The organism is Pseudoalteromonas sp. AWH4_217 (assembly GCF_056161105.1).
The window spans coordinates 57,672-115,342 of sequence record NZ_JBSWYM010000011.1 but is presented as its reverse complement, the minus strand read 5'-3'; the positions used below and the strand labels follow the sequence as shown (position 1 = coordinate 115,342).

At 47.5% G+C, this 57,671-nt stretch carries 51 protein-coding genes and 1 tRNA gene (2 of these 52 cut by a window edge); 19 read left to right on the top strand and 33 right to left on the bottom strand.

The genetic code is table 11. The features are described from left to right. From ACXAH1_RS15120 to ACXAH1_RS15100, 5 genes are all read left to right on the top strand, one after another. On the top strand, nt 1–2,210 hold the 3' portion of the coding sequence (locus tag ACXAH1_RS15120) for a cytochrome c peroxidase (RefSeq protein ID WP_475197752.1). 61 nt of this gene lie to the left of the window's left edge; the window shows 2,210 of its 2,271 coding nt (coding positions 62–2,271); its start codon lies off the left edge, out of view; the stop codon is at nt 2,208–2,210. Nucleotides 2,211–2,598: 388 nt separating this feature from the next. Then, nucleotides 2,599–3,798, top strand: a complete 1,200-nt coding sequence (locus ACXAH1_RS15115) for an efflux RND transporter periplasmic adaptor subunit (protein WP_475197751.1) — start codon at nt 2,599–2,601, stop codon at nt 3,796–3,798. Further along, complete coding sequence (locus tag ACXAH1_RS15110; protein ID WP_475197750.1) at nt 3,791–6,940, top strand: efflux RND transporter permease subunit; 3,150 nt, start codon at nt 3,791–3,793, stop codon at nt 6,938–6,940. Before ACXAH1_RS15115 ends, ACXAH1_RS15110 begins: the two co-directional genes overlap by 8 nt. Further along, the gene (locus tag ACXAH1_RS15105; protein ID WP_475197749.1) at nt 6,918–7,598 is read left to right on the top strand and encodes a response regulator transcription factor; all 681 of its coding nucleotides are present in this window, start codon (nt 6,918–6,920) and stop codon (nt 7,596–7,598) included. Before ACXAH1_RS15110 ends, ACXAH1_RS15105 begins: the two co-directional genes overlap by 23 nt. Beyond that, nucleotides 7,598–8,878: a sensor histidine kinase gene (locus tag ACXAH1_RS15100; RefSeq protein ID WP_475197748.1), complete on the top strand. Its 1,281-nt coding sequence runs from the start codon at nt 7,598–7,600 to the stop codon at nt 8,876–8,878. The genes ACXAH1_RS15105 and ACXAH1_RS15100 overlap by 1 nt, the downstream gene beginning before the upstream one ends. A 93-nt stretch (nt 8,879–8,971) precedes the next feature. Here ACXAH1_RS15100 and ACXAH1_RS15095 read toward each other — a convergent pair whose 3' ends face one another. Continuing rightward, a complete protein-coding gene (locus ACXAH1_RS15095) occupies nt 8,972–9,268 on the bottom strand; it encodes a hypothetical protein (protein ID WP_475197746.1) in 297 nt (98 codons plus the stop codon). A 204-nt stretch (nt 9,269–9,472) separates the two neighbouring features. Between ACXAH1_RS15095 and ACXAH1_RS15090 the strand changes: the two genes are divergently transcribed. Together ACXAH1_RS15090 and ACXAH1_RS15085 are read left to right on the top strand one after the other, a co-directional pair. Beyond that, nucleotides 9,473–9,805 (top strand): DUF6966 domain-containing protein, encoded by a 333-nt coding sequence (locus ACXAH1_RS15090; protein WP_475197842.1) that lies wholly within the window; start codon nt 9,473–9,475, stop codon nt 9,803–9,805. Between the two features lie 387 nt (nt 9,806–10,192). Next, on the top strand, nt 10,193–11,338 hold the full coding sequence (locus ACXAH1_RS15085) for an acyltransferase family protein (RefSeq protein WP_475197745.1): 1,146 nt from the start codon (nt 10,193–10,195) through the stop codon (nt 11,336–11,338). Nucleotides 11,339–11,859: 521 nt separating this feature from the next. On the opposite strand, the gene ACXAH1_RS15080 is transcribed toward ACXAH1_RS15085, so the two are convergent. After that, the gene (locus ACXAH1_RS15080) at nt 11,860–12,417 is read right to left on the bottom strand and encodes a hypothetical protein (RefSeq protein ID WP_475197744.1); all 558 of its coding nucleotides are present in this window, start codon (nt 12,415–12,417) and stop codon (nt 11,860–11,862) included. Between the two features lie 127 nt (nt 12,418–12,544). On the opposite strand from ACXAH1_RS15080, the gene ACXAH1_RS15075 reads away from it, so the two are divergent. The 3 genes from ACXAH1_RS15075 to ACXAH1_RS15065 all read left to right on the top strand — a co-directional run bounded on the left by ACXAH1_RS15075 (nt 12,545) and on the right by ACXAH1_RS15065 (nt 17,145). Further along, a complete protein-coding gene (locus ACXAH1_RS15075) occupies nt 12,545–13,429 on the top strand; it encodes a LysR substrate-binding domain-containing protein (protein WP_475197742.1) in 885 nt (294 codons plus the stop codon). A 318-nt stretch (nt 13,430–13,747) separates the two neighbouring features. Continuing rightward, a complete protein-coding gene (locus ACXAH1_RS15070; protein WP_475197740.1) occupies nt 13,748–16,267 on the top strand; it encodes an insulinase family protein in 2,520 nt (839 codons plus the stop codon). A gap of 107 nt (nt 16,268–16,374) precedes the next feature. Then, nucleotides 16,375–17,145: a transposase gene (locus ACXAH1_RS15065; protein WP_475197841.1), complete on the top strand. Its 771-nt coding sequence runs from the start codon at nt 16,375–16,377 to the stop codon at nt 17,143–17,145. Nucleotides 17,146–17,504: 359 nt separating this feature from the next. Here the strand turns inward: ACXAH1_RS15065 and ACXAH1_RS15060 are convergent, their stop codons facing one another. The 3 genes from ACXAH1_RS15060 to ACXAH1_RS15050 form a co-directional block, all read right to left on the bottom strand. After that, nucleotides 17,505–18,374, bottom strand: a complete 870-nt coding sequence (locus ACXAH1_RS15060; protein WP_475197739.1) for a TolB-like translocation protein — start codon at nt 18,372–18,374, stop codon at nt 17,505–17,507. A gap of 868 nt (nt 18,375–19,242) precedes the next feature. Continuing rightward, entirely contained in the window at nt 19,243–22,332 is a 3,090-nt protein-coding gene (locus tag ACXAH1_RS15055; RefSeq protein WP_475197738.1) for an efflux RND transporter permease subunit, read from the bottom strand. Continuing rightward, a complete protein-coding gene (locus ACXAH1_RS15050; protein ID WP_475197737.1) occupies nt 22,329–23,450 on the bottom strand; it encodes an efflux RND transporter periplasmic adaptor subunit in 1,122 nt (373 codons plus the stop codon). Before ACXAH1_RS15050 ends, ACXAH1_RS15055 begins: the two co-directional genes overlap by 4 nt. A gap of 445 nt (nt 23,451–23,895) precedes the next feature. Here ACXAH1_RS15050 and ACXAH1_RS15045 point away from each other — a divergent pair, with 445 nt between their 5' ends. Beyond that, a complete protein-coding gene (locus ACXAH1_RS15045; RefSeq protein WP_475197736.1) occupies nt 23,896–24,948 on the top strand; it encodes a fibrinogen-like YCDxxxxGGGW domain-containing protein in 1,053 nt (350 codons plus the stop codon). Nucleotides 24,949–25,016: 68 nt separating this feature from the next. On the opposite strand, the gene ACXAH1_RS15040 is transcribed toward ACXAH1_RS15045, so the two are convergent. Beyond that, nucleotides 25,017–26,594 carry a S8 family serine peptidase gene (locus tag ACXAH1_RS15040; protein ID WP_475197734.1) on the bottom strand — a complete coding sequence of 526 codons (1,578 nt, stop codon included), beginning with the start codon at nt 26,592–26,594 and terminating at the stop codon, nt 25,017–25,019. Nucleotides 26,595–27,246: 652 nt separating this feature from the next. Between ACXAH1_RS15040 and ACXAH1_RS15035 the strand changes: the two genes are divergently transcribed. After that, on the top strand, nt 27,247–27,762 hold the full coding sequence (locus ACXAH1_RS15035) for a hypothetical protein (protein WP_475197733.1): 516 nt from the start codon (nt 27,247–27,249) through the stop codon (nt 27,760–27,762). Between the two features lie 140 nt (nt 27,763–27,902). Here the strand turns inward: ACXAH1_RS15035 and ACXAH1_RS15030 are convergent, their stop codons facing one another. The 5 genes from ACXAH1_RS15030 to ACXAH1_RS15010 all read right to left on the bottom strand — a co-directional run bounded on the left by ACXAH1_RS15030 (nt 27,903) and on the right by ACXAH1_RS15010 (nt 31,043). Next, a complete protein-coding gene (locus tag ACXAH1_RS15030; protein ID WP_475197732.1) occupies nt 27,903–29,195 on the bottom strand; it encodes a sensor histidine kinase in 1,293 nt (430 codons plus the stop codon). Continuing rightward, nucleotides 29,182–29,856, bottom strand: a complete 675-nt coding sequence (locus ACXAH1_RS15025) for a response regulator transcription factor (RefSeq protein ID WP_475197731.1) — start codon at nt 29,854–29,856, stop codon at nt 29,182–29,184. The genes ACXAH1_RS15030 and ACXAH1_RS15025 overlap by 14 nt, the downstream gene beginning before the upstream one ends. A 22-nt stretch (nt 29,857–29,878) precedes the next feature. Beyond that, nucleotides 29,879–30,025, bottom strand: a complete 147-nt coding sequence (locus ACXAH1_RS15020; protein WP_475197729.1) for a MipA/OmpV family protein — start codon at nt 30,023–30,025, stop codon at nt 29,879–29,881. 62 nt (nt 30,026–30,087) lie between these two features. Beyond that, on the bottom strand, nt 30,088–30,222 hold the full coding sequence (locus tag ACXAH1_RS15015; RefSeq protein WP_475197728.1) for a hypothetical protein: 135 nt from the start codon (nt 30,220–30,222) through the stop codon (nt 30,088–30,090). Nucleotides 30,223–30,791: 569 nt separating this feature from the next. Next, nucleotides 30,792–31,043 carry a hypothetical protein gene (locus ACXAH1_RS15010; protein WP_475197727.1) on the bottom strand — a complete coding sequence of 84 codons (252 nt, stop codon included), beginning with the start codon at nt 31,041–31,043 and terminating at the stop codon, nt 30,792–30,794. Nucleotides 31,044–31,412: 369 nt separating this feature from the next. Here ACXAH1_RS15010 and ACXAH1_RS15005 point away from each other — a divergent pair, with 369 nt between their 5' ends. Together ACXAH1_RS15005 and ACXAH1_RS15000 are read left to right on the top strand one after the other, a co-directional pair. Continuing rightward, nucleotides 31,413–32,861 carry a hypothetical protein gene (locus ACXAH1_RS15005; protein ID WP_475197725.1) on the top strand — a complete coding sequence of 483 codons (1,449 nt, stop codon included), beginning with the start codon at nt 31,413–31,415 and terminating at the stop codon, nt 32,859–32,861. A 265-nt stretch (nt 32,862–33,126) separates the two neighbouring features. After that, the gene (locus tag ACXAH1_RS15000) at nt 33,127–33,621 is read left to right on the top strand and encodes a MarR family winged helix-turn-helix transcriptional regulator (RefSeq protein WP_475197723.1); all 495 of its coding nucleotides are present in this window, start codon (nt 33,127–33,129) and stop codon (nt 33,619–33,621) included. 51 nt (nt 33,622–33,672) lie between these two features. Here the strand turns inward: ACXAH1_RS15000 and ACXAH1_RS14995 are convergent, their stop codons facing one another. The 3 genes from ACXAH1_RS14995 to ACXAH1_RS14985 all read right to left on the bottom strand — a co-directional run bounded on the left by ACXAH1_RS14995 (nt 33,673) and on the right by ACXAH1_RS14985 (nt 36,559). Continuing rightward, nucleotides 33,673–34,476, bottom strand: coding sequence for an arylamine N-acetyltransferase family protein (locus ACXAH1_RS14995; RefSeq protein WP_475197720.1), 804 nt, complete (start codon nt 34,474–34,476; stop codon nt 33,673–33,675). Between the two features lie 299 nt (nt 34,477–34,775). After that, nucleotides 34,776–35,609, bottom strand: a complete 834-nt coding sequence (locus tag ACXAH1_RS14990) for a CheR family methyltransferase (protein WP_054016567.1) — start codon at nt 35,607–35,609, stop codon at nt 34,776–34,778. Between the two features lie 17 nt (nt 35,610–35,626). Next, entirely contained in the window at nt 35,627–36,559 is a 933-nt protein-coding gene (locus ACXAH1_RS14985; RefSeq protein WP_138545105.1) for a chemotaxis protein CheV, read from the bottom strand. Between the two features lie 139 nt (nt 36,560–36,698). On the opposite strand from ACXAH1_RS14985, the gene flgA reads away from it, so the two are divergent. The 3 genes from flgA (at nt 36,699) to flgN (ending at nt 38,243) form a co-directional block, all read left to right on the top strand. Continuing rightward, complete coding sequence (gene flgA, locus ACXAH1_RS14980; protein ID WP_475197716.1) at nt 36,699–37,412, top strand: flagellar basal body P-ring formation chaperone FlgA; 714 nt, start codon at nt 36,699–36,701, stop codon at nt 37,410–37,412. Between the two features lie 71 nt (nt 37,413–37,483). Then, the gene (gene flgM / locus ACXAH1_RS14975; protein WP_239401770.1) at nt 37,484–37,807 is read left to right on the top strand and encodes a flagellar biosynthesis anti-sigma factor FlgM; all 324 of its coding nucleotides are present in this window, start codon (nt 37,484–37,486) and stop codon (nt 37,805–37,807) included. 7 nt (nt 37,808–37,814) lie between these two features. Further along, nucleotides 37,815–38,243, top strand: a complete 429-nt coding sequence (flgN, locus tag ACXAH1_RS14970; protein WP_138545102.1) for a flagellar protein FlgN — start codon at nt 37,815–37,817, stop codon at nt 38,241–38,243. 29 nt (nt 38,244–38,272) lie between these two features. Here the strand turns inward: flgN and ACXAH1_RS14965 are convergent, their stop codons facing one another. From ACXAH1_RS14965 to ACXAH1_RS14955, 3 genes are all read right to left on the bottom strand, one after another. Then, nucleotides 38,273–38,614, bottom strand: a complete 342-nt coding sequence (locus tag ACXAH1_RS14965; protein WP_475197711.1) for a hypothetical protein — start codon at nt 38,612–38,614, stop codon at nt 38,273–38,275. Beyond that, nucleotides 38,614–39,105 (bottom strand): ImmA/IrrE family metallo-endopeptidase, encoded by a 492-nt coding sequence (locus ACXAH1_RS14960; protein WP_253050679.1) that lies wholly within the window; start codon nt 39,103–39,105, stop codon nt 38,614–38,616. The genes ACXAH1_RS14965 and ACXAH1_RS14960 overlap by 1 nt, the downstream gene beginning before the upstream one ends. A gap of 130 nt (nt 39,106–39,235) precedes the next feature. After that, nucleotides 39,236–39,736, bottom strand: a complete 501-nt coding sequence (locus tag ACXAH1_RS14955; RefSeq protein ID WP_253050677.1) for an LPP20 family lipoprotein — start codon at nt 39,734–39,736, stop codon at nt 39,236–39,238. A 134-nt stretch (nt 39,737–39,870) separates the two neighbouring features. Here ACXAH1_RS14955 and ACXAH1_RS14950 point away from each other — a divergent pair, with 134 nt between their 5' ends. Beyond that, complete coding sequence (locus ACXAH1_RS14950; RefSeq protein ID WP_253050676.1) at nt 39,871–41,061, top strand: flagellar assembly protein T N-terminal domain-containing protein; 1,191 nt, start codon at nt 39,871–39,873, stop codon at nt 41,059–41,061. 125 nt (nt 41,062–41,186) lie between these two features. On the opposite strand, the gene ACXAH1_RS14945 is transcribed toward ACXAH1_RS14950, so the two are convergent. From ACXAH1_RS14945 to rppH, 15 genes are all read right to left on the bottom strand, one after another. Further along, nucleotides 41,187–41,261 (bottom strand) — tRNA-Arg (locus tag ACXAH1_RS14945). A 132-nt stretch (nt 41,262–41,393) separates the two neighbouring features. Beyond that, nucleotides 41,394–42,053: a FlgO family outer membrane protein gene (locus tag ACXAH1_RS14940; RefSeq protein WP_475197705.1), complete on the bottom strand. Its 660-nt coding sequence runs from the start codon at nt 42,051–42,053 to the stop codon at nt 41,394–41,396. Between the two features lie 2 nt (nt 42,054–42,055). Then, nucleotides 42,056–42,709 (bottom strand): FlgO family outer membrane protein, encoded by a 654-nt coding sequence (locus ACXAH1_RS14935; protein WP_138551538.1) that lies wholly within the window; start codon nt 42,707–42,709, stop codon nt 42,056–42,058. 11 nt (nt 42,710–42,720) lie between these two features. Continuing rightward, entirely contained in the window at nt 42,721–43,317 is a 597-nt protein-coding gene (locus ACXAH1_RS14930; protein ID WP_475197700.1) for a FlgO family outer membrane protein, read from the bottom strand. Between the two features lie 66 nt (nt 43,318–43,383). Further along, nucleotides 43,384–44,070, bottom strand: coding sequence for an SPOR domain-containing protein (locus tag ACXAH1_RS14925; RefSeq protein WP_475197697.1), 687 nt, complete (start codon nt 44,068–44,070; stop codon nt 43,384–43,386). 12 nt (nt 44,071–44,082) lie between these two features. Further along, a complete protein-coding gene (locus ACXAH1_RS14920; RefSeq protein WP_475197694.1) occupies nt 44,083–47,058 on the bottom strand; it encodes a carboxypeptidase regulatory-like domain-containing protein in 2,976 nt (991 codons plus the stop codon). 13 nt (nt 47,059–47,071) lie between these two features. After that, nucleotides 47,072–47,884 (bottom strand): fimbrial biogenesis chaperone, encoded by an 813-nt coding sequence (locus ACXAH1_RS14915; protein WP_253050663.1) that lies wholly within the window; start codon nt 47,882–47,884, stop codon nt 47,072–47,074. Nucleotides 47,885–47,936: 52 nt separating this feature from the next. Then, complete coding sequence (locus ACXAH1_RS14910) at nt 47,937–48,392, bottom strand: DUF4402 domain-containing protein (protein ID WP_349288023.1); 456 nt, start codon at nt 48,390–48,392, stop codon at nt 47,937–47,939. 38 nt (nt 48,393–48,430) lie between these two features. Beyond that, nucleotides 48,431–49,015: a DUF4402 domain-containing protein gene (locus ACXAH1_RS14905; RefSeq protein ID WP_138545092.1), complete on the bottom strand. Its 585-nt coding sequence runs from the start codon at nt 49,013–49,015 to the stop codon at nt 48,431–48,433. A gap of 219 nt (nt 49,016–49,234) precedes the next feature. Next, the gene (locus ACXAH1_RS14900) at nt 49,235–49,849 is read right to left on the bottom strand and encodes a hypothetical protein (protein WP_475197690.1); all 615 of its coding nucleotides are present in this window, start codon (nt 49,847–49,849) and stop codon (nt 49,235–49,237) included. Between the two features lie 69 nt (nt 49,850–49,918). Beyond that, nucleotides 49,919–50,752, bottom strand: coding sequence for a thymidylate synthase (locus ACXAH1_RS14895; protein ID WP_475197689.1), 834 nt, complete (start codon nt 50,750–50,752; stop codon nt 49,919–49,921). 152 nt (nt 50,753–50,904) lie between these two features. Next, entirely contained in the window at nt 50,905–51,699 is a 795-nt protein-coding gene (gene lgt / locus ACXAH1_RS14890; RefSeq protein ID WP_475197687.1) for a prolipoprotein diacylglyceryl transferase, read from the bottom strand. Nucleotides 51,700–51,708: 9 nt separating this feature from the next. Then, nucleotides 51,709–52,521 (bottom strand): sulfite exporter TauE/SafE family protein, encoded by an 813-nt coding sequence (locus ACXAH1_RS14885; RefSeq protein ID WP_475197686.1) that lies wholly within the window; start codon nt 52,519–52,521, stop codon nt 51,709–51,711. 66 nt (nt 52,522–52,587) lie between these two features. Next, nucleotides 52,588–54,867: a phosphoenolpyruvate--protein phosphotransferase gene (gene ptsP / locus ACXAH1_RS14880; RefSeq protein WP_475197684.1), complete on the bottom strand. Its 2,280-nt coding sequence runs from the start codon at nt 54,865–54,867 to the stop codon at nt 52,588–52,590. 102 nt (nt 54,868–54,969) lie between these two features. Continuing rightward, nucleotides 54,970–55,488, bottom strand: a complete 519-nt coding sequence (rppH, locus tag ACXAH1_RS14875) for an RNA pyrophosphohydrolase (RefSeq protein WP_054017354.1) — start codon at nt 55,486–55,488, stop codon at nt 54,970–54,972. 428 nt (nt 55,489–55,916) lie between these two features. On the opposite strand from rppH, the gene mutH reads away from it, so the two are divergent. Further along, nucleotides 55,917–56,591: a DNA mismatch repair endonuclease MutH gene (gene mutH, locus ACXAH1_RS14870; protein ID WP_475197683.1), complete on the top strand. Its 675-nt coding sequence runs from the start codon at nt 55,917–55,919 to the stop codon at nt 56,589–56,591. A gap of 68 nt (nt 56,592–56,659) precedes the next feature. Here mutH and eno read toward each other — a convergent pair whose 3' ends face one another. Beyond that, on the bottom strand, nt 56,660–57,671 hold the 3' portion of the coding sequence (gene eno, locus ACXAH1_RS14865) for a phosphopyruvate hydratase (protein WP_046003480.1). Its footprint extends 281 nt past the window's final position; only the last 1,012 of its 1,293 coding nucleotides appear in the window; the start codon falls outside the window, past its right edge; it ends in the stop codon at nt 56,660–56,662.

The following is a 57,671-nucleotide window of genomic DNA, read 5'->3' as shown; positions in this document are numbered from 1 at the left end:
CGCTGCCCATCCCTGATGACTTAGATCAGGCGCTCACTGAGCTCATTGCTCAGCATGGCCTGACAGGCAAACCAGATAACGGCTTTAACTTACCCGGCGTCGATGACCCCGAAGTCAAACTGGGTAAGCTGCTGTTTTTTAGCAAAGCGCTCAGTGGCGATAAGCAAGTCGCCTGCGCCAGCTGTCACCACCCCTATCTGGGCGGCGGTGATGGTCTGTCCCTGCCCGTGGGCACACTTGCGCAAGACCCGGATGTACTCGGGCCGGGCCGTAAAACCACCACAGGGCAATTTTATGTACCACGCAACTCGCCCAGTATTTTCAATGCCTGGGTGCATAAACGCAGTTTGTTTCGTGATGCCCGGGTAGAGTTTCTGGACTGGCTGAATCCCGAGCAGGGGATCAGCACGCCGGATGTACCTCATGGTGAAGCCGATCCCAATGCGGGTGACTCTTTGTTGGCGGCGCAAGCGCGCTTTCCGGTCGTTACCCCCTCAGAAATGCAGGGCTTTGAGTTTATGAAAGGCGCGCCCAATGAAGCCGTCAGGGCCCATCTGGCAGCACGTATCGGCAACTATGGCAGCGCCCAGGGCGAGCTGTTTCGCAACCAGTGGCGGGATTATTTTGCCGCGGTCTATGGCGATAAAAGCGCCGAAGAAATCGTTACTTTTGATAATATCACCCGTGCACTGGCGGCCTATCAGCAGTCGATGAACTTTACCGACAACCCCTGGAACCGCTACGTTCAGGGCGATAAAAACGCGCTGAGTGAATCCGAAAAACGCGGGGCCTACCTGTATCTTTACATGCCTCCCCCACCATCAGATGGCGGTAGTGAGCCTGATTTCTTGCCCACCCAGTGCATTGGCTGTCACAACACTGACAGCTTTAGTCAAACCAAAGGCACCAACCACCACCGTCTGGCCTTTCCACAGATTGGGCCTGGCACTGGTGAGCCAGGCGATGAAAGCAATGATCGCGGCCGTATGCTGCGCAACCAAAGCCTGGATGACATTTATAGCTTTCGCTCCACGACCTTGCTGAACGTCGAGGTCACCGGCCCGTATGGGCATGCGGGCAGCTACGATACGCTGGAGGAAGTGGTCGAGCATTACGATGATTACCATGCGATATTAGATGACTACATAGACAACCAAGGCTGGTGCAGACAGTCCCAATTCAAAGACATAGAAAATTGTGTCGACTTATTCCCCGACACCCGACAGCACACCGATGCCGCCGCTAAAATCATTGACGATGAAATTGCCGATGGTGCCCCGGTACTGCGTAAACTGGAGCTGAGCACTCAGGAAAAAGCGGATCTGGTCAACTTTATGAAGGCCCTGACCGATCCATGTGTAAAGCAAGCTGAGTGCCTCATGGCCTGGCTGCCGCAACCACAGGAAGGCGATCCGGATGGCCTGCAACTGTTTGCCAAAAACTATCAGGGTGTGCCCTTATATCTGCCCGCAGACTGCCGTCAGGGCGATACGGCGGTAACGGGCAGCCGCTTGTTGCTGGCGCAGGGTGAGTGTATTTCGGGCAAAGCCCATTATTTTTATGTGGATGTCGCACAGGATAACACCACCCTGTATTTCAGCAGCCGTGGTGGCGCAGGACGCCCTCGCCTCTTTTACAACGCCGACCAATGGGCCAGTACGGCCAATGCTCAGGCAATATCGCGCGGCACAGGCACCGAGCAGGTGCTGAAAGTGACCGTCAATCGGGGCCGCCACTTTGTTTCTGTGTTGGATCCGCAGGGCTATGAAGGACTGACAATTGCAGCGGGTATCGACAGCGCGCTGCGTGAGCCGGGTGAACAACCCCGCGATATCGCTAATGCGTGTGAGCAAGGCCTGCCCAGTGGCTATGCTGAGCTTATGCCTGGCCGCGCCCAATGTGCATCCTCTGGTGATAGTTACTTTTTTGTCAAAGTGACTGAGCCGGGTAGCACGCTGGAAATTCGCACCCGACACGGCGCCGGCAACAGCGACCTGTTTGTTAGCACGTTCTGGCCCAGCACCAGCATGTATACCTTTGCCTCACGTTCAGCAGATAACACAGAGTTTCTGCGCATCGACGGTGCAGCCCCCGGCTGGTATTACTTTTTGCTCTCAGGTGATGGCCAGAATGAGGGCGTGAGTATTCAGGCCGACCTCATTCGCCCTGATCACCCAAAAGATCATAAACAGAACCGCAAGCCAAACTAGAGTCCTCGCTCTGTTTTGCCCAGTAGATATCGAATACCAATTCACATTAATACATAACCAACTGGAGGGATTAAATCTGTCGCTAACCGTGTTAAAAATTTCTCATTTAGAGCAACTAAACAACAAAATTTTTGCCTTGTTATCGACGAGATTTTCTCGCCACAAGATTGGTTACTTAATTAAGTGCATTGGTATCAGCCGTGATATCAACCCCAAAGCCGTAGTCCTACCTGCGGCTTTTTTCTTCTTCACAGTTTAATCAAAGACTTGCAGTAACCGACAATCTCTTTAACCCGCCTTTAACCGTACACTCTTTAGACTGGCGGTTACTTTTTACTCGCTCGACAATTCAGCGGGCAAACCCAAGTGCTTATTCAGAGAATTCATCATGACGTTACTCAACAACCGTTTACTCATTACCCAGCTGGCTTTTTGTGGCCTGTGTGCTGCTATTGTCTTTGCTATTCCCTCTCTGGGTGGTGCCGAAGCACAGGCCCAGCCTCAGCCTGGCTCTGAGCAACGCCAACAAACGAGTGCAGCCCTGAGCCTGCCTCAGGTTACGGTCACGACCGTGCAGGCGGCCAGTTATACTCGGGTCATTACCGCGCATGGCACGGTCAAGGCCACTCACGCACTGACGCTCAGTAGCGAGGTGGGCGGCCGGGTGACTCAGCTACACCCAGACTTTAAGCAAGGGGCACGCCTGTCGTCCGGGACGGTACTGGCACGCATAGACGACACCCAGCTGCAACAGGCGCTGGCCAGTGCCGAAGTATCACTGGCACAAGCCAGACTGGATGCGGAAGAAGAAAAGCTACAGAGCTCGCCAAACAAGGCGCAGTGGCGCCAGCTGGCCAGCACCGACAGTAATGGGGTCTTGTCTTCTTTACGTGCGCCGCAGCAAGACGTGGTGGCCACGCAGCTAAGTTTAGCGAAAGCGGAACTAGAGAGTGCCCGATATAACCTGGCCGCCAGCCAGTTTACCCTGCCCTTTGATGCCACTATAGTCACACGCTCGATACAGCTTGGCAGTTATGTGCAACCGGGCAGCCCCATTGCCACACTTTACAGCACAGCCCAGGCAGAAGTATCCGTTGAGCTTAGCGCCGAGCAATGGCAGCACCTGCCCACTCAGGCGATGCCCGATGGCGGCTGGTCGGTTACTCTCAACGATGCCACAAGCGATACCGCAGACACACAATGGCACGGCCAAGTGACGCGTCTGAGCCAGCATATTGACCCTCAGTCGCGCCAGCGCCTGGCCATTGTCAGCGTAGACAACCCCTTAGATCAGGCTCAACCGCTGTACTTTGGCAGCTATGTTGAGGTGCACATTCAGGGCGTGGAGCAAAACGACCTGTGGCGCATTCCCGCGTCAGCCTTGTCGCAGCAAAATCATATCTGGTATGTCGATGAGGAAAATCGTCTGGCGCACTTTACCCCGCAGATCCAGTTTCGCCAGCACGGCGCCGTTTATATCAAGGCTCGCAAAGGCATGCACCAGGCCAATATCGTGCTGCGCCCGCTCAGCGCCTATCTGGATGGCATGAAGGTCACCCCAGTGACAGAGGAGCGCGCCCATGACTGAACGTTTTTCAATTATTGCCTGGTTTGCCAAAAACCCGGTCGCAGCTAACCTGCTTATGCTGGCGGTGATCCTGCTGGGGCTAAGCAGCGCCGGTAGTCTGCGCAAAGAAGGCTTTCCGCAACAAGACCCGGACACGGTACAGATCAGCGTGGCCTACCCTAGCGGCAGTGCCGCCCAGGCCGAGCAGGGTATTGCAATCGCCATAGAAAATGCCCTGGAATCCGTCAAAGGGATCAAACGCGTTACCACCACGGCCAGCGCCAGCAGTGTGCAGGTACTGGTAGAAAAAACCTCGCAACATGACCTGGATACCTTACAAAGAGACATTAAAAACCAGGTTGATGCCATCTACAACCTGCCAGAAGATGCCGAAAAACCCGTGATCACCACGGCTCAGCGGGAGCAAGAAGTGATCCGGGTGCAGCTGTTTGGCGAGCTGTCGACTCAGACACTGCAAACCCTCGGCAGCCAGCTTGCCGACGACTTACTGGCTCAGCCCAATATCGCCACACTCAACCAAAACGATCACCGCGATCCGCTGGTGGCTATTGAAATCGACGAGGCGCGCCTGCAAGCCTATCAGCTCAGTTTCAGCGACGTGGCCGAGGCCATTAATCAGTATTCCGGTACGGCACTGACCACCAGCCTGCGTAACCCGGATAAAGTATTGCGCCTCAAAGCCGCCGAGCAGGCGCTTTATGCCAGCGACTTTGCTTCGATTGTGGTCGCGACCACAGCTGCGGGCAAAAGCATTCGACTCAGTGACGTTGCCACATTACAAGACACCTTTGCCGACAACAGCTTTCATCTGGCCCGGTTTAACGGTCATCCCACCTACGGTATTACCATAGTGATGGATGAATACGGCGATATGAGTAAAAGCGTGGCACAGGCCAAAGCCGTGGTGGCCAAATGGCAAAGCAAGCTGCCTGAAGGCGCTTCGCTTATCACCTGGTACGACAATTCTAAACTGATCACCGAGCGCCTGAGCCTGCTAAGCCTGAATGCACTGAGCGGTATTGCCCTGGTGTTTATGGTTCTGGCGCTATTTTTAAACCTGAAAGTGGCTTTTTGGGTTGCTGCGGGCCTGCCTTTTGTGTTCTTTGGCAGCCTGTATTTTATGACTGAGCCCTACACGGGCATGACCCTCAACGAAATGACCACCTTTGGCTTTATTATGGCGCTGGGCATAGTCGTGGACGATGCCGTGGTAGTGGGTGAAAGTATTTACACCACCCGAAAACGCTTTGGCGACACCCTCAGTAACACCATCAAAGGCACCCATCTGGTCGCGGTTCCTACTCTGTTTGGCGTATTAACAACCGTTGCGGCCTTTGCGGCTCTGGCCAATATCTCCGGCGGGCTGGGCGTTTTGTATGCGCAGTTTGGCACTGTGGTCACCTTATGTTTATTACTGTCTGTGGTGGAATCTAAACTGATCTTACCGGCGCACCTGGCGCACATTCGCACCCGACAAAAACCTCAGCAACAGCCAAACCGTATCGCGCTGCTATGGCATCGCGTGCAACAAAAGGCAGACGGTTTACTGACTGGCTTTAATCAGCGCCTGTACAAGCCGGCACTGGAACGCGTAATGCACTTTCGCTACGCCGCACTGATGGGCTTTGTTGCACTGTTTTTTCTGGCCATCAGCCTGATCACCCAGGGCATGGTCAGAGTGGGCTTTTTCCCCGGACTGCCAGCGGATACCATCACCGCCACCATGACACTTTATAACGACGCCAGTTTTGGCCAGACAGCCCGCAACCTGGATCAGCTGGAGGCCCAGCTATATCAGGCCGAGCAGCAATTGCTGGACGAGCAAAACATCAGCCACATCGCCAGCGTGTCGGTCAGCGCCACGGGCGATCAGAGCGGCACACTCAATGTGGAGCTGGCCGGCACCCAGCCCTACACCCTGAGCGAACTGGCGAAACGCTGGCGCGCCATCGCAGGCACCCCGGAGGCCAGTAAAACCTTACACATTCAGGCGCAACTGGCGCGTGTTTCCAACTTTAAGGTGGAGCTACAAAGTACCAGCGACGAAACGTTAGAGGCCGCCGAAGCGACCTTGCAGCAGACGCTGCGCGATATCAGTGGCGTACACAGCATCGACAGCTCGCTGGCTCCGGGCGAAGCGACGATGCGTTTTGAAGTGACCGAAGAGGGCGAAATGCGCGGCTTTACCACTCAGCTACTGGCACGCCAGCTGTTGCAAGCATTTGGCGGAGAAGTGGTACAACGCTATATGCGCAATAAGGACGAAGTAAAAGTAAGGGTTCGCTATCCGCTGGATGAGCGCAGCGAACAAGGGGATGTGCTTGCAGCCCGGGTGCGTGCCCCGGACGGGCGAACCGTGCCGCTGGGCAACGTTGCTAAAATAATCTACACCAGCGAAGTACAGTCCATTACCCGTATCAACGGCATCAGAGCGGTTACCGTGTCCGCTGCGGTGAATAAAACCAAGCTGACCCCCACTGAATTAGTGGCCAAACTGGAACAAAGCGTGGTCCCTGAGCTACGTGCTCAGTACCCGGATCTGACGCTGCACTTTGCCGGAGAAGCCGAGCACCAAAAAGAAGCCACCGACTCCATGAGCTCGGCTTACCTGCTGGCGCTGCTGGCCATCTATGCGCTGCTGGCTATCCCACTAAAGTCCTACTGGCAGCCGCTGATCATCATGTCGGTGATCCCATTTGGTTTCGTAGGCGCGATTTTAGGACACTGGGGCTTAGGTTTAACGCTCAGTATTCTATCCTTAAATGGCATACTGGCGCTCAGTGGCGTGGTGATCAACGACAGCCTGCTGCTTGTCAGCCAGTTTAATCGCTATCGCAATGAGGGGAAAACCATGCAAAATGCGCTACTTGAAGCCTGCACGGGTCGCCTGCGCGCAATACTGCTGACGTCACTGACCACCTTTGCCGGACTGTATCCTATTCTGGGTGAGACCTCTCAGCAGGCACAGTTTCTGATCCCCGCCGCGGCATCGCTGGGCTATGGCATCTTGTTTGCCACTGCCATCACCTTGTTTTTAATTCCTGTATTACTGCTGATCAGCCACGATATTGCTAACCTGATGAGCCGATTCAACCGCATTCGTATGGAGCATGTCCCCCATGATCAACGTCATTTTAGTTGAGGATGACCTGGCACTGGCCGGTAACATCATTGATTACTTTGAGCTGGAAAACATCATCTGCGACCACGCAGCCAACGGGGTCGCCGCACTCAACCTGATCCGCGATAACCACTATCAGGTGATCATTCTGGATTTGAATCTGCCACGTATGGATGGCCTGCAGATCTGTCAGGCACTGCGCGACGAAGGCGACGATACCTCAGTGATCATGCTCACCGCTCGGGATCAGCTTGAAGATAAACTGGCAGGTTTTGCCACCGGCTGCGATGACTATCTCGTGAAACCTTTTGCCATGGCGGAGCTGGTGGTCAGGGTAAAAACCCTGGCCAAGCGTAAAAGTGGCGAAATAAAACGGCTGGAACTGGCCGGGTTACGCCTGGATATAGATGGCCGTGACGCCACGTATCATGGCAGCCGACTTAAGCTTAGCCCGACCGGCATGGTAATACTCGAAACCCTGCTTCGCGCCCATCCTAATCTAGTTACCCGGCAGGTGCTGTTACAGGCTATCTGGGGCGATGAACAACCGGACAGTAATGCGCTTAAAGTGCATATTCACCACCTGCGCAAAGCGTTGGCGATGTACACAACTCATATCACAGTTGATGCCATTCCCAGGCAAGGCTTTAAACTGCACTGTCTTCAGGAGGAGAATTAATGGCTCCCATACATATGAGCCTGCGTCGCTATATTCTCGCCGCATTGCTGGTGCTGGCCACTTTGGTCATCAGTTTGTTGTCGGTGCTCTGGACCAACAGCTTTTTTACCGGGCTCGATGACATGATGAAAGGCACTATGCTGAATGTCGCCCAGGCCCATCATCCACAGCCCGGCCAACCTGTCAAAGCACACAATTTTGTGGTGGCCAGTCAGTGGCAGGATTTACCCGATGCGATCCGCACTGCGTTTTCCCGTCAGGAAATAGAGACCAATGCGCTGCATAAAAACGTGACCCGCGACAATATACTCACCCGCCCCAGTGATGCGCGATTTGTTATGTACTTTGAAAAGCCGGATGGTCAGTCGGGGTTTGTTGCCCACCATTTTATAGCCCCAAAAACACCGCCCAAAGCCTGGTTCCAGGGGCCTGAGATATTGGGCATATTATTCGCTCTGGGCACGCTCGCCTTGTTTGCTGCGATCCTGGTGATGTTGATGCGCACCGTGACCCGGCCCGTGGCAGAGCTGCACGCATGGGCGGCCGAGCTGGATCATCACTCGCTCAACGAGCCGCCCCCGGTATTTCGATACCACGAACTCACAACCCTGGCGGAACTGATCCAGCAAAGCCTGCAGCAGGTTAAACAAAGCCTGGACCGGGAGCAGGCGTTTGTCAGCTACGCCAGTCACGAGCTGCGCACACCTATTGCCGTGATCCGCAGCAGCGTAGAACTACTACAACGCCTTGATTGCGCTCAATGTGAAAAAAGCAACAAGGCACTAAAGCGCATTGACCACGCGAGTCAGGCGATGGTCGCGCTGACTGAAACTCTGCTGTGGCTAAGTCGCAAGGGACAACCTCTGAGAGATTTAAAGACCGTAAAACTGGCCGGGTTGGTGGAGTCACTAATGCAGGACCTGACTTATCTAAAGCAGGGGAAACACATAGACATACAGCTTGAAACCGACGATTATCGCTGCGAATTGCCTCATTCCGGCGCAACTATCGTCATTGGCAACCTGTTGCGAAATGCCATTCAGCATACCCATCAGGGTGCCATTTCTATCCACCAGACTCAGCATATACTGGAAATTGAAAACCACGAATACATAGGCTCAGAGCCACCCGCAGAGCACAGCGCGCTCCACAATACTGCGGGCTACGGCTTAGGTCTGGACCTGGCGCAAAAACTATGTGACGAACTTGGCTGGCAGTTGAGCATTCGCCACGACGCACACCGCTTTTGTGTTACGCTGGTTTTATCACCGCAATACTAGACAATGGGATGAGCTAATAACCCGCTTAGAATCTGGCACGCGCTCAGTGAGCAGTTGAGTCTGCTCCACTGAGCCTATGCGAGTTAATTGGCTCTACTTCAGCCTGCCCCTGCGCAACTTCATTAACCAGGAGGATTTGTTTTTTTCTGCGTCATAAAATACCGCAATGGTAAAGAAAAACATCAGAAAAAGAACAATGTGTGCAGCCAGGCTGATCCCAAATACGATCATACTGCCTATATAGGTAGCAAAAGCAAAGCTCCACAGGCAGGCGAGAACGGTCATTATGTGGAAGCGACTGACAGGGTCGGGTATATGCCGAAGCGGGTTTCTGGTTGAGTCGAAAATATACTTGTAGAAATCGTATATTCTGAGTGCAAGCTGTTTCATATCTACCTCACAGCCAGTTGACAGGTCGCAGAGTTATACGAAAGAATCTGCTCATTAGATCTCTGAGCAGGTAGGGGTTGGAAACATATAACTATGGGTGTGCTCTGTTTCTCCCCTTTAGATCTAGTGTTGGTATGCGGACCCGAAACAGGCGAGACAAACTCAATTGAGCAATACACTTTTTAGTGGTAGGTTTTTACTTTGATGAATCTCTGTGCATATGGCCTGAATATGGAACATGACTACGGCGAATATCAGATTAAGTTAGAACGTATGATTGATTTACTGCACTCCCATGATGAGCTGCACTGGGCGAATTATTTTAAAATATCTGCGGAGTTTTTGAGTAAAGGCCAGCCCCAAAAAAGTATTTATCACTCGCTTGGAGCCTATGGCGGCATGAGCAGTATTAATGACTGTTTGGCCTTCACTGGTGCCTCAGAGCAGGACTTGAAGCTAGGGTTTCAATTGCGCCACGAGCTATGGCTCATCTGTAAATCCAAGCAAAGTATGCTCAAACGTATTTTGGAATTTTAGCCCCAGCACCCAGCGCGAATCTGTACCAACTGTTAAAGAGATTAAAAGCGTGATTGCAATGCATATGCTTTCGTCAAACCGCACAGCGAGTGCTTTAGGTTGCTGTCAGGGGGACTTTCTGAGCTTAGCAACGCAGCGGAGCATACTCCAGAACTATATGACAGTCAGATTAGTTCGCAACTTTAGTGTGGGATACATTACATAATTTTACAGCACCTGTGCCCATGAATGAGGTAGTGTTTGAAAATAGGTACTCTGAGCGTTACCCTGTTTAGAGCTCCTCAGAACAAGTATCATCATTCCTGATGGACTTGTCTCTTTGTTTGAAACCACGGACCATTATTCAGCTTTAAACTGTACCAAATATGCCAGGGAGGTTTGGCCAGCATGTATAAATCCAGGTATTCTGAACTAGATTGGCTCAGAGTCATGTTAATTTTTGCAGTATTCCTGCACCATGTATTTATGCCGTTTAACGGAGATGGCTGGCACGTCATGAACCGAGAGTCGAGTAAAGTACTCGATGATATTATGGTTTACTTTGAGCAGGTCAGGCTTCACACATTATTTTTCATTGCGGGCGCCGGGTCGGTATTATTACTCCATAAAGTATCTGCAAGCGCATTCCTGGCCACCAAACTGCATCGTTTGTTTATCCCGCTCATCTTCGCGATGATGATTGTGGTGCCCCCACAGAATTATTTTGAAAACATCCATGAATATCAAAATTTGGTACAAGCATATCGCAGCCTGATATTTTCCTTTAATGCAAACCACCTCTGGTTTGTGGAGTTTCTTTTTATCTTTATGCTACTGGCTGTACCTATCAACCTGATGCTCGGCACGTCATCAGGGAGTGCATTACTTCGGGCTATGGAACACATTGCGGTGCGAAAACACGGCTTGCTGTTGCTGGGCTTAGTGGTCATAGGGATACGGCTGTGCCTCAAAAGCGTGATGCGCTCGCAAGATACCAGCTTATTTAACCTGTCTGTGTCGCTGTTCTTTTTACTGTTCTTTATGGCGGGTATGTGTTTTATGAAAAACCCTAAGATTTGGCAGGCGCTGGCAGACAACCGCGCCACCAATTTAAAGTGGTTGATAGTAAGCACTATCGCATTTTACGCCTGGTACTACAGGCCTGATATTAGCGACTATGTATCGCTGGATATGCGCTGGCAACTATGGTGGCTTATCAGTGCACTCGTTTCATGGACGGGTTTGTTGACCTTAGTAGGCTATGCCAGTGCGTGGTGCAAACAAACACCCAAATGGCTGCATATAACCAATGAACTGATTTATCCCTTTTATATTGTGCATCAAACCGTGATTGTTGCCCTTGCATTTTATATCGTTCAGTGGGATGCAAGTATTGCGACTAAATCTCTCAGCCTGTTGTGCTCATCGCTGTTCATCTGCTTAGTCATTTGTTTCTTTGTCATCAGGCCATTTAACCTGACGCGTTACCTGTTTGGTTTGAAGACCACGGGGTCAAAGTCCCCGCAAAGAGCGACATTGTCTGAGGAAAGGTGACTTTAATCTGTACAATTTTATAACCAATACAGGCGCACCAGAACTGATATTATACCACTCGTGCCTCACAAAATTTGGGCTATCTCCCTTTATTTCTGATAGCCCCCTTATATTGATATTCAAAATATCAGCCATCATACTCAGGTATATTAGAGGCGTTTTCAAATACCGTAGCGCGCTTTCGCCTGCAATAAAGTGATCTTAGATAAGTCTCGGTAGAATTTAGATGCAGCGGCCTGTCAGGCTAGCATCAATGGCAGATACTCACCATTACATCCCACGTTGTTTATCTGGCATAAAAACCAAGTTTAGCTGCTCCTGAGCGGCTGTTCTGTCGTTGTCGGTCCAACTCGCGATTGGTCTTTTTCATGCTGGTAAATCAAAAGTCGCTAACATAACACAACTGATTGAGTATAAGAGGAAAGTACCTACACACAAAAGGCACTTAACCGTCACGCCACCCAACTGTATAACAGCTCTGTAGTGAGTGCCTTGCAAAAATTTTGAATTTAAGTTTTGCATCAATCTGATAAATGCAAAATATGCTCTGTAAGTGGGTGGTTCTCAGATTCACTGTCCCAGGTAACGGATAAAACACACCAACGCCGACCATCATTCAGCAGCTGAAAGGAGTTCACTCCTCTTGCATAAGGCGATAACTCTGGAGAACGCCTAGATTCATAAACACTCAATACATTGGCCATATGTCCAAATTTGAACACTTTTTGTGATACCTCACGTTCAAAAAAACCCTTGTCCTTAAATAAGCGCTTATTTAAAGCAATAAACTGCCCAACACTTCCTGGTTGTGCGACAACGTCTTCTCCCTTATGAAAAACAGGAGTGATCATCGCGTCTGGAGAAAATAACTGTTTTAGTAGATGCCAGTCTTTGGTTTCTTCAGGGTATCCAGAAACAATGTCATATAAAGTGGGTATTAGAGTTTCAATTTGCGCGGCCTGTTTCGGGTTGTCTGCACCACAAAAATAATTTGCCTCAGCATAAGCACTTGTAGCAAGTGAACACACCAGTGCTGCAATGAGTTTATATTTAAATGCCCTTTTAGCGATGCTCTTCATATGCTTTGTCCTCTGTATTATTACGCTTCTTAGCACGTTATTAAAAACAGAGACAAAACTACCAATTACATTTTGACCACACAATTGATATTCTTTGCCCATCTATGAATAAAATTCACAGTTAATTATGACCACACCTTTAATGCCTCCTCTCAAGTCGCTCTATATTTTTTCTCTTGCAGCCAAGCATTTAAACTTTTCCAAAGCTGCTGAAGAATTATGCATCACTCCAAGCGCTGTCAGTCACCAGATAAAAAAGCTCGAGGACTGGCTTGGCTGTAAACTTTTTGAAAAGAGTGGAAAGCAACTAGTCTTGACTCAAAAAGCACAAAACTATGCACTTCATGTTCGTCAGTCTTTTGAGCAAATTCATAACTCGACCTGTGAAATTACATCATATGAACCCGGACATATTCAGCTGGGAATAACGAGCGCATTTGCCATGAGGCGAGTAATGCCATCCCTGGAAAGGTGGCAGCTGGCAAACCCAGAAATCGACCTCAGGGTACGTATGCTTAACTGTGGAGATAAACCCGAAGCGCTTGAACTTGACGCTGTCGTTGCAAACCAAATTCATCACGTTTCATATGAAAGCAAGTTTATCTGCCATGAAAGTTACCATCCGATGTGTAGTCCATCTCTTGCCAGACATGTTACTAGCTTTCCTAACCTGGATGCGACCAACGATATTCCGCTTATTGATATTGAGGGCGTTAACATCTGGTCATTGTGGCAACAAGATAAAAATATCTCTTTCGCTGGCAACCAAAAGTATATTCTGTTCAGCCACACTCTACTGTTACTTCAGGCTGCACTCTATGGTCAAGGTATTGCTATGTTAGAAAAGGCTTTAGTCAAAAACGAACTTGAATCTGGCACATTAATATGCCTTGACGATGACGGTTTTACTCCACCACAAACAGCATATTATTTTTCATGGCGTAAGAGCCGTCGAAATGATCCTGCACTTAAAAAGCTTCAGTCATGGCTGGAAGAGTTGTTATTAGAATAGAGAACCCGATTGCCAGCAATAGGCTTCTACTCGCCCAACCGAGCATTAATTTACTACTTCCAAGCAGTCTGACATTTGGCGCTAACCCCATGCCTGTCTTGCTCTTCGGCTGCGCCCCTCGAGTTGCAAGGGCATCCAAGTTGAACCAGCTTAATCTGCGCACTAATTTTGAGGTGGATGTCTTCGAAAAATACCCCCTATGAATGTTGCATTTTTTATCTGAAATCAGGAGTAGTCATTGCGACATATTCGCAGTACACTTTTAAATCTTAAAAATCATAAGCCTACATTAAATTTAATAAAAAGGATTTAGAGATAATGTTCACCTCCCCCTCCGTTTATAATTTTATAAAAACACTTCTCATATTGGCTATATTCTCTGTATTTCCCGCTAAATCTGACGAGCCACAGCAAAAAAGAAAGGTTTTAAAACTCAGCAATGGGATCCCTTACTACCACACTAAAGCTGAAGGAGAAATTTCCAGGTATGCTCTTTTTGTTAAAGCAGGACACCTATATCACAATGGGAACAAAGGCATACCACATTTAACAGAGCATTTATTTAATCTTGGAGGGGGTGAAAGCAATGTATCAATAATGGATGAGTTTCTAGCTAAGGTTGGAGGCAATAGAATAGCTAACGTGAATTCATCTGGTGTGCGTTATTGGTATGAATTCCCGTCAAAACATGAAGCCGAGTTTATTGGCATCCTAAGCAACTCTTTCAAAAGCATTAACTTATCTGATGAAGCACTTAAAGCACAAATTGCAGCTATCGATAATGAGTGGCGGCAAGGCCAAAAACATTTAGAGTTGATAAACTGGGAGCAGGCATTCAACGTATTTGCAAAAAGTAATGCTGGTGCAACTTTTTTTATGGGGAATGCAAGTACATTCGAACCACAAGCTGACAGCTTAAAAGCTTCAGTTAATAAAAACTTTTCTCGATATAACCCTGAAAATATTTTTATCTTATCTGAATCACCAAACAGTGTGGAAACCTCATTCAAAAAGCTAAATAACACCATAGGGAAGCTAACGTTCGATACTGAGTCAGAAGGTGGAAAGGCATCAGACGAACCCCAATTGATCATCGAATCCATAACAGAAACAGGCAAAAGTAAAGGCGCAAGTGCCCATCAAGTTAATTTTGACTTTGCAATACCAACAACAGCTAAAGGGTCAATTTTCCAAGCGGAATTCTTAGCTCACTTATTAGAAAATTCAAAGATTAAAGCGCTAGAAACCCCTCATAAGGCTCGTGGGTTTCAGCTTAGATCCGCAACATTCACGCCCAATAATTATCATGAGTTTGATGGCTTAAATTTAAAATTTTCAGGCACCTCAGTTAAAGAAGTAGATATCGACCAATCGGCTAAGCAACTGCTGGCCTTAGTGCAGCAATTTTTATCAAATTTAACCAAAAAAGAAAACGCTGCCGCACTGACCAGAGCGTATATTGACTATAAGGACTTAAAATCAAGCTCGTGCAAAGAAAGCGACTTATCTTTTGAGTCGGCTAAAAAGCTAGATAACAGCATTCATTTTGGTGCTTTTGATAACTGGATCAACAATTGCAAATTCAATGACAGTTTCAACCATAACGAATTTAAGCACTTCATTAATCAAATTAAAAAGAGTGAAATTTATACAAAACTGAGCATCCCAGAGGAAAAGTGGGAGAGAGATTTATCCAAAATACAAACAATGCGCTTTTATGATAAGCAGTTCACTTTGAGCGGACCTGTGAAACCAGTTCCTTATCGCATCCTGGATAAAGTTGATTTCCCTAAGAGAAATAGGTATTTGGATGCCGCGCCTGCAAACCTAACTGCAAGCGAGCAAATTGAAATAGTCTCTTTAAATGATGGTAGATACGCTATAAACAAGCGCCTGAAAAAGCGGATCGAGAATCTGGATGACTATGTCCAGGCGCTTGTTTTAAAGGCATTCCTTGAACATAAATATAAAGAACACATTTTAGATTCAGAAGCGCTTGCAACCACAGCGCAATTTATCATTGATGGTGAGATGAGATTCTTATCAATCGGAGCTCAGTCTGTCGTCAGTCAGCTCGCAAATGATATCAAAGTCCCTTCTCAGCTTTCGGATAATGAGCTTCAGCTGGCCAAGGCAAAGGCCATAAGCACCTTCAAGGCAATGCTAGCCGACAACCAAGTATTTAGAATTAAAAGCCTGTTGAATCGCATTAAAAACAAGCAAACATGGTCAGACACAGAAATTATGAATGCTTTAAACAGTTTTAAGCAGTTAAAAAGCAAAAAAGCTTACAGCCAAAATGACAAACCAAAGTCATTAAACATTGAGCTGGAAAACAATGCACCAGTCAATATATTAACCAGCTTACGACAAACAGATAACAGCTCAATTGAAACCAAGCTTTATGCCATTTTATTAAATTCAATGATTAAATCTGACTATGAGAATAGGTTTAGAAACCAGCTTAAAATTGCATACACTGCGGTCACAGACTTTCAATTGAGTGATCAAGGTACTGGTTTTGTTACACTGCTGCAAACTTCTACTCATTCAATAGATGAAATGAGAGCTTTGAACCAGACATTTTTTAGTGAAATGCTGAAAAAAGTTAAGCAGTTAAGTCAACAAGAATTTGAAACTTTAGCAAAAGAAAAGTTAGAAGAAATTCATCGGTTAAGTGAAAATATTGGCCTTGTTTTTACTGACAAAAATCTAAAGCAATTAAGAAACAATAAAAGCCAAGGCATTGATTACTCTTTTGAACGATATTATGAGTTTGCAGAGGCCTTGCTAGCAAGCAGTAAAAATGAGCGCTATATCGCATTCAGAGGCCTGTAAATAAATTTGCCAATGTCCACCCACCGCCACTGCACTTTCCCTATTTGACAAAGCACAGTGGCGATGGCAAAGCCTTGGCAAATAACACAATCTGCGCTTATGCTGTGATGAGTAACCATACTCACATCGTTTTATATGTGGATGATAAAAAAGCCAATCGATTGAATGACAAAGCCACCGTTATCCGCTGGCATAAGCTTTTTAAAGGAAACTGGCTGACGCACAAATTCATCGAAGGTAACGAGCTTATTCCGTCCGAGCGTATTATGCTCGACGATATTATCGACAAATATAGGGTGAGACTGGCCAGCATCAGCTGGTTTATGCGTGTTCTGAACGAAGACATTGCCCGCAGGGCAAACAAAGAAGGTGGCTGTACAGGCCGGTTTTGGGAAGGCAGATTTAAATCCCAGGCGTTACTTGATGAAGCCGCTCTAGCCGCCTGCATGGCCTATGTAGACCTCAACCCTATCCGGGCCAAAATGGCCAGCACACCCGAAACCTCTGAATTCACCAGTATCAAAAAACGCATTGAACACGCAACGCATGGCAAACAACCAAAGAGCCGTCTGCGCTTTGCTGGCAACCCCAGTCAAAACATGCCCAAAGGCCTGCCCTTTGAGCTTGAATACTATATTGAGCTGGTCAAGCTCACAGGCCGATGCATCCGAGCTGACAAGCGAGGCCACATCTGCGATGCTCAGCCTTTTCTCGTCAGGTTGCAAATAGAGCCCGAAAACTGGCTAAAACTCACCGCGCGAATTACAAAAGCATTCCACGGTGCAGTCGGCAGGCAGCAAGCCGTGACTAAATTTTGTGAGCACCTACAAAAAAGGCGACGCCCCAATCTGGGTAATTGTGAGCGCTTACTAGGATAGAGTTGTCATTATCTTAACTTCAAGTGGTGGCTGTCTCACTCAGGCAGCGCTTAACTGTGCCAAAAATATCAAATAACGACTGTTTCAACTGAAGATGCTCATCTGTAAAGCCTGATTTCTGAAACTTTTCGCTTTTTTTGCAAAAGCACTTGTATTCATTTTTCATGAACCCAAAGCAAGAACAAACAAAGCTGGGTGTCCTTTTTTTGTACTTTCCAAATTATGGCTTAAAAGGGTTAAGCAGGGATCTGTGCGTTTAACTTGACAGTGGGAGTCATACCAACGTTCTACTCAGCGGGCAACTGTCAACGGGAGCGCAGCGAGTCTTGCTCCGCTGGAGTAGCTTGTTATATGGTTTGCTATTTGGGTCTGAGCGTCTCAATAATTTGGGCGTCCACCCAGTAGATATTTACCTCTTCGTTTCCGCGTTTTGTCCGCTTATCAAAGAATAGAAATTGTCCATCGGGTGACAAACTTGGGTTTTTTTCAGAATGAACGGTATTTATCTTGTCGCCCATATTAATGGCAGGGCCCCATGAGCCATCAGCCGCGCGATAACTGATATAAATGTCAGATCTGCCCTGTCCATCTTCTCTGACGCTATCAAAGATAATAAAGCTTTCATCCGGCGCAATATAAGGATGGGCATTATATCTGCCGATGCCAAACTGCGAGCCCAGTGACTTCGGTTGTTCGTATTTGCCGTTTATCAAACGCGAATAGCGAATAGGGGTATCCAATTTTGGAGTATAGGTATCAAAATAATAAGTGCCGTTTGAAGACGCTGAAAGCCGCATAATGTCGATATTTTCGAAAGGCGCGCCGAGGCTTTTTAGCTCCGACCAGCCGTCGCTGGTGCGTTCTATAAATTTATTTTTTAAATAGATGGTGTTACCGTCGGGTGAGATGGATGGTTCGCTTACAGCCGTCGCGACAATAGACTTCTGCCATTTATTATTTTTATATTCAATGACATATAAGGAATAAACTTCTTTTTCATCACTCCTGACGAAATAAAAGGTATTCATATCCGCCCCGAACATGCCCTCAATTTCAATAAATTCCTCCGTATTAACAATACCGGGCGCAAACATCTCAGGTGTTGAGCCGGGTGGCGTTTGACCGAGATAGGGACCATCGGGGATGGACGTGTCATCTTTACTATAACTAGTGCTGCTCATCATTAGAACTGAAAACAGTAGAACAATTGCTGTGCTAACACGTTTCATAATTATTCCTTATTTTGAAATCAACGAATTATTCAACTTCCATATTGAAGTCGCTTTCTATTGATATAGTGCTTAAATGTGATTGAACCAGAGGTCAATTTAAGCAGATCAGCTTTAAAACACCTGACGTCATTATGACTTTTAGCTGATATTTTCTGGCAGCGATAAGCAGCTTTTTAGCGTGAGTACCAGTTAGACCCAGTTCCTAAAACCGTACTGCTCCATAGCTATATTATTTTATTCATAATAAGAACAATAACCTACCACCATTGCTCAAGCCAAAACAGCTCTGTTAAAACCGAGCCTTGTTCATAGCGAAACTGGGGTCTCGTTATGTAAAACTACCAGTCTTTTGAATCCAACTCACTTAAATCGATACTTCACTTGGACGAGACCTCCAAGGGCGGAGAAAGCGAGAAATTTGACTTGGAAATTAGCCTCATTCACTTATACCTATGTAAAGAAACAGAACTCGGCCTTTAACCGGGCGGTGAGCGCTGCAACACAAAATCAAGTGCTATGCGTCATCATTTTGAGCGACTTTGTATGGACATCAACCATAGCGCTATCTTCATTTTCTCATCGGTTTACTTCTGCATGGTGTTTAAGTAGATCCCGGCTCGCACGCATCCGGGATAACGGAGTGGTTTGTCAGGTTTATCTTCATTGAGGAACTACTGGGTGTTGTTCAGGTAGATCCCGGCTCGCATGCGTCAGGGATGATGGCGTGGTTTGTCAGTTTTGGTTGCACCCTGAGCGAGTTTTTGCGTTGTAAGCTTACGCACAAAAGCGCCAGGCGATGCTGGCGCTGTGTTGCGTCTTAGGGCCGTAGAAGCCGAATGCTGCGGCATATTAAACGGTTTACGGATTAGCTCATTGCAAGCGTTGGCGTTGCATTCACAGTCTCCTGGGTTTGAGCCTTACGTGCCTCACGACTTGTCGCAAGTTTTACGTAGAAGGCCGGTAATATGAATAAGGTAAATAAGGTGCCTACCATCATGCCTGCAACCAGAATAATACCTATGCTGTTGCGTGCCTCGGCACCCGCGCCGGTTACCAGCATCAGTGGGAAGTGGCCCAGCACCGTTGCTGCGGTGGTCATCAGGATAGGACGTAAGCGAGTAGCTGCTGATTCAACTACGGCATCTAGCTTATTGCGTCCCTCCTCTTGTAAATGGTTGGCAAACTCCACAATCAAAATACCGTTTTTGGCAATCAAGCCTATCAAAGTAATTAACCCAATTTGCGAGTAAATATTCATCGTGGTCAGCTCAAAGTAAGACAGTGCCAGTGCGCCCATCATGGCCAGCGGTACACTGCCCAGTAAGACCACCAGCGGATCTCTGAAGCTGTTGAACTGAATGCTCAGTAGCAGATAAACAATTACCAAAGACACCGCCATGACACCCAGCAAACTGTTACCTTGTTGTCTGATCTGCCTGGATTCACCGGCATAATCAATCATGTAAGAAGGAGGCAGGACTTCTTTGGCCGCTTCCTCCAGCGCCGTTAGTGCTGCTTCTTTGGTTGAGCTTGGCAGCACACCCCCGAAGATACGAAACGCATTTTGTTGACCAAAGCTGCTCAGCTGACGCGGTACTGTGGTCCAGTTGATTTCAGCAATGGCAGACAAAGGAACCCGAGTGCCGTTGTGCGCTTTGATTTGCAGGCTCAGTAATTTCGACGGATCCGTTTTAACCTGGCTGTCGACCACAGGGATAACCTGATAGGCCTTACCTCTGGCGTCAAAACGGTTCACATAGTTGTTAGACAGCAAAATACCCAGCTGACGACTGACATGGGCCACATCCATACCTAAATCGGCAATTTGTTCACGCTTCAGCGTTACCTCAATTTGTGGCAAGTCAATTTTCAGGTCTGTGTCTGCATACAGGAAGTGACCACTGCCAAAGGCTTTGCCTATCAGCTGATCAGCATACTGTTTCATTTCTTCGTAACTGGCTGAGGATTTCACCACCATTTCCACATCAAACTGGCCCGCAGTGGGTAAAGGCGACGGCAAAATGGGCAGCGGGTTGATACCCGGTAATTGTGCCAGGCGCCCGTACACCTCAGGGATCAATGACATTGTGGTATAGTCACGCTTGGATGCGCTGATGAACTCCACCCCACCAAATGCACTGTTAGTGAAGATGTTTTGCCACATCTGCGTGGCGCCCGGCATGTCCAGTAAGGTATCAACCACACCATGCATATTGTCTTCATTGTAGGTCAGTGATGACTCAGGCGGAGACTGCACCAGTACGTAAATCTGGCTTTGATCTTCAACCGGGGCCAACTCTTTTTTCGAGCCAGTGAAAAATGGCACGACCATAAGGCTTAACACCATGGCGCCAAGCAGAATTTGATTGCGCCAGTTCAAAGAGGCACTCAGCAGCGCTTTATACTTTTTACGTAACCAGTCGAATCCGGCGTTTACTTTGCGTGTCAGCTTAGTTTCTTTACCACCCGGCGGCGTCACATAAGCACTCATAATGGGCGATAAGGTCACAGCAATAAACCCGGAAATCATCACGGCAATGGCCAGTGTAAAGGCAAACTCTTTAAATAACACGCCGGTCAGTCCGGACAGGAAGCCGATTGGCAGATAAACCATTGCCAGGGTCAGCGTCATCGACACAATGGGCACAAGCAGTTGTCTGGAACTTTCCAGTGCAGCCTGCAACTTAGGCTTACCTTCACGAATGTAACGCGAAACGTTTTCGACTACGACGATGGCATCGTCCACCACCAGGCCAACTGATAAAACTATGGCCAGCACCGTCAACAGGTTCATAGAGAAACCGACCACATACATGGCAGCAACCGCACCCAAAATGGAGATTGGAATGGTCACCAGCGGTACAGCGGCACTTCTGAATGAGCCCATCATGAACAGTACCACAGCGCCAACCAATACAACCGTTTCAACCAGTGTCTTGAAAATTTCGTTCAGTGCATCACGCATATATAAAGTGCCGTCGTAAGCATAGTTAATGCGAATACCATCAGGCAGGGTTTCGTTTATTTCATCGGTCATCGCATATAAGGCGTCACCAATGGCTATTTCGTTCGCACCCGGCAGTGGCCAGATCGAAATATATACCGTGTCTTGCTGGCTTAAACGGGCACTGATGGTGGGCTGCTCAGAGCCCAGCCTGACCGTTGCAACATCGCGCAGGTAAATGGTTTCGTTGTTTACCTGTCTGATCACCATGCGCTTGAATTCGTTCAAGTCTTTCAGCTGGGTATTGGCCACCAGGTCAATACGTTGCTTGCTGGTTTCAGTAAAGCCCAGGGTGGCAATCGTGTTATTTGCAGCCAGTGCGCTGTACACTTCGTCGGCACTCAGGCCAAACGCATCCAGTTTCGCTGAGTCCAGATCTACTCGCAGTGCCGGAGTACGGCTACCTTCTATCGCAACCCGTTGTACACCCTCAATGCCATTGAGCACGGGCGAAACCTGACGTGACAAGTAATCCGTTAGCTGGATAAGCGACACGCCTTCGTTTTCAATGTTCAGATAGAACAAAGCGTGTGGTCTGTCGGCACGCTGCACAGTCACAACCGGATCTTCGGATTCCGACGGCAACATGTAGCTGACCTGACCCAGCCGAGCCGTCAACTCTGCCAGTGCCTTGGAGCTGTCTTCGTTCAGGTTGAGGTACGCAGTCACAGTACTCACGCCAGCCGTTGTGGTCGATTCTACATAGTCGATGCCGGGGACTGTGGCCGTTACACGCTCTATCGGTTCGGTCACAAACCCTTTTACCGTATCGGCCGATGCGCCGATATAAGTGGTCGATACCACCAAAGACGAACTTTCAATCTTGGGAAATTGCAGCACTGTGATCTTCAATACGGACCACAGTCCGCCTATGCAGATCATGGCCGATAACACCACGGCCAGCACCGGCATAGTGACAAATCTATCCATAAAGTGGGCATTATTTTTCATAGCGACACGCCTTCTTTCTGGGTGTCTTCCATCGCCACTGCCTGCTCTGGTTGCTGAGGCTCTGAGACAAACGTTTTCAGGCCACTGCGCAGTTTAAAAGCCCCGCTACTTGCGATCAGGCGGTCTTCCTCCAGACCATCCGTGATCATGACCATATCCCCGAAACGCTCACCCAGCTCTACCTGCTGACGTGTTGCTCTGAGTGTGCCCTGCTCGTCTTCCTCCAGTAGATAAACATAGTCGCCAAGCTGGTCTTTAACGATGGCCAGGTAAGGTACGGCAATGACTTCCTGGTTAGTACCTATTGGCAAGCTGATCTTAACCAACTGGTTCGTGTTCAGCTGCTCAGTACGCTCAATGCGGGCGCGATATTTTAGTTGTCTGGACGCTGCTGTCATACCTGGCTCTACCGATTCAACATACGCGACTAGTGGGGCTGCCTTGTCACCCACAACAGAGACTCGAATCGGAGTATTGATTGCAAGTGCCTGATACGTTTGTGGTACCGAGAAATCCACCCACATGTGCGCCTGAAGGCCAACCATGTTGGTCAGCACAGTATTAGGTGCTAAGTATTGACCAACCTGAAGGTCGTGAATGCCAACCCGGGCGGTAAACGGTGCCTTGATGACTTTTTTCTCGATGCGCGCTGTGAGTAAGTCGACTTGTGCACGGTACTCAGCCAGTTGCGTGATGGCTTCTTCCAGCTGCTGGTCGCTGAATTTTTTGCGCTCGTGCAGGTTGCGATATCGAACCAGTGTACTTTCCTGCAGCGTGACGCGCGCCCTGGCCTCGGCCAGTTGAGCCAGCTCTTCTGCGTGATCAATTTCAACTAAGGGCTCACCCGCTTTAACCAAGTCGCCCGATTTAAAGTACAGCCGGGTGATTTTGCCCGCAACCTCATTCACCAGATTAATGGTCTGGGGCGCTTTAATCACGCCACTGATATCTATGTATGACTGATACGGCACCGTCTCTACGCGCATTGCTTCTACCGTGGCGGCCTGCTCTGAAAACTCGGTATTACGTGCTTCGATCATGTGCCCCTTAAGGGCAATACTACCTACCACCAAAGTGGCAACAACACTCGCTGTTGAAATCCAGGGTTTAATATTCACGACTTTCTCCTTATTCCTTTACCTTAGGACAGCCCAAAGACTGCACCCGAATCAAGCTTTACAAAAAGATATATCAACTAAAGAAACTTTATATAAAGATATATATGCAAAAAAATTTTGTCAATGTCTTTTGTTAGCTTTTCCTTATGCTGCGATCGGGATTCATTGGGGAGTTTATGCGCTTTGCATGCTCCTACTTACTGGACTGCGGAGAGTACACGCTCGGCATCAGATAACATACACATTGAATAACGCATTATTGGAAAAGGAACCAAGCAAAGTAAGTACTCACCTACCCCATTGCGCACTGGTGATGAATAAAATCATTAATTGATATAAATCCCAACCCGCTTACACTTCAGACATTAAAAATATTGTATTATTGCGTCCTGTATCGATTGGGCATAATCGGTTCAGTGTAACCAAAATAAGGATTGTGGGATTCATGACTAAATTAAAAACTCTACTACTTGTAAGCCTTTCTTTTTCAGCCGCTGCAGATTTACAGTGGGAACTTGTTCGTGACACGCAGTTAGATGGTGTATTGGCCACCAGCGGTGCGCAACACCAGCAGCTAACGGTGCAAATGCACGCCAATAAATTCAACGCAACAGATGCTCAGGCACCCGAAGCCTCCCTTATTCAGGGTGAGTTTGAACATCCAAACACCTTTGAGATTGGCTCAGGCCTGAAACAACGTGTGCAGTTTAGCATTGCAAAAGACGGGGCACGTTTTTACTTCCTGGGTCAAGGCTCTGAACAGGGTGGCTACCAGGGTACCTGGTATGGTCCAAATAATGACTCCGGCGATTTTACGTTGACGACTCAACCTGCGATTGAAGTGCTTCCTGTCAGCTGTGCTCAGATCCTGAGTGAAAATCCAGACGCTCAGTCCGGGGTTTATAGCATAGATCCTGATGGCGTTGGTACACATGCAGGTTTTGATGCATATTGTGATATGGACACTGATGAAGGTGGCTGGACACTGATTGGCACTTACAGTAAATCAGAGCCAGGCGGTAAGATGTATATCAGCGATTACAACCCACAACCTGATGTGACCGCAACCGATCCAGCCGTTACAGGTCTGTATCAAGGACCATTAAGTACGTTCAGAGATGTTCGTGAACAAGTCGCCTGCGACTACGCTGGCTGTAAGTCGGCCTATCAAAGTTCAATGAGCCAGGCTGAGTTAGAAATGGTGCGTTATACCTGGGGATATGAAGATCAACAGGCACATCAAAAAGACACTCCTTTACCAGGCTGCCGTGCAATATATGATGCAAGCGGCACTGTTACACCAAGTCGCACCTATTATGGGGACGGCGATGATCGTAACAACACCAATGTTGTCGGCTGGCAGCGCGATATCCACCCAGGACATCATGCCTGTTGGCTGGCACATGGCGTATACCGTCCATCCTCTGCTGGCTCAGCAAGGTGTAGCTACAATGCCCATGCGAACGGAACCCGCTGGGGCCTGCTGTGGGCTCGATAATATAAGCCATTGAAAAAGGCGCTCAACGAGCGCCTCTATGTTCTATCGGTAAACTTCAAAATGGTCGGTTACTTATACGAATAATTCAACGTCACACCATTGTAACTGTTGTACCCATACAAGCTAATGTGCCAAACGCCTGCACTTGGATTAGCAAATGAACACTGCTCCTCGTTACCATCTTTCCATGGGCGACAGGTGTAGTTGTTTGCATCGGGTTGTGCATTGTATCTCACATACAGATCTGCATCCCCTGCGCCACCTGTGATACTCAGGTTCATCTCTTTTACGCCCTGAGGAATATCCCAGGTATAGTGCGTCCAGCCACCCTGGTTACCCTGAAGGTTAGGCAAAGAACCGTTAACCGGTGTCACACCACCGGGGTCGCCGCCACCCTGACAACCGTTTGCGCCGATATAATCCGATGCGGCTTTAGCCTGCACGATACCATGACCATAGTAATTATCTCGACCCGCGGCACCTTTGTCTTTGGCAGTCGCATTCAGTGCTGCCCGGATCTCCTGGTTATTACATTGGGTGTTGTGACTCCATACCAAAGCAGCCACACCGGCCACATGAGGTGAGGCCATTGAAGTGCCACTCAGACTGCGGTATGTATTGGTTGGATAAGTCGAGTTTACACTCGAACCAGGTCCTGCCAGCTCGACCTGATCATTATACTGAGAAAATGAAGATCGGCTTTCGCTCGATGTTACCGATGCTACGGAAATAACCGCATTATAGGACGCCGGATAAGACTTAGAGCTATTACCATCATTACCCGCTGCGGCCACCAGCATCATGCCACCATCCACAAAGCTCTGCATGGCAGTATTTTCGCTATTGGAGTAATTGCCCCCACCCAGGCTCATATTAACAACATGCGCGCCTGCATCCTTACATTGCTGGATTGCATTCACCAGATCAGATGCATAGGTCCACTGCCCGTTATCGTTAAAGATTTTAACAATATGCAGGTCCATACCTGGGTAAACACCAATCACGCCCTGGTTATTATCCTCAGCTGCAATGGTACCGGCAACGTGCGTGCCATGACCGTTACCATCATTGTTCCACTGTCCCACGGCACTGTTATTCGCAATTCCCGTTACATTACCGTAAGGTAAATCAGGGTGACCCAAATTATATCCGGTGTCGATCACACAGGCTTTTCTCGCAGAGGTATTAGATTGAGGCAGTAAATGACCCTGCACCATGGTAATACCATATGGTGTACTCTGTGCGTATGGCATAATTTGATTGTTAGATTTAGCCAGAGGCAAAATATAACGCTTGGGGTCTATTTCAATTGACTCAACAGATGAAAAGCTACGCAGTGTTTCAAGACTGTAATCATCCAGCTCTGCGACCATCGATTGTTGACCATTCAGTGCGAACAGAGGCTCGGCACCCGCAGTAAACAGATAATTGAGCGCGATAAAATTATTAAAGCTGTTTTTACCGCCAGACAGTGCTTCATTGAAGCGAATGATGTAGCGGTTTTTTTCGCTCTTTGTCGACTTAATTTCCAGTTTAGAATCTTCTACTTGCCCTTGAAAAACAGGGGATTGTGCTAGCGCTGGCAAACTCATTGCTGACAGCATTAACGTAGAAATAGCCGATAGTTTAAAACGCTTGGTACTCATGTCTTCTCCTTGTTGTATTATCACTTTTTTGTCACTGACAATGCACTTAAACAGCCACTCTGACACACAGAGCGTACAAGTGGTTTAACTACTTGTACCTAATACAACAAGGTCATCTACCGCGATAAACATATCAGTATTGTGTTGTAAAACTGTTAACAACGGTAACAACTGGAACGGTCCAATTGCAACATGAATATGATGAAATTGTTATAACATTTCCTTTGGTCAACTGTTAAAAATGACATATATATTGATATTTAATGTAAATTTAGTGATCAATTTGTATTCAACTTTACCCCTGAAATGATTAGGAATGACCTCTTTAGGCGGTGTCAGACAGGTAAACTACAGGTACGAGCATTTAAGCTGTGAAAATTTTTCAACCTGAAAATGGTGCTGCGAAGCTCTGAAGACTCATCGAAATGCGTTTTTATCTGAGATTAAATACACTTTTCAAAACCATAAGCGCAAAGCTACAGTACCAACTTTTGCTATATGCCTGAATGTGGATACCTGTATATTCACTGAGCCTCAATCAAGTGCACTCACAAAAATGCCTGCATGTTAAATAATGACTGGATTTTAAAACTAAGGTTGTGCGACCCTTTAACAGGAAACTCTATAATCTACATAACAACAAGGAAACTTTATGAAACAGATTTGGTTACTTCTTTCAATTTTGATTCTCAGCGGCTGTGCGACTACTCACTCACCTATCCCCGACAACTATAATGGCCCAACGTCCACCATAGGAAGCACAGATAAGCGGCACTCGGCGAGTAAAGCGGACATGTTTTTTCTCTACAAAGTCAACGGCAAACTGATCGACAACAGTCTGGGAGCCAGTCGTTCAGCCACTTATGGACAAGGTTTTTCCCTGACTACTTCTCATATCACAACCGCAGTTCCCTCTTCTGAACCTATTACCTTAACGCTTATGGGCAGAACTGTGTATGCAGCCCCGGTTCAAACTCTCTCGGGCACTGTATATGAAATTACGGGAGACCTCACTTTTACACCAGCCCCTGACGTCAGGTACGTTGTAAAAGGCACTTTGGGCGCAGATTATTCTGCCGTCTGGGTAGAAGAAATAGAAACAGGTAAAGTCATAGAGAGCAAAATTGAAACATACGAAAATACCGAATTAGGCTTTTTTGAAAAATAACCCTCTACAAGACAGAACAAATCCGGGCCAGTATATTCCATGATAATGTAATAACTGGAGTTTCTGGCTCAAACAACCCGTTGCTAATCGCACTCCTTGTCGTGAGTGCGATTCAATTCGTGGAGCTAGCTTAAGCTCCGTTAAATATGGCTTAAAAACCGGATTGCTGCGGTGATCTTGCCCGCCTCTACCCGCTGAGTGTAATGCCAGTTTTGCTGACGGCAAATGCGCTCAACAATTATTTTCCCTAATCCATAACCCTGCTCAACCCCAGAGAAAAACTCCACGCTGTGCTGCTGATCAGCTTGTAGTGTATTAGTTACCCTAAAAGTACAGCCGGTTACACAGAGCTCAATGTCCGCGCCTGTTGAATGTTGAATCGCATTTCTGATCAGGTTTCCCATGACTATCAAACCATTCACACGTGAAATTGTCTCACTCGCGTAGGATGTCATATGCAGTGACAGAGTTTTGCCGTTTTTCTCAGCCTGATCTTGAAATGCCTGCATGATTTCCTGAACTATCGTGGCGATTGTCGCCAGCTCTGTCTCCCCTGCACCTTCCTCTCTTGCCAATTCAAGTAGCACAGTGATCATATCTTCCATACTGTTCACGGCACGATCCAGCCTGGCCAAAGGTTTAGTGAGATCTGGGTTAGTCTCGCAGTGTAGTTTCAGTAGTTCGTTCACGCCTTTGATGACCGTAACAGGCGTACGCAACTCGTGGCTGGCAAAACTCGTAAACTCGCGCTCTCGCTGAACAAAGGCCTCAATTCGTTGTGCATGCTCAACCAACGTCTTGTTAAGCAGTCCAATTTCATCATCCTGATATTTGTAGTCACTAACAAAGCGCACGCCGGGTGCGTCGCCATTTTTTTTCACCTGTTCAATCAAGGTAAACATAGGTGCCATGGAGCGTTTGAGTACGAGGTGAAAAATCAAGAAAAACAGCAAGATAAACAGCGTAAAACTAGCAAAAATAATCTGCATCATCATACGCTCTAAGCTTTCAGAAATCTCAACGTCATTCACATCATAGATAAAATAGTACAAAACGTTGTCCGGCATAACGGCAATGGCATAGTGGAAATCTTCCTCACCCGGGTGCTCAAGCTCATATATTCCGGGAGCTCTTTTGCCAATATAGATAGCCAGCGATGGCGGAATATCTGCAAAACTGGCATAAGCCGTCATCCCTTCGGGAAACAAGAAGGTATGTCTGTTAGCATAGCGCTGCCTGAACTGCGTTACAGCCCTGCTAAGCTGTTTTTCAAAAATATAATCTTCGGTGCCTTTTGTCGCAGCAAAGATCACCAGCAAACTAAGCCCACAGAATACGCAAAAACTAACGATAAAAGTGCCTTTAACACGCTGACTCAGGCTCAATGTGCGGATAAAGAGAGAAAGCTTTGAACGCCAGTCAGAGAAAAACAAGCTGATACCCTTGGCCGTGTTTCGACTGGATCTTAATGTGCTCAGCACACCCCGACAGCGACTTTCGCAGGTTGTAGATATGACTTCTCAGTAAGTCATTTTCTGGCAATGCATCCGCCCAGAGTTGGAACTCCAGCTCAGACTTATTCACCAGATTAGGATACTGCTTACACAGCAAGGTTAAAATTTTAAAGGTGGTCGGGTTTAACTGAAGTGGCGCCCCATTAAAACTGGCTATTTTATTTTGCTTATTCAATTCAAGACCGTTTAATCGCGTCACATGATGGTAGTCATTTTGTGCTTTACGAGTATGAGCGACCAGGCGGGCATAAAGTTCAGAAATGGCAAAAGGTTTTAAGATATAGTCGTCCGCCCCTGAATCAAAGCCCACCAGCTTATCATCCAAACGGTCTTTGGCCGTCAGCATTAAAATAGGAACCGATGGCTGCGCCCCCTCTCTTATTTGCCTGGTTGCTTTTAAGCCATCCAGTTTGGGCATTTTAATATCCATAATAATGGCATCAAACGTTTGATCTTGCGCTAAACTCACTGCCATTACACCATCATAAGCATAATCCACCTGATGCCCCTTGGCTGTTAAAAAATCACCAATGTTCTCTGCTATATCCAGATGGTCTTCTGCTATTAGTATTCGCAACACCTTATTCAACTCCGGTTATTGATTAAAAGCGATACACCACACCAAGACCAGCCTCGACTTCTGTGTCGCGACCGGCTTTCATTAACGGGCTATCTGTCACTTTTGAGGCATACATTTCGTAATCCGCACCAAAGGATAATAACCAGCTATTGTTAAACGCGTACACCATTGATGCTCACTCCATAAGACTTTACTCCGCGCTCTATCTGATAGGCCTGATACACATTTTGGCTAGCCTGTTGATGGTGTGAACCCAGCGGGCAGCCCGGCAATATAGAGTGACACCTGCATGACCTCAGATTGCGCTTTGGCTGGCACGGGTGAAGTAAATGACGCACAAAGAAGGAAAATGGTGCGTTGTTCCATCGTTTAGTCACCCTGTCGGTCGATTAGGCTCACTCTGACACATAAAATGTCAACAAAGTGTCGATCACCGTGATGACACTTCATGATATTTAAATGGGTTCGCTGTTTAGTCCATTAGCCAATCGGGCTCGTACCTATGACGCCTATCTTAAGTCTGCTTTTCCTCAGTGTACTGGCTATATAAAAAGTTTGTTCGTTTGTTACTTGTACCACATTTACCAGGCGACCAGTCTGGTCCTCTTAACTGGTTGTTTGCACGACTAACGCCCGTACTTAGCCGAGCCAAGACACTCAGGTAGAGCAAATCTGGGCTATATTGCCCATTAAAAATGGTTGGTCAACTTCAGCCTGGCAAGCCCCTGTTATTCGTCTTCTGGCTGAAGATACAGGTATTAGCAGCACTAATGGGATAGTTCTTTTTCGTTGTGCCATACAGAACGGCCGGTTGTGAAAACGCACCAGCGGCCAACGACCTCTGCGATGACACCTGTAGCCGCAAGCAGGATCACAGGTTGGTGGATATAACCTTCTTTCTGTCGTGGTCAGGCTAGGCTATGTAGCCATTACCGCTACTTCACCCGCACCTTTCCCCCTATTATTTTATACGCTGGCGTGCCTCTGATCAGGGAGTCCCGGGCGAATACAGTGCCACAGCCAGGACAGGTGCCCTCTTGAGCGGTAAAATCCGTCACGATCCGCTCTTTAAAACATTTTACGAGTGCCCCTTTACCGCCCTTGCGATATTTGTATAGCGGTGCTTTGCATTTTGCACAATAGATGTCGACGGTTTTAGTGGGGCCTTTTTTGTTGGGTTTAGCCATCTTAAATCACATGAGTTTACTGCATGATATGCGTGACAAACGAGTATGCGGCAGTTTAAAGGGTTTTCTGACGTGATAAAAGCTACCACAGACACGCCACTTTTAAGTTTAAGTGACCATATCTAATACTGATTGGGTGATAAACAGGCCAACTCTGGGTTTAAGCCTTCGTGATACATAGATGCGCTGTAGTTTAACTTGCTTCTTCTGCTTGCTACTAATCAGGTTATTCGCAGCTAAAGCAACTACAACTCTCAACTCAAGCAGATGGGTAGTACTCGAAATCAGGGTTTTACAAAAGTTTACATGCCAAAGGCCAAGCTGTTAGTTAAGTTAATACTCTCTCCATTACTGATAAAGGAAGCATCAATGAAGTTATGCTTGGCATATTATACCGTGAAAATTACGTTATTAAGCCTGGTGCTGCTTAACAGCATTTCAACCCAAGCGTCAGAGGTTGAGAAGTTCATGGCGCAACTCAATGCTCACTACCAAAACACCTCAAATATAAAAGCCTTTTCTCTGACTCAGCGATATCTAGGTCGAAGTGATCCCTACGATTCATGGGACTATAAGGCACCTAGTAGATATACAGCTTTCAAAGTAACGCAATTTGATCTGGATAGAAAACACTATACCGAAAACGTAACACATTACTTCACTGGCGGAATGGAAAGTGACGAAGTTCACTTCCAAAACGATACTCATAGCTTCAGATATTCAAGAAATGGGGCCTTCTATGGTAAGCGGGTGGTAAAGCAAAGCTTAAATTCATTTGAGCGGCTAAAAAACCTCTACCTGATGAACATTGATTTTCTTGCTGTACGTCAGCTGCTTAGCGAGAACAACATAAAAAATAGCGTATTCATCTCTTCAAATACTCGCCTCGGACTTACTAAGCTGACACATAATCAAGAAAGTGGTTCTGTCATAGAGTACACCTTCAATAACACGCCACTGAGGCTGATATCCATTCATAATAAAACTAAACAACGGCTGTATACCTATGACGATTACCAAAGTGTTCATGGATTAACTTTTGCCCGCTCCGTGATGAAATATTACAACGGTGATACCAAACCTACCTTTATTAAGCATATGGAAAATTTTGAAGTGATTGAGAAAATCGCGCCAGAACATCTTAAAGTGCCGATTGGTTATGGCCCGATAATCCCTAAAAATGATAAAGTTTTAGTTTCTGAGGAAATTGCACCTAACTTGTTTCTCCTGACTGACTCAGGAGCATGGCGCAACATACTGTTTAGAACCAACAACAATGAAGTTCAGGTATTTGGTGCACCAACCAGTTCTGAGCAGTCTGAAAAAACCATTCAGCATATTACTGAAAAATTTCCGAATAAAAAAATTACTTCTGTTTATGTCACCCATCCACATGGTGACCACATTGCAGGTCTGGGATCTTATGCCAAGATCGGCGCCTTGATCCGTGCCGATGCATACACCATCGAAGCAATAAAAGAATACCCTCCTTTTTCAGACCAGATACATACGTTCAAATTTCACACGATAGAGCACGAACAATCGGTTGATGGGGTCAGTTTTTACGTGCTGGAAAATGCGCATTCGAAACGACAGAGCTTTGCTTTTTTCAACGAAAGCGGCCTCATATATCAAGCCGATTTCCTGCAGATCCCATTTGACAATACGCTAACAAAGGTGCTGCCCGCCCATACCGGAGCATTCATAGATTTTGTAAGAAGTAAGCAGCTTCCCGTAAGACGAATTGTCGGCCACCACTTCAATAACAATATCTCTCTAAAGGTGATGGACAAAGCCTCTCAAGCTAATATGATGTAAAACAAAGTGAGCCTCTCTATCACTTTGTTTCTTGAGAGGCTCGATCATGCGTACTGAAGGTGCCCTGAGGCTCCTAAAGACTACAGGTTTAACAATTTACCCATCTAATAATGCCAGGAAACATTCGTATAACCATGGCAATAAATCCAAAACCAGCTTGTTCAACAAGACTTACCTTCATATAGAGACTATGCAAACAGATATTCTTGCTTTCAAGTTTCTTTCCACGTATTTTTATGGTTTCAAAAAACGATGTGTACAGGTTATGCAAAAACAAGATTTAGTCGATACTGTGCTGGCGCAGTGGCATAAAGAAAGGCCAGATATAGACCCTGCTCCCATGGCCGTCATGGGCCGTTTGATTAGAACAGATGCTATTTTTAGTAAGGAACTCCATACAGTATTCAGCCGCTTTGGACTCAATGGCGGTGAATTCGACGTACTTGCTACATTGCGACGTTCAGGTAAGCCCTACACATTAACCCCCAATCAACTGCTGCAAACACTGATGCTAACTTCGGGCTCCATGACTAACCGTATCGATAAACTGGAAAATAAAGGCTTAGTCACCCGGAACCCCGACCCCAACGACAGGCGTGGCGTCATGGTCGCTATTACAGAGCAGGGGTTAACACTGATTGATGAAGTGATTTCGGAACATGTAGCCAAAGGCGAAGAACTGCTTTCGCCACTTGCGCCTGAAGAGCGCACTCAGCTGGCTGATCTGTTAAGAAAGTTACTGGTCCACTTTAACCACTAATTTTTTGTACAGGCCTGCGACACTTGTGCGTGTCGCAGCCTGCAAGCCGATTTAACCGACCATTTTATCTTGTGCCAATGTGTATAGATGCTCGGCTTTCGCCATATCGATGTGCAACAAAAATTTTTGTTGCAGTATCGACTGCAGCTGTGACGCAGACGTTACGTCAATGTGTGTGCTGATCTGACTGGCTTCATGTAACTCACCATAAAGTAAATTGCGTAGCGTGTACCGTTTGCCATTGGTAATGCGTGCCAGCACAAGGTTATTCGCAAAATACGATTCCGGGTGCTGATGGCTGTAGTAGTGTACAACCTCAAAGTCTTTTTCAGTCACCCTGCTTAAATCTGCGCTGTAAAGGCTCACTTCTTCCGGATGCACAATTTCGACACGGATGGTATCTGCCGATCGGATAATTTTGTAGCGATAGCTCTCTACGTCAACATAACCAGACTTTGACACTGGCAGTGGCGCACTGAGTGACTTGGAACCAAAGCCGACATCAACCAGATAGCTCTCTTCTCCAAGGTGGACCAAGGTGATGCGATGGGTTCTGGGGTTGTCTTCTAGACCGTTCACCAACACTCTTGCCAGCAGAGGCTGCACTTCATACCCCAGCTCAGCAAGGGCCAGATAAGCCAGTTTATTGTGTTCAAAGCAGTAACCTCCCTGCTTATTTTCAATTAATCGCGTTAACAGTGCCTCCACATCCAGAGACAAAATCTCTTCGCCCATCGCATTAATGCTAGAAAAGCTATACAAATCAAGATGCTTAGTTTGAAATTCTGCGAGCTGCTCAAGCGAAACCTGATTGTGTGTCAGCTGTAATGACTGAATGTAGTCTTGGATGGTCATACTCTTTCCTTCGTCCTTCAAGTTAACTTAATGTTAAAACTTTACCTATAAAAGATAAACCCCCAACCTAGGTTGAGGTCAAGCAAATCATTCAATTAGTAATTAAAAATAGCGGTGGCTGATAGGTTACATGAAATTATCGTAAAGCCACCTGTCCAGGTGGCGAGGCGTTTCACGATTGATATGAGGTAGTGCTCGTTATTTGTGTGCTTACCGAGATGGGTTAAGCCTGAGCAGCTCCTGCTACAAAGTTGTGGGGCACAGAGTAATCAGGCCGCGAATTGCGGCCTGAACAAATACTAAGCTTTTTTCTGATATATGATACCGGGATTACAGCGCAGCATGTCAAAGTCATTGTTCAGACCCGCCATAGACTCAGATGCACCAAGAAACAGGTATCCCTTCGGGTTAAGCGCCTGTGCAAACTGGCTAATTATCTTGGCTTTCACATCCGGTGAAAAGTAGATGAGCACGTTACGGCAAAAAATGACATCAAATTTACCTAATAAGGCATAAGAGTCTAATAAGTTTAGATGCCTGAAATTAACCATTCTGCGAATGGGCTCGTTTACTTTCGCCATGCCATTGCCGCTGTCGGTAAAAAACTTCTTTTTACGTTCTGGCGACAAGCCCCGTGCCAACGCCAGCGCGTCATACTCTGCATTCTTACACATATCCAGCATAGTGTTTGAAATATCTGTACCAACGATCTGTGCGCCCATCTTCAATGCACCTGGGCTTGACGTTTGATATTCATTGGCGGACATCGCAATAGAATAGGGCTCCTGACCTGACGAGCTTGCTGCTGACCAGATTTTAACAGGTCGGCGCAGATCTTTAAATTCCGGAAAGATCTTGGTCTTGAGTAGTTCGAATGGATACTGATCCCGAAACCACAAGGTTTCATTGGTAGTCATCGCATCAACTACGGCGGCACGCAATTGCCGCTCATGTGGACTCAATGTCTTGCTCACCAAAGCAGACAAAGAGTCAACGCCAAAACGAGACATAAGAGGCGCAAGTCGGCTTTTCACCAGGTATAACTTGTTATCACCCAGCACAATACCGCACTGTTGCTCTAAGAAAGTGCGAAATTGATCATACTCGCTTTGTTCTAAGTGTTTATTTTCCAAAGTATTACCGCCACTAATTAATCGCAATGAACCCATTTTTTCACGGCTGTTGCCAATTCATCGGGGTTAAATTTAGCAATAAAATCATCAGCACCGACCTTTTCGATCATTGCGTGATTAAAGACGCCACTCAATGAAGTATGTAAAATAACGTGCAAAGGCGCCAGCTTAGGATCTGCTTTTATCTCGGCGGTGAGTGTGTAGCCGTCCATTTCTGGCATTTCAACATCTGAGATCAGCAGGCCTACACGCTCAGTGACATCATTCTGACAATCCATTTCCGCGATTTCTTTTAGGCGAAGTAGCGCTTCTTTACCATTTTTGGCCAGTTCAGTTTGCACACCAAGCGGCTCAAGCGCACGCTTAACCTGATTACGGGCAACCGCAGAGTCATCGGCGATAAAGACAATACGCTCACCGAGGTCACGCTGCATTTCACCGTCAGCGACAATTTCCTGACTCACCTCTGTATTGATTGGGCAGATCTCATTGAGGATCTTTTCTACGTCGAGGATCTCGACCAGCTCATTTTCGATCTCTGTTACCGCGGTCAAATAGGAATAGCGACCTGCACCTGAAGGCGGAGGCATGATTTTTTCCCAGTTCATATTCACTATGCGCTCAACCGCACCCACCAAAAAGCCCTGCACTGAGCGGTTATACTCGGCAATGATAATAAAGCAGTCTTTAATATTTTCGATGGGTGGTCCGCCGACAGCCAGGGACATGTCAATAACGGAAATCGTTTGCCCACGAATATGTGCTACCCCTCTGATAAAGGCGTTAGATTTAGGCATCGCCGTTAGGGGTGGACACTGAAGCACTTCTCTTACTTTGAATACATTGATCCCAAAGCGTTGACGCCCTCTGAGGCGAAATAGTAAAAGTTCAAGTCGGTTTTGACCCACCAACTGCGTTCGTTGGTTTACTGAGTCCAAAATACCTGCCATGTCATTCTCCTGCTATAAAACTGCTTATCGGAACAATGTTTGCTTGTACTCTACCATTCAAAGTCGCCCTTGAAGCGGTGAGGCAAATCACGCAAAATCTTTATACCTTGTTTCACCCCATAAGCATAGTCGAAACATCATGAGTTTGTTAAAAATTACATTATCCGCTTATTTCTTTCCCATAGTGGCATATTTTTTAGCCACGTCATTTGCTTATGGTCAAACCTATGAGTCAAAAGATATTGAAAAAATAGCAATAGATTTCATCTCGGAACAGCTCCCTGCCCCAACCCAGGCAGAAGAGCAACAGCAGGTGTCAGCTTTGCCATTAGATACTCGCTTGTCTCAGCGTCAGTGTCAGCGACCCTTGCAAGTCAGCAGTAAGTCCAGCCCGCCTTTTAATCGCCAGGTTACTGTGATGGTGCGCTGCGAAGACCTTGAATCCTGGGTTCAGTTTGTTCATGTAAAAATCGAAACACTGTTACCTGTGATAGTCAGCACCCGGATGCTGGACAAGGGCGTCCTGTTAACTGCAGATGATTTAACAATCGAAATGCGCCCCAAACACTTTGTCCGAGCGGCTAATATCGACAACATATCGCTACTCATTGGCAGCAAAACCAAACGCCGTATTCAACAAGGCAAGCCAATCAGCATGTTTCAGATTTGCATGATTTGCAAGGGGGATAACGTGACAATTCTGGCCAGTGATGGCACACTAATGATTAAAACAAGTGGTATTGCCTTGCAGGATGGGAACTTAGGAGAGCAAATCCGGGTCAAAAATGCGAGGTCAGGTAAAACGGTGCTTGCACGGGTGAAAGATGTTGATTCAGTAGCAGTCAAAATCTGATTTTTTTGCTAAAGTAAGCGAATGGCTTGCCGATATAAAGGCTGAAGCAATTTAACTAACGGGTCATCATCATGGTAAACAACATTAACGGTCAAAATCAGCCGAACAATGTTGCAACAAATGCAAAGCAACAACGTGCTGAATTACAAAGAAATGAAGCAAGTAATACCGCTGCTAAACCGCAAGCTCAGGCCAAAGCTGCAGCGGATTCAGTAAGCCTGACACCACAAGCACAGCAACTGAAAGGGCTTCAGGAAAAAGCGCAACAGGCGCCCTCCTTCGACAGTAAGAAAGTCGAAGAGCTGAAAAAAGCCATTGCTGAAGGCAAATATCAGGTGGATAGTGAAAAGCTGGCAAAAAATATTGCCGCCTTTGAGTTCGATTTATTTGGATAGAGTATAAGTGGACGACCAAACGGCACTGTGTGCCCATCAGCTAACAGCGCAAATTAATCTTCTGGAAGCTCTGACCCAGCTTCTGGACGATGAATTAGAGGCGCTTGCCTCTCGCAATGGCGACAACCTCAAAGAGATTGCACGCACTAAGCTCAATACACTCAACCAGCTTCAAAAGCTGGATAAAGACCTGTCCAAGTACCCGCAAAGCACCTTCAGCAATGATGAGATCACCCCGTTAACCGAGCAAGTTAAAGACCTACTGTATCGCTGCAAGAAACAAAATGACGTTAACGCACAGGCAGCACACCAGGCACAACTCACAGTGCGTGAACTCAAAGATATTTTGATTGGTGCACCGACCTCTATGACCTATGGGCAAGATGGCAGTGTTGTTTCAAATATGGGTGAGTTAGTTAAGAACCTTAAAGCCTGATAGTCCGCTTTGTAATCAGGCTTAGTCAGCTAAGGCTTAGTGGGAAACAAGTTCTTGGTGATCACCAAGATAACACCGAATACCTCAGCCAATGTACCTGTCATATATAAATTAAGTGTCCACTCTTCAAATTGCAGCTTTTCCAGACCCACCAGTACGAGTACCACATTCATAATCAACAGCTGAACAACCAGAATACCAATAAACCACCATGCATATTTTTGCTTTAAATCCCGGTCAGATTCGGCATCTTTGACCTTTTGCGCCTGCATGGGATCAACATTGGTAAACTTATTTTCTTTGAAGTTGTGTTTGATCTGCGCAGCAAGCGATGAATGCTCTGCTTTTTGCTCTTCCCTGCTCTGTGTCATTACAGCAAGTCCAGTGCATTTAGCTTATATTTGAGGGCTTCAACGGACACACCAAAATGGATCGCCATTTCAAAGTGGGCGACTTTCTTGCGATGGAGCTTTTTCACTTCTTCATTGGGCATGAGTAAGTTTGCCGCAAACTGATTGGCAAACACTTCTTCTTCGTCTTCGCCGGTCGACGCACTTGGACCTCTGAGATCAATGTACTCGTATTCTTTATCCGTGTTGTCAGATTCAATACGGGAAATATAGTGCCCAAGCTCATGAGCACAGCTAAATCGCTTTCGATTTAAATGATCGTCCTGATGCAGCACAATCACGGGATCCGTTCCGGCTTCTTTGATCAACGCCCCAGATACTTTTTCTGGTAGCGCCATCTCCACGACGTCAAGCCCAAGTGACTTGCAGATAGTCACAGGATCAACCGGAAACTGGTTATCACTCCACAGCCGTTTAAGCACCTTTTGAGCTTCAGTTCTTGGGTCCAGCACAGACCAGCCTCCATTTACCTTGAAATACACCTCTGATATTCAGAGGTGATGTGTATATTTAAACAGTATAAATTGAAGGCACATTGAAAGCAAAGGGCATAATTGGCCGACCTGACCCGACAGGCCTGGCTCAGTAATAAGTGACACGCTCCACTTTACGTGGTTTAACCTCACCAATATACAAATCGTAAACCCGCTTCATATCAAGCTCCAGTTCCGTGGTGTAGATGTCTCCCACCGCATAGCTTTTCATGACTTTGGCGCCTCGGATCAGACCCTGCACCTGGCTGCGTAACCCATCATTCTGCGCCACTGCGCCCTGTACTGTGGTGCTGGCACTCAATCGGTGACCATACACCTGCTCTGCAAGCTCTCGGTAAGCTTCAAGCTTAGAGACCTTAATGGCCATCAGCATTTTTTCACTGTCACTGCTGCCCGGCTGAGAGCTCAGCGGAGCATAACCAACCGCCTTGAGCACGGGATAAGAGTCGGGTTTCACATAGCTGTATTCAACATGCTTGTCTATGATAGAGCTACATCCCGCCAGACCCAGTGCCGCAGCCGTAACAACAGCACAGGATTTGAGCAGGTTGACTACCCGCTGACGCCAAAGCGCTCTAAACTGATTCATAGGGTAACTCCTCTGTGTGGCACATTTGCCATATCATCAAGTAACAAATCTTTATGCACAAACCTTGCCAATACCTTTGGCACAGGACTTGCTGTGCTAAGTTAGAGATTTGCTTAAAGTTCGGTAATAAAGTCATGAAATTGTCGCGTATTATGAGTGTGTTACTGGCTACCGCCAGTTTTGGGGCCAGCGCAGAGTGGTTTGAGGTCACGGGCTACGCCAATGCACACACAGAAGATCTGGCCGAAGCTCGTCAGGAAGCCGTGCAGGACGCCATTACTCAGGCGTTAATCTTCTCGGGCGCCACGGTATCTAGTGTTACCACACTGGCCGATGGGGTATTGACGCAAGATCAAATCAAGATAAAGAGCCATGGTGAGATCCAGCAGATCAACCTCGTTTCCGAACAAAAGCAAGATGGGATCGTCAGTGTCACTTTGCATCTGGATATTTTCCCCAAGCTGGAGCAGTGCGCACAAGCGGCGATTGCAAAACAAGTAACCATTACACAAAGCCAGCTGATCCAGCCTCATCAGGCCAGACTGGGTCAAATTTTTGACATCGCAAAAGCCAGCAGTGAGCGGCTTTATCATACACTGGCACAGCGCAACCTCACCGTTAAGCCGATCCCATACCTGGATCATGCGATCAATGCTCGGCCGTTTTTTACCCAACGTTTTGAATATGATGGGCAGCTGATTGACTCTCTGACCATGTTAAGCAACAGTCAGTATGTACTAATGAGCCAGATCACCGACATTGCAGCGGGAGATAAAACCAACGATGACTACGCATTCTGGCAGGATGAAGAATATGTGCGCAGCTTTAAAATCGACTTTGTTGCATTTGATGCCCTGACCCGCGACAAGGTCTGGCAGAAACACTACGCCGTCAGCGGCGTCTGGCCTTTTGAAAAAACCAAGATTGTTGATGTCTACAGCGATACCTTTTGGCGTACCAACTATGCCAAGCAGATCCAGAGCGTCTTTAACAGCGTGGCCCAGGATCTGGACTCTGCACTGTCATGCTTGCCCAGCAGAGGTAAAATATTACATCGCGAGCAAGGCAAGTTAGTGATAAATCTTGGCCGTAATCACGGCATTGAAGCAGGACAGCTGCTCACCATTTCTCATCGACGAGATATGCAGGGCACGACCAATCAGTTTTTCCCACAAAGCATCAAAACCCTCAACCAGGTGCGTATCATTCAGGTCAATGCGCAAAATGCCATTGCAGAAAACATCTCAGAGCGGCCGCTGAATAATATCCAGATCAATGATTTAGTCGAAGTCATGGTACAGAAACAGGAAGACTTTGCGCTGTAAGCGCTCTGCTTCGACAAAATACGGTAAGATTAACCCACCAATAATTTGGGTTACCTATACCATTTTTGGTCGCTTCTACTGAGGGGTGATTGCTATATCAGAATTGATTTATAAGAGAAAAACGCTGGCGGCCCCTGCAGGAATCGAACCTGCAACTATCCCTTAGGAGGGGACTGTTATATCCATTTAACTAAGAGGCCGTGTCGCTGACGAAAATACTAAGCGTTTTCGGGCAATTGGTCAACCGATTGATTCTTAATAAAATTTAAATGATGTATTCGATTGGGTAGAGAAACGGCAAAGGCAAAGAGCCGCACTTTGCCGCTCAACGATCAACGTGATGCGGTTGCACCGGGATCTAAGACGAAATACGGAATAGTTACCATACAGCTGGCAACCACCAGCCGGCTTTCAAAGTCCAGTAACCGTGCATTGACTTCTACACCCCGATCCCGATAGATCATAGTACCGGACAACACATGACTCGGATCCGGTTTACCGGGTAAGGCTCTGCTGTCCCGAGAAAATAAGAAATCTCCACTGCGGGTCACCTGGATCTGTTGCTGTAATTTGAAATCAAGGGCTGCATAGCCCAGTTTTTGAAATGCGTGTATCAGGTTTTCAGCCAGTTGATTACCCAGCTGATTGCTGCTTCTGAGCGTATCGTCAAAGCTGACAAAGCTGGTGACAGCCACAGAATGGGGGTGAACCCCCAGTAATGAATCAGACAACTCCAGCGCTATCTGAGAGGCATAGTTTGCCACCTGTTTTCGATGACGTTCGCTCACAAATCCAGGATCAACAGGGTGCTCGGCGTCTGGCGCCTGCTCCTCCAATGCTTCATACAGCACTTCTATTTCACGAAATTTGGCCACTTTAGGTGCCATAGGTGTTGTGGTCACTGTCTGCGGGGCTGGCTGTGAGCCCATCATCTGACAGCCACTTAACAGCAACATCGACACCGTTAACCCGCTCAGAATGTGTGTTTTCATGATCACTCACCCGCTCGTTGTAACCGGATCCCTTCATGGATCGCGCCATCTCTCAGCGCATTCACGACAGCCTGAGGCAGGAACCCTTGTGCAGTGCCGACCACGACCTTACTTTGCATTCCAACAATGCGGGCATTGACTAAGATCCCGCCCTGATGGTTAGATAAGGTGCCGGCCAGAACATATTTGAACGGCAGCTCATCAGACAACTCCAAAAAGTCGCGACTAAAAATAAAGTCGCCGTGTTTGGTAACCCGCATGAAGTCCGTCGTCTTAAAGTCGATCACTGGCACACCAAAGTTGTGCAGCTCATGAATAAAGCTTTCGGCAATCTGGTTGCCCAATAACGTAGCATGGTTAAAGTCTTCATCCAGAAAGACAAAGCTGGATACGGCTACCGGCGTCTGATCATTAATGTATTTAACATTGCTCACCATGTCCTGCATCAGCTTCTGCACATAATGAGTCACATTTTTAGCCGCCATGCGCTGCGAGACAGTCATTTGTTGCACGCCTCTGGGATGGGCCTGAAACTGCTCCGACGCATTGAACTGACCTGGCGCTGACGTCGTTTCCTGATGCTTTGTCATACCCAGTTGTGCGCACCCAAACAGGGACAGGGTTGGTAACATAAGCGCTATCACAGATTTTTTCATCTTTGTCTCCACTAATACTGTCCGCGATGCAACTTGCCATCTCGCATTTGGGCTTTTTCATTGCCCCACAAAACTGCTTTGGGCACAGATATGGTCGCAGCGGATGCAGTGCGACTATCAAGCATAGTGATCAATCTGGCATTGATCGTGTAATGGTCGTGGCTTTCGCTGATGGTACCCGTCAAAGCCAGGTCAAATTTATGACGCTCGCGCAGCAGGGCAATATCACGGTTTAATAAGTTATCGGCACTATCCGACAAAGTTAAAGTGCGCTGGAGCCGAAACTCCACCACTTCCAGGCCCATTTGCGTCACATAACTGATCAAGCTTTCCTGAACCTGAGTACTGAGACCACTGCCCTGATTGCTTGCTACGGCATTGCCAAGTTTATCCGCAAGATAAAAACTCGTGACGGCAACCGTGGCGCCGGGCTTCAATGGGCGACTATGCTCCCCCAAAGCGGCAGCAAGTTGCCCCATGTATTGATGCAATGTCGGCAAGGGTGGCGCTTGTTCCACCTTCTTTTGTTGCTGCGTCTTCATGATTCCGGCGCAGCCACTGAGCAGCACCGACAGGGCCAGTGCAGCTATCACAGCAGGAAGTTGCATAATGATCACCTCTTTCTATTTGTCGAAACAAATGCAAAAAGCGATCCACAATGCTGAGAATAGCCACTATAACGTGATTGGATTGTCAGTGTAATGACTCAGCAGACACTGTGGATGAAATGGCTTTAACTTGTTGCACAATGCCTGACCTTGCGCTTTATTTTCAAACGCGCCAAGTTTCAACCGAAAGTATCTTTGGCCACGAATTTCGACTTTCTCAACGTTTACCGGCTGTTCCTGTAACGGCGGATAACTTTTGATCAGCCGCTGATGAACCGTTTTTAGCTGACTTTGCTTCCTGGTTGATGCCAGCTGAACTGCAAACTCTGCTTTGTCCGTTTTTGCAGGTAACTTAGGTTTCACATCGCGCGTCGCTTTCGTCGCTTCCTTGTTTTCACCAGGTGCAGACTGCACAGCAAGACCGCCATGGTTGCTCTGGGGTTGTTCAACAATATCGGGAGACTTTGCCACTTTTGCAACCATAACATCCCCGGAGGGCTGAGTTGCAGGTGCCAGTGCCAGCTGTAACTGTGTCGTCAGTAAATTCAGCTCCTGCTCAATACTTAGCAATTCACTGACCTGAGGCGCAACCTGCTGCCACTGCTCGACACTGCGCTTTATTTGTTCAACATCGGTATGCAACTGAGCCAGTTGCTGCTCAAGTTGGGCAAGGCGCTGCTCATCCTGGCCTGTACTGGCACAGCCACTGAGCACAACCAGCAAGGGCCATACCAGATAAGAATATAACTTCATCGCTCACTCCTCTTATAACTTCAGTTCTGTGTCTTCAAGCTGACAGGGAACGCCAGCGCTTTGCAATGACTCGCAACGTTGCTGCAGTTGTGTGGTATCTGCGCCCTGGTAAATGAACGCGATCCCCAACACATAGGATTTGGCTTTATCATCAAAAACATAGAATGGAGGCTCTGGTACCAAACTGCTATGACGTTGACGGAGCAACAGCGCATAAGTTTTTAAGACTGCCAGTGACGTAAAACGCCCGGCAGAAAGAACTGTGACGGCTTTAGTCGACTGTGGTGCCAACTGCAAATCGACTTCCACCAGCACATCTCCCTGCTCGGACAGGACCACCTCAACCTGATCGCTATGTGTCAGGCCACGCCTTGCAGCACTTGTCACTTTTGCCTGATAGCGGCCAGGCTTAACACCCGTAAATACATAGTACCCATCGTATGCCGCCTCTGTTCTGGCAGCCTCCTGTCCATGCTCATCAATCAGAGTTACTTCTGCATAAGGCAGTGGCGCATTATCGGTGTCCGTTTGTTGGTACACAACCCCTTCTATTTCGCTGGTGTTCACCAGGGGAAATTCAAGATACTCGACAAAGCCTCGCCGTGGCGTGATTGCAACCCCTTCACTTGCGGGAACAACAAAAGGCATTTCAAGACTCTGAGTATCAATCACCATGTCTGTTTTTTGGTTAACAGGCATACCACTGAGCAAAACCAGCCCCTGTTCATCGGTTTTGCCCTGCATATAATTTTGCAACGCCCGGATCCGCACATCAGGCACCACTTCGTCATCCGCATCAAATACCCCATTGGCATTATGATCCAGATAGACCTTAACCAATACAGCCCCATTGCTCGCCAGTCGCCGCTGGCTGATCAGCAATTGCTCGCTCTCATTGTGATACCCGAAACTGAACTGGCCATTGACTCCCAGCGCCCATTCATCATCACTGTCGTAGCTCACCTGGCTGTTAAGGCGTATTTTATCACCCAGCCAGTTCAATCCTAATTCACTCTTTTGGTAGTCGGTATCAAGCGTTTCCCGAAAGCTCAACTCAACGTTAAACTGCTCGTTCAGGCTACGGTAAAACCTTGTTTCATAGGCCGTTAGCTCGCTGTATGGATGCAAGTCATAGTCTAAAATCAGTCGGCCAAAGACGCGACCTAAACGGGTTTGAAATCGCAGCTGACCAGCGGTTGTATGGTCCATTGCAGAACTGCTGGATTGCCGTTGCAGCTGATTACTGACGTTCACACGGCCAAACGACATGCCCACCCGATTGGTCAATACTGTGTATTCGCTGCCCTGATCGGTGCGATTCCACTGTATCTGATTTTGATAGGAAAGCGGCTTGTCGAGTACATTCACCGTACCCGACATCACCATATTCAGGCCCTGACTGTGGCGGTATTCTTCACTCGCTTGCACGCCTGTGAGCCGCCGCCGTTGTGTTTGCCAGCTGGTGCTGATGGCCTGCCCCGCCCACTCAGTTCTGGCGCTGAGTTGAGCCTGATATTGAGCGTCACTGTCGTGAGATAAATCCAGATTTAGCAGCATTTTTTTCCACAGGCTCAGCGTACCACCTGCCGTCAGGATACGCTCTGTCACCGACTCATTCGTTAAAGCCTGTGAGATACCCGCATATACCGAGATATCATCGGAAATACCAAAATCGTAACGACCGTCGAACTGCCAACCTGAACGAGACGTTGGTGCCCAGTCATTGTTAAACACCGAGCCGCCCACATCTGTTACTGACACATCAAAATAGCCCTGGCCACTATCCAGCCCTGTGCCTTCTACAAAATAGCTGCGCTGTTCGCGCTCTACTTGCCCCTGAGGACCATATTTGACCAACTCAAACTGATTGCTACCAAAATACAGAGGAATACGGTCAAAATCATAGCGACCCGTTTGGATCTGAAGCTGCTGTGCGACTAACAGGCCATTATGATACAGCTCAACGTCCCAGCCAGCTTGCACTGAACCACTGATCTGTACGCTTTGCTCCTGAGTTTCATTATGCAAAGGTTTATCTGCAACACGCACCCCGACACCATGTCCTGAAGGTTGCCCGGCACCAACGTGTGTTGCAAGAATATCACCTACCTCGACCTGAGTGGCTTTAAGGCTCCCCAACAGGCGGCCTTGCCCATCTTCGCGCTTGCCTTTAAGGCGGCCCTGATCAACAACATCTCCGTCCGTGCCTGAAACAAAGTACTCAACATTCCAGAACGCTAGGTCATGTGCCCCAAGCATAGAATAGTAATTGGTATCCTCTTTATTGTCGCGACGATAGCCAAACTGAACATCTATCAGTGGTGACGACAACATCTGGTAAGCATTCGGTTTCCAGGTTAGTCTGGAGGCCGAATTGCCTTGATGCTGAACCAAACGACGCTCCGCCCGAGCCTGACGCTCGAGTGCTGGCAATGGCTCAGGACTCTGCACACTGAGCCTTTGATCTGTATAATTGAACTGTAAATCGAGCCCAAACCAGTCTGCAACTAAGGCTGACTCGACAAACACTTCACCTTGCGTATGCAATACATCTTGCTGCGCAATGACATATTGCTGCTCGTTGACCTGCGCCACCCTTTGCTCGCTATCAAAGGCAAAAGTGCGTTCAGGGCTGAGATACCAGCCAGAGAAATAATCAGCTTTTTCGTCGTCACTGATGGCAAAATCCAGTACGGCAAATAAGCTGCGCAACTCAATTTTTGCATCTCGCTGGCTTTTGACCGCAAACACTTCACCCAGATAGACATTGTCGGCATACACAGACAAAAACAAATCTTCCCCTTCGGGGATACCCGTTTGTTTTGACTGGTTGCTCACTGTCAGGCTGGCTTTAGACTGTGTCAGCTTAGCCTGGATACGTTGCAACGTACTGAGAGCTTTGGAGAGATCCTGCTGCTGAGCACTGTAGGCAGGCATGGCGCTTCCCCATGACAGCCCAATTAGCAAGATCAGAACAAACCTCACCATCTAACCACCTGGATCAGCGCAAAGTGACAGGGAAGATGCGCTCCGCAAATGGTATTCCCTGATATTCACCACTGCCGGTATACACGACTTTTAACTCCCCGGCACGCGCTCCCTGCATAATGCTCGGGTCTATCAGCTTTAACTGCAAGTGCGACTGACTGACCTCAGGGTAAATGCTATAGCTGCTCACCATGGCGGCTTCTTGCCATTTAGCCGTGTTGTGGCCACGCCAAAATACACTGACCTGACCAAACGTACTGGAGTCTCCCTGACGAGATAGCGCCAACTTAAGAGTATCATAACGACCACTTTCTCCCCGGCTCACCTTGGCACTATCTATGGTGACCTGCGGCACAGATGTCGATTGGCGGTAAATCACAGGAATACTGTAACTCATAATCATATTCAGCCTGATCCCAACTCCCTTCTGTGCAGTGTCTTTTTTCTCAGGCAATGCCTGAAAGAACAGGTGTGAACGGTATTCACCCGCGGCCATGTCTTTTTTTCGCCGCAAAGCGAGTTTAACGACCTGACGTTCACCCGGTGCAAGGCGCACCTGCTTCGGTGTCATTCTCAGCAAGCCACTTAAACGCCCGGGGTTTTCCTGCTCAGACACATCTTTATATCCTCCCTCAGGCAGAGCTCGTTTTTCTTTAAAGCTCAAACGGTAAGTTTTGTACTCCTGGCTGTTGTTAATCAGAAATACTTTGGCATTTCGCTGGCGCTCATCAAACACAACCCGGGTGGGTGAAATCAATAGATTGGCCTGAGACTGAGCGGCACAAAACAATAGCACCAACAGCATGATGTGAGTAATATATTTCATTGGATCTTGCCTATTTTACTTCTAACGGCGATGAAAGAGAGTGTGTGCTTACTTAATAGCTGACTTCGACGCTGATGGTTGTCTCATATTGTCCATCCAGGTAGCTGCCAGCATGAGGCATACTCTGCAATGTCCCTCCTATCACAAGCCGGGCGCGACCATATCGATCGGTGAAGACCCTGGCCGGGTGAAGGAGCTGAATAACACGCAATTCTCCCTGGCTGATAAGCTGAGTATGTGCCAGCTCATCATCGAGTATATCTGTTGAGATATTCAGATAGACACCAACAGGAAAGGACTCCAGTACAAGCTCAGCCGGGTGCCCTTTTTCGACTACATGGATACTGCCAGAGGAGCTTGTTCCGCCGCTCCGTGACACAGTAACCGTGCCGGCCACACTGGGGTCTGCCACAATAACAGTGCCGAAGTTCAGATCAGCATTGAGTATTATACTTGCCTGACAGAACATACTGCCCACCAAGCTGACGAGTAGCAAAAGCGCCTTCATATGAAACTGGCGGGCTGTCACTCACCCGCCAAAGCAGATTAGTAGCTCAGCTCAACACTGAACGTACCTTCGTACTCGCCGTCGATATAGTTGCCTGCAGCGGCACTGGTTGTTGTCAGCGTTGCGCCCACATTAAACGCAATTTTTCCGTCAGCATCAGCCTGTACTGTGGTTGTTGCCGGGGCTGGTGATGTGCCAGAAGTCACATAGTAGGTGAAAGTACCTAGCTTAAAGCCGGGTGTTGTTGGTGGCAAATCTTTCGGTAAGACATCGGTTTCTGTCGGATCGGTAATTGTCAGCGTCGCATAGGGTGAAATACCCTCAACGGTAAATTTCGCTGGCGTACCTGGTTCCAGAATCGCAATCTCTGCTTTTGTCACATCAGTTGAGTCAGCCCGAGGCGCAGTATTGGGGTTTGCAGCGATAATCAGAGTCGCCGTTTCTACACCACCTGTGTCACCACTGGCACGTATAGTACCAAAGCTAAGCGGCTCGGCATTTTCAAACGTGAAGATATTTCTTACTGTTACGGATGCTTTGAATTCCGCAGGCTGCGCTGCAGCCAGTAAAGGCATTGCAGCCAGAATTGAGAGTAGAGAGTACTTGTTCATTAACTTTTCCATCAGCTAATCCTTTTCATTAAATAGCCGCTTCCATATCCGGCCAAACCACACGTGCAGCGCTTTGCACTGAACGCAAAACTAAGACTTTATAATGATTTTATCAATTCATTTGAGTGCCCTTGGGTAGAAAGGTGCTCAATTTGAATAAAAACACTACTCAGACTTCTTTTATATCGTACCTAAATACAAAATCTTTAAGATTATTTCAATGTTTTTTAGCTAGTTAACCAATTTACAAGGTTGACCACTGGCTTGAATAAGACGGCAAAACACGGCACTTTCTTGCACAGACATGAACCCGGAAGCCTGAGAGAGGTAAAACTGAGTGCCATTTATCGCTGGTGTTTGTAAATATAATGATACGGTACTGAACATCTCAGGGTAGTAACTTTGTATGAGTGACAAAGATGCTCTGATCCGTTCATTCTGTGCCTGGGCGCGCGCGCTCAAGAGGTGGCGACCAAACTGTACGACAATGGAGCCTTTACTTGGTGAAATGGACAGTTCGCTGGCAGAAGCTGGCGCCACTTGGTGAGTTACAACGTTTTTCTCTGGCTGAGCGATTTTTTCTTCAAGCGGCTGTATGTCATGAGCAGAAGATAATAAGGTCAGTAGCTGAGACAAGTCCTGCTCCATCGCAGCGACACGCTCAATGCCTGCTTTGTGCTCATTGTAGGTCTTGATCAACTCTGCCCTGGCAAGCGCTTCAGCCTCTTCGTCGACGGATGGCTGTGAGCTACACGCAGACAAAAGCCCGGCTACTGCCAGTAATGTGGCCAACATACCAACACGCCGATGACGCATTAGCTGAGTCACTATGGAATGGATGGACATAACGTCTTTCTCTTTCTACTACAAGCGGCCTTCGCTGGCCGCCTACCACAAAACGAAGATAGCTTAAGATCAAATCGCAACCGGGGCTTTGATATTGGGATCGGCGTTGTAGCCTTCAATCGCAAAATCCTCAAACCGGTAGTCATAAATAGACTCAGGCTTACGCAAAATGTTCAATGTGGGCAGTCCCTTAGGTTCACGTTGCAACTGCTGTTCAATCTGCTCCATATGATTTGAATAGGCATGCAAATCACCAAAGCTGACAATGACTTCTCCGGGTTCCAGATCACACTGTTGCGCCAGCATATGCACCAGCAAAGACAAGCTGGCAATATTATAGGGCAGCCCCAGAAAGATATCTGAGCTGCGAATATACAACTGCCCTGATAGCTTACCGTCTGCGACATAAAACTGATACAGCAAATGACACGGAGGCAAGGCCATACGACCAGCTTCAACATTCTCTTGCGGGCTCATCGACTCATCCGGCAGATACTCAACGTTCCAGCCATGGAACAGAATACGACGACTGTTGGGGTTGTTTTTTAACGTATCAACAACATAGTCGATCTGGTTAATGTTACCACCGTCTTTGGTAGGCCAGGCTGTCCACTGTTTACCATATATTGGACCCAGCTCACCATCTTCCAGCGCCCACTCATCCCAGATTTTAACGCCGTTTTCATTGAGCCAGGTTTTGTTGGTGTCGCCTTTAAGAAACCAGATCAACTCGTTGGCAATACTCTTAAAGTGTAACTTTTTGGTGGTCAGCAAAGGAAAGCCATCTTTGAGGTTATGGCGGATCTGACGGCCAAACACGGAGCGCGTCCCTGTACCAGTGCGGTCCCCTTTCTGGGTGCCGTTTTCTAATACATCTCGCAATAACTCCAAATACACTTTCATGCTTTACTCCTCACAATGATCTCACGATTGACCCTGCTCAAGGGCTTTGTATAGCACGAAAGTATACTACGTTCGCAGGCTCGGGTAACTAATTCACGGTAGGATTTATTGGCAGGTAAAACGGGACCCCAAAATTAGGGTCCCGGTGTGGTTTAAGCGCGTGCTGTCACAGCGCGTTTGTGGCTCCAGATCATCAAGCCCAGGCCACCGATGACCATAGGTAAGGACAGAATCTGCCCCTGAGAAATCATACCTGCGTACAAGCCGATATGTGCATCCGGTTCGCGGAAGTATTCAACAATGAAACGGAAAGAGCCGTAACCGAGTAAAAACAGGCCAGCAACACTGCCCGCCGGGCGAGCCTGTTTTCTGTACCAGATCAGTATGATAAACAACACTAATCCTTCCAGGAATGCCTCATAAAGTTGCGATGGGTGACGGGCAACCGGACCGCCTGTCGGGAAAACAACTGCCCACGGAACATCCGTAGCTCGGCCCCATAACTCACCATTGATAAAGTTACCAATGCGTCCTGCAAGTAAACCAACCGGCACCATAGGTACGACAAAGTCGCCCACAGCCAGTGGTGATTTCTTAAACCGCCAGGCAAAGATAAAAATACCGGCTATCACGCCCAGTGCGCCGCCATGGAATGACATGCCGCCCTGGTCGATACGCAATAAATACATTGGGTTTTCAAGGAAGTGACTGAACTGATAAAACAACACATAGCCAATTCGGCCACCCAATATTACGCCGAGCATGCCGTAAAACAGCAGATCACTGACCTCATCTTTGGTCCAGCCAGAATTAGGCTTATCAGCCTCTTTGTTTGCCCACCACATCGCAAACGCAAAACCGATTAAATACATTACGCCATACCAGCGCACACTTAGGGGTCCAATCGAGAATATAATTGGATCGATTTCTGGAAACTGCAAAGCCATCGCTTTCCCTCAATAAAATAACATTTTTCCCGCAATCACCACGAGCAGCAATGCGAACACTTTCTTAATCACAGGCACTGGCAGATAGTGCGTTGCTTTGGCGCCGATAGGAGCGACAAACCAAGAAGTCAGCACAATACCAAATAACGCCGGCAAATACACAAAACCGGCAAATCCATCGGTCAATTTCAATGTCTGACCACCCGAGACCACATAACCCACGGAGCCAAACAGCGCAATCACGATGCCGCTGACTGCGGCACAGCCAATTGCTTTACGCATATCGACAGAAAAATAACTGAGCAAGGGCACAATTAACACACCCCCACCGATGCCAATCATGGCAGACAATGCGCCCATCAAGGTCGTAATACTTGCCAAAACGGGACCGGACGGTAAACCACGCGGCTTTTCAGGGGCATTTGATTGTGAACTGAATACCATTTTAGCGGCGATTAGCAACACAGAAATGACAAACGTCCACTTTACCCAATGTACCGGGATAAGGGCGACCATAAAGCCACTGATCAAAGCCCCCACCGCGACGCCTGCCATTACCCAGGGAGCGATATCCCAGGGTACATTATGATTGCGATGATGCGCCAATGCAGAAGAGGTTGAGGTAAACAAGATTGAAGCCAGCGAAGTCGCTATCGCGACAACAATCACATAGTCGCTGGCCAGCACCTCAAAGTACAACAGAATGGCGGACAATACAGGTACAATGATCAGCCCTCCGCCAATACCGAGTAACCCGGCCAGAAAGCCGACAACACAGCCAAGTAAGGCACAGCACAGAATGAGTAACACACTGATTGTCATACAGACACTCTTATTATTATGGGCGCGTTATAGTAGCGTATCTGCGCTCGCGCCTCCAGTCGCGGTTCAGGCCGTATCGCTTTTGGTATAAAGTAGCTCGCTCAGACCATGCGCTATCAGAAACTCACGTAACAGACGATGAACCTGTTTGGCACTGGATGCCATCAGGCACTGATTAAGCAAGGTTTCCATATCTTTGACGGCCAACCGACGTAACGTCCATTTTATTTTGTTCAAAGACGAAATATTCATACTGAGACGACGAAATCCCATGGCAACGAGTAAAATCGCGCCTTGCGGCTCACCACCCAGCTCCCCGCATAAACTAAAAGGCAGCTCAAGCTGCTGGCAGTCGTCGGCTATTTTTTTCAGGACCCGCAACACACTAGGATGATATGGTTCAAACAACTCGGCGACCTGCGCATTGGCTCTGTCTACTGCCAGCAGATACTGCGTCAAGTCGTTACTACCCACTGAGCAAAAGTCGACCTTGTCAGCCCACTCGGGCAGTAAAAAGATGCTCGATGGCACTTCCAGCATGACGCCGATGTCGGGCTTATCTATGGTATAAAACTGATCGGCCCACTCTTCTTGCAGCTCAAAGTATGCCTGCTCCAGCAGTGCCAGTGCTTCATCAACCTCTTCAGTGTGACTGACCATGGGCAACATAATTCTCAGGTTACCTAACCCCGCATTGGCTTTGAGCATGGCTTTGAGCTGATCTAAAAACAACTCTGGATGGTCCAGAGTTACCCTGATCCCTCGCCAGCCCAAAAACGGGTTGTCCTCACTGATATTGAAGTAGTCCAGTACTTTATCACCACCAATATCCAGCGTTCGCATAATCACAGGTTCAGGGTGATAACGCGCCAGTACGTCCCGATACCAACTCTCCTGCTCCGCCTGCGAAGGAAATTGTCCTCGCTGCATAAACCAGGCTTCAGTACGATACAAGCCCACACCATCACAGTACTTGGCACTGAGGTGCTCGGTAGACAGATCCAGACCAGCATTAAGCAGCAAGCTTATCCGTTCTCCGTCCGCGGTAACGGAAGGTAAATGATGCTCGGCTTCAAATTTATCATGCAGCTGACCTTCTTTCAGTTTCAGTGCAGAGTATTCATTACGCAGCACTTCAGAAGGCGAAATATAGACACGGCCGGCATAGGCGTCGAGGATCATGTCTTTGCCATCAAATTGCAGCAAGGGAATATCTTCAATCCCCCAGATAGCCGGAATACCCATTGCCCGAGTCAGAATCGAGGCATGCGAATTTGCTGAGCCATGGACGCTGATCACCCCTTTGAGCTTGTCTTTGGGTACTTCGGCCAGCATCGCCGGTGTCAGCTCATTGGCAATTAAAATGGTATTGTCCGGGTAGCTTTTTACCATGCTTTCTGTGCTGACCAGATGATGCAATACCCTGAGTCCCAAATCTCTGACATCAACCGCCCGCTCCCGAATGTATGGATCAGACATTGCTTCAAATTGTGTCACCAGCTCAACAATCACATGCTTTAACGCTGATTTTGCATTCCAGCCTTGCTCCAGCTGTTGCTCCACACGCTGTCCCAGGCTTCGTGCATCCAGTAGTTGCTGATACACCTCAAAGACAGCCAGGGCTTCTTTGGGTAATGAATCACTGAGGGTGTTTTTCAGGACATGAAACTCTTGCCGGGTAGCGGCCACTGCTTGCTGGAATAATTGCCGTTGCTGATGGACTTGTTCACATTGCTGAGATTCAATACTGGCAAAATCTAATTTGGGGATCACCACAAAAGCTTCACCCAGAGCAATGCCAGGCGCACTTGCCACGCCTTTGAGTACCGATGTTTTATGGCTGGATGCATCCTGCTTAAGCACCGACTGTAACTCGACCTGTGCAAGCTGAGAAGCCAACTGAACGGACAGCGTGATTAAAAAGGACTCTTCATCATGACTAAAGACACGCTCTTCACGCTGCTGAACTACAATCACGCCCAGTACTTTACGTTGGTGTACAACCGGCACTGACAAAAAAGCGTTATAGCCTTCTTCGTGCACTTCGGCATGCAGTTTAAACCTGGGGTGACTTTGTGCATGGGCAATATTGATGGGCTCTTCACGCTGAGCAACCAGCCCAACAAGCCCCTCAGTAAAGCCAACCCGAAAGTGCCCGACAGCATCCGGGTTGAGGCCGTCGCTGGCCATAAGTACAAAGTTATCCTGGCTATAATCGGCGAAATAAACGGAACAACACTCAGTGTGCATTGCGTCCTTTACCATCATCACAAAGCGAGATAAAGCCGTTTCGAGATTATCCTGCTGTGAGACCACCTCTGCGATAGTCCGTAATGTTGCTAACACACCTGACTCCTAAATTGGTAGAAATCGCTCTGTACTGCTCATTTACTCTTTCTGTCTTTTCGACCCTTTATACTACTCAGGTACTTACTTCTCACTTGTTACTTAACGACGTCGCCAGTGATCTTTATGCGAATGCTCTTTGCGGTTAAACGGCATAGCAAACGGCGCAAACTCTTTCATTACCCGACGATACACATCGCGTTTGAACGAGACTACCTGACGTACAGGGTACCAGTAGCTGACCCAGCGCCAGTCGTCAAATTCGGGGTGATGAGTACGCATCAAGTCTACATCTTCATCTTTGCACTTGAGTTTCAGTAGAAACCATTTTTGCTTTTGGCCAATACAGACTGGGCTCGAATCTTTGCGGATCAGTCGCTTTGGCAGTTTATAGCGTAACCAATGTTTTGAACTTGCAACGATTTCTACATCTTCCGGCCGCAACCCTACTTCTTCATGCAGCTCTCGGTACATGGTTTGTTCTGGCGTTTCTCCTTCATCCACGCCACCTTGTGGAAACTGCCATGAATGCTGGCCATAGCGGCGCGCCCAAAATACCTGCCCCTGATTGTTACAAATAACAATACCTACATTGGCACGAAATCCTTCGGCATCAATCACCTTAAGTGCCTCGTATACTTTTTTATATGAATTTGATTGTTCCACAACTCTGGGCACTGGGCAAATTTAATTCCTGCTTTTACGCAACTTACCCACAACTTGTGCATAAGTTTAATTATTCATGATGATTTTACAAACAAATCCACAATACGATGGTGAATTTAGCATTTTCTCCACAGAATCTGTGGATAATTATGTTTATATACTTGTATTTATCCAAAGCATGGCTGTTTTTAAATCACATCCCTATTGATTGAAATACAAAAAAGTCATATAAATCATGGAATTAATTACTTAAACTGATAAAGTCACAGCTTAAAGAGTAGCCCACAACGAAGACGTTCAAAAAACACACAAATATATTTTAATCCACATCGATGATTTGATTTTGGTACCATACACCACCACCACAACAAAGTGAGTCAAACGTGCAAAAACCCACTCCCCCACACTCAATTGCTGAACTCATGGCTCGAGTTGATGCCATTGCCGGACAAACTCTGGGAGAGATAGCCGCACAGTTTCATTTTAAAACTCCTCAGGACTTGAACCGCGAAAAAGGCTGGCCTGGCCAGCTTATTGAATATGTGCTTGGCGCCAGCGCAGGCTCGAAACCCGTGCCTGACTTTGAGTTTATTGGTGTAGAGCTTAAAACCTTACCCATTGGGTATCACGGAAAACCACTCGAAACCACATATGTGTCTGTGGTACCACTGACCAACCTGACTGGATTGCGCTGGCAGGACAGTACCGTTAAGAAAAAGCTGAATCACGTCTTGTGGCTACCTATTTTAGCTGAGCGGGATATTCCCCCCGTAGATAGAACAATCGGCACGGGATTTCTCTGGCAGCCAAATAAATTACAGGAATACCAGTTGCAGCGAGACTGGGAAGAGCAGATAGAATTAATTGCGCTTGGCCGTGTTGATGAGATCAGTGGTAAACTGGGCGAGGTCATGCAGATCCGGCCGAAAGCCGCCAACAGTAAAGCGCTGACCGACGCCATTGGCCCAAAAGGTAAACTCGTAAAAACGCTGCCCCGGGGGTTTTATCTGAAAATGCAGTTTACTCAGGGTATCCTGGCCGAGCAGTTTGCCGGGTAAATAAACCGACAATGACCGGCACAAAAAAGCCGCGTAAGTTACGCGGCTTTTCAGTCAGTTAATATTAATTACTGACCTTTGATCTCGCTGCGACCTTTGTAGATGGCTTTGTCGCCCAGCGCTTCTTCGATACGTAGCAACTGGTTGTACTTAGCAACACGGTCAGAGCGGCACAGTGAACCAGTCTTAATTTGACCAGCCGCGGTGCCCACAGCTAAATCAGCGATGGTTGCGTCTTCTGTTTCGCCTGAACGGTGAGAGATAACCGCAGTGAAGCCTGCGTCCTGTGCCATCTTGATTGCGTCCAGAGTTTCAGACAGTGAACCAATCTGGTTGAACTTGATCAGGATTGAGTTACCGATTTGCTCGTCGATACCACGCTTAAGGATCTTGGTGTTGGTTACGAACAGGTCATCACCTACCAGCTGTACTTTGTCACCGATCTTATCAGTCAGGATCTTCCAGCCTGCCCAGTCGCTTTCGTCCAGACCGTCTTCGATAGACACGATTGGGTAACGTGCCGCTAAGTCTGCCAGGAAGCCAGCGAAACCTTCTGAGTCAAACGCTTTACCTTCGCCCTGCAGGTCGTATTTACCATCTTTGTAGAACTCAGAAGCCGCACAGTCCAGTGCCAGCGTCACGTCTTTGTTCATTTCGTAGCCCGCAGCTGCAACCGCTTCAACGATCACTTCCAGTGCTTCTTCGTTTGATTTAAGGTCTGGTGCAAAACCACCTTCATCACCTACCGCTGTATTCAGGCCACGTGATTTCAATACTTTCTTTAGGCTGTGGAAGATTTCTGCGCCCATGCGCAGTGCTTCACGGAAGCTTTTTGCGCCCACAGGCTGAACCATGAACTCCTGGATATCAACGTTGTTGTCAGCGTGCTCGCCGCCGTTCAGGATGTTCATCATAGGTACTGGCATGGAGTACTGGCCAGCAGTGCCGTTGATGTCAGCAATGTGCTCGTACAGCGCCACGCCTTTTTCTTGTGCTGCCGCTTTAGCCGTTGCTAAAGACACAGCCAGGATCGCGTTAGCACCCAGCTTTTCTTTATTTTCAGTGCCATCCAGGTCCAGC

Bases quoted from the DNA above. Each gene is read 5' to 3' on its own strand.
- ACXAH1_RS14930 (WP_475197700.1), bottom strand. From the start codon at position 43,317: ATGCAACTTCCTGCTGTGATAGCTGCACTGGCCCTGTCGGTGCTGCTC.
- ACXAH1_RS14920 (WP_475197694.1), bottom strand. From the start codon at position 47,058: ATGGTGAGGTTTGTTCTGATCTTGCTAATTGGGCTGTCATGGGGAAGC.
- ACXAH1_RS15045 (WP_475197736.1), top strand. From the start codon at position 23,896: ATGACTAAATTAAAAACTCTACTACTTGTAAGCCTTTCTTTTTCAGCC.
- ACXAH1_RS15015 (WP_475197728.1), bottom strand. From the start codon at position 30,222: ATGGAACAACGCACCATTTTCCTTCTTTGTGCGTCATTTACTTCACCC.
- ACXAH1_RS15070 (WP_475197740.1), top strand. From the start codon at position 13,748: ATGTTCACCTCCCCCTCCGTTTATAATTTTATAAAAACACTTCTCATA.
- ACXAH1_RS15090 (WP_475197842.1), top strand. From the start codon at position 9,473: ATGAATCTCTGTGCATATGGCCTGAATATGGAACATGACTACGGCGAA.
- ACXAH1_RS14965 (WP_475197711.1), bottom strand. From the start codon at position 38,614: ATGACACAGAGCAGGGAAGAGCAAAAAGCAGAGCATTCATCGCTTGCT.
- ACXAH1_RS15115 (WP_475197751.1), top strand. From the start codon at position 2,599: ATGACGTTACTCAACAACCGTTTACTCATTACCCAGCTGGCTTTTTGT.
- ACXAH1_RS15060 (WP_475197739.1), bottom strand. From the start codon at position 18,374: ATGAAACGTGTTAGCACAGCAATTGTTCTACTGTTTTCAGTTCTAATG.
- ACXAH1_RS15000 (WP_475197723.1), top strand. From the start codon at position 33,127: ATGCAAAAACAAGATTTAGTCGATACTGTGCTGGCGCAGTGGCATAAA.
- ACXAH1_RS15080 (WP_475197744.1), bottom strand. From the start codon at position 12,417: ATGAAGAGCATCGCTAAAAGGGCATTTAAATATAAACTCATTGCAGCA.
- ACXAH1_RS14900 (WP_475197690.1), bottom strand. From the start codon at position 49,849: ATGTCCATCCATTCCATAGTGACTCAGCTAATGCGTCATCGGCGTGTT.
- ACXAH1_RS15100 (WP_475197748.1), top strand. From the start codon at position 7,598: ATGGCTCCCATACATATGAGCCTGCGTCGCTATATTCTCGCCGCATTG.
- lgt (WP_475197687.1), bottom strand. From the start codon at position 51,699: ATGGCTTTGCAGTTTCCAGAAATCGATCCAATTATATTCTCGATTGGA.
- ACXAH1_RS15040 (WP_475197734.1), bottom strand. From the start codon at position 26,594: ATGAGTACCAAGCGTTTTAAACTATCGGCTATTTCTACGTTAATGCTG.
- ACXAH1_RS14940 (WP_475197705.1), bottom strand. From the start codon at position 42,053: ATGAAAACACACATTCTGAGCGGGTTAACGGTGTCGATGTTGCTGTTA.
- ACXAH1_RS14895 (WP_475197689.1), bottom strand. From the start codon at position 50,752: ATGAAAGTGTATTTGGAGTTATTGCGAGATGTATTAGAAAACGGCACC.
- ACXAH1_RS15020 (WP_475197729.1), bottom strand. From the start codon at position 30,025: ATGGTGTACGCGTTTAACAATAGCTGGTTATTATCCTTTGGTGCGGAT.
- ACXAH1_RS15035 (WP_475197733.1), top strand. From the start codon at position 27,247: ATGAAACAGATTTGGTTACTTCTTTCAATTTTGATTCTCAGCGGCTGT.
- ACXAH1_RS14995 (WP_475197720.1), bottom strand. From the start codon at position 34,476: ATGACCATCCAAGACTACATTCAGTCATTACAGCTGACACACAATCAG.
- ACXAH1_RS15005 (WP_475197725.1), top strand. From the start codon at position 31,413: ATGAAGTTATGCTTGGCATATTATACCGTGAAAATTACGTTATTAAGC.
- ACXAH1_RS15095 (WP_475197746.1), bottom strand. From the start codon at position 9,268: ATGAAACAGCTTGCACTCAGAATATACGATTTCTACAAGTATATTTTC.
- ACXAH1_RS15110 (WP_475197750.1), top strand. From the start codon at position 3,791: ATGACTGAACGTTTTTCAATTATTGCCTGGTTTGCCAAAAACCCGGTC.
- ACXAH1_RS14910 (WP_349288023.1), bottom strand. From the start codon at position 48,392: ATGAAGGCGCTTTTGCTACTCGTCAGCTTGGTGGGCAGTATGTTCTGT.
- ACXAH1_RS14935 (WP_138551538.1), bottom strand. From the start codon at position 42,709: ATGAAAAAATCTGTGATAGCGCTTATGTTACCAACCCTGTCCCTGTTT.
- ACXAH1_RS15075 (WP_475197742.1), top strand. From the start codon at position 12,545: ATGACCACACCTTTAATGCCTCCTCTCAAGTCGCTCTATATTTTTTCT.
- ACXAH1_RS14950 (WP_253050676.1), top strand. From the start codon at position 39,871: ATGAAATTGTCGCGTATTATGAGTGTGTTACTGGCTACCGCCAGTTTT.
- ACXAH1_RS15010 (WP_475197727.1), bottom strand. From the start codon at position 31,043: ATGGCTAAACCCAACAAAAAAGGCCCCACTAAAACCGTCGACATCTAT.
- flgM (WP_239401770.1), top strand. From the start codon at position 37,484: ATGGTAAACAACATTAACGGTCAAAATCAGCCGAACAATGTTGCAACA.
- flgA (WP_475197716.1), top strand. From the start codon at position 36,699: ATGAGTTTGTTAAAAATTACATTATCCGCTTATTTCTTTCCCATAGTG.
- ACXAH1_RS14905 (WP_138545092.1), bottom strand. From the start codon at position 49,015: ATGGAAAAGTTAATGAACAAGTACTCTCTACTCTCAATTCTGGCTGCA.
- ACXAH1_RS15085 (WP_475197745.1), top strand. From the start codon at position 10,193: ATGTATAAATCCAGGTATTCTGAACTAGATTGGCTCAGAGTCATGTTA.
- ACXAH1_RS15105 (WP_475197749.1), top strand. From the start codon at position 6,918: ATGATCAACGTCATTTTAGTTGAGGATGACCTGGCACTGGCCGGTAAC.
- ACXAH1_RS14885 (WP_475197686.1), bottom strand. From the start codon at position 52,521: ATGACAATCAGTGTGTTACTCATTCTGTGCTGTGCCTTACTTGGCTGT.
- ACXAH1_RS15055 (WP_475197738.1), bottom strand. From the start codon at position 22,332: ATGAAAAATAATGCCCACTTTATGGATAGATTTGTCACTATGCCGGTG.
- ACXAH1_RS15065 (WP_475197841.1), top strand. From the start codon at position 16,375: ATGAGTAACCATACTCACATCGTTTTATATGTGGATGATAAAAAAGCC.
- ACXAH1_RS14955 (WP_253050677.1), bottom strand. From the start codon at position 39,736: ATGAATCAGTTTAGAGCGCTTTGGCGTCAGCGGGTAGTCAACCTGCTC.
- ACXAH1_RS14985 (WP_138545105.1), bottom strand. From the start codon at position 36,559: ATGGCAGGTATTTTGGACTCAGTAAACCAACGAACGCAGTTGGTGGGT.
- ACXAH1_RS14915 (WP_253050663.1), bottom strand. From the start codon at position 47,884: ATGAAATATATTACTCACATCATGCTGTTGGTGCTATTGTTTTGTGCC.
- ACXAH1_RS14925 (WP_475197697.1), bottom strand. From the start codon at position 44,070: ATGAAGTTATATTCTTATCTGGTATGGCCCTTGCTGGTTGTGCTCAGT.